Source organism: Citrobacter sp. RHB35-C21, assembly GCF_013816515.1.
GTDB classification, from domain to species: Bacteria; Pseudomonadota; Gammaproteobacteria; order Enterobacterales; family Enterobacteriaceae; genus Citrobacter; species Citrobacter braakii.
Genome location: NZ_CP057147.1, coordinates 1,383,967 through 1,438,361, shown reverse-complemented (window position 1 = coordinate 1,438,361; position 54,395 = coordinate 1,383,967). Strand labels below are relative to the sequence as shown.

The window sequence follows — 54,395 nt, the reverse complement described above, 5'->3', positions numbered from 1 at the left end:
TCGACGTCCCGCTGGAGCCTCGCGCTTACCCGCAAGGGCTATGCAAATCGCACTGGGGACTGAACGAAGTTCCTGGCGTAGAGAGCTATAAAGGGCTGATTTTCGGCAACTGGGACACCACCGCGCCAACGCTACGCGATTATCTCGGCGACATCGCGTGGTATCTCGACGGCGTGCTTGACCGCCGCGAAGGCGGCACAGAAATCGTCGGCGGCGTACAGAAGTGGACCATCGACTGTAACTGGAAATTCCCCGCCGAACAGTTTGCCAGCGATCAGTATCACGCATTGTTCAGTCATGCCTCCGCTGTGCAGGTGTTGGGGGCAAAAGACGACGGTAGCGATAAACGCCTCGGTGACGGACAAACCGCTCGCCCGGTGTGGGAAACCGCCAAAGATGCACTACAGTTCGGCCAGGACGGGCACGGCAGCGGCTTCTTCTTTACCGAAAAGCCGGATGCCAACGTGTGGGTCGACGGCGAAGTCTCCAGCTACTACCGCGACACCTACGCGGAAGCTGAACAGCGTCTGGGTAAGGTTCGTGCCCTGCGTCTGGCCGGTCACAACAACATTTTTCCAACGCTTTCCTGGCTCAATGGTACCGCTACGTTGCGCGTCTGGCATCCGCGCGGTCCTGATCAGGTTGAAGTGTGGGCGTTCTGTATTACCGATAAAGCCGCCTCTGATGAAGTGAAAGCCGCATTTGAAAACAGCGCTACGCGCGCTTTTGGCCCCGCCGGATTCCTTGAGCAGGACGACTCGGAAAACTGGTGTGAAATTCAAAAACTGCTGAAGGGGCATCGGGCGCGTAATAGCAAACTATGCCTGGAAATGGGGTTAGGTCAGGAGAAACGTCGTGAAGACGGCATTCCGGGGATCACCAACTACATCTTCTCAGAAACCGCCGCCCGCGGCATGTATCAGCGCTGGGCTGATTTACTCAGCAGCGAAAGCTGGCAGGAAGTGCAGGAAAAAACCGCCGCTTACCAGCAGGAGGTGATGAAATGAGTGCTTTAGTTTCCCTGGAACTGCATCACCGCATTACACAGTTTCTCTACCATGAAGCCAGCCTGCTGGATGACTGGCAGTTTCGCGACTGGCTGGCACAGCTGGATGACGACATTCGCTATACCATGCGCACAACGGTCAATGCCCAGACGCGCGACCGTCGCAAAGGCGTGCAGCCGCCAACCACCTGGATTTTTAACGACAACAAAGATCAGCTTGAACGTCGTATTGCGCGACTGGAAACCGGAATGGCCTGGGCAGAGGAGCCGCCGTCGCGTACCCGGCACCTGATCAGCAACTGTCAGGTCAGTGAAACCGAAGTGCTGGATGTATTCGCCGTGCGTCTTAACTATCTGCTGTATCGCGCGCAAAAAGAGCGCGATGAAACCTTTTACGTCGGCATGCGCATGGACAAAGTGCGCCGTTTACCGGGCGATGAGTGGCGCTTACTGGAGCGTGAGATCGTGCTGGATCAAGCGGTGATCACCTCCCATAACCTGAGTGTATTGTTCTGATGAGTCGTATTTATGCCTGCCCCGTAGGGGATTTGCCGGAGGGTGAAGCGCTCCGGCTCGACACCTCGCCCGTCATCGCGCTGTTCAACGTTGGCGGCGAGTTTTATGCCATTAACGATCGCTGTAGCCACGGTAATGCCTCGATGTCGGAAGGTTATCTGGAAGACGACGCGACGGTGGAATGCCCGCTGCATGCCGCCAGTTTCTGCCTGAAAACCGGTAAGGCGTTGTGTTTACCTGCCACCGATCCGCTGACCACCTACGCGGTGTACGTGGAAGGTAGCGATGTGTTCGTTGATATTCCAGAGGACGCGAGATGAGCGATTTACGCGATAACGTGGTCTTTATCACCGGCGGCGGCTCCGGTCTTGGCCTGGCGCTGGTCGAGCGTTTCATTGAGGAAGGCGCGCGGGTCGCCACGCTGGAACTTTCGCCAGCCAAAATCGCCAGCCTGCGCCAACATTTTGGTGAACATGTGCTGGCAGTAGAAGGCAACGTCACCTGCTACGCCGACTATCAGCGCGCGGTGGATCAAATTCTGGCGCGCTACGGCACGCTGGACTGTTTGATCGGCAACGCCGGGATATGGGATCACAACGCCTCGCTGGTCAATACGCCAGCAGACGCGCTGGAGAGCGGCTTTCATGAGCTGTTTAACGTCAACGTGCTGGGCTATCTGCTGGGCGCAAAAGCCTGCGCCCCTGCGCTTATCGCCAGCGAAGGCAACATCATCTTTACCCTTTCCAACGCGGCGTGGTATCCCGGCGGCGGCGGTCCGTTGTATACCGCCTCTAAACATGCCGCCACCGGGTTGATTCGCCAGTTAGCCTACGAGCTGGCGCCAAAGGTGCGCGTCAACGGCGTCGGTCCGTGCGGCATGGCGACCGATCTGCGCGGCCCACAGGCGCTGGGCCAGGGCGATACGTCGATTATGCAGTCGCTGACGCCGGAAAAAATCGCCGCCATTTTGCCGTTGCAGTTTTTTCCTGAGCCAGCGGATTTTACCGGCCCGTATGTGATGCTGGCGTCAAAGCGCAACAATCGCACATTGAGTGGCGTGATGATCAATGCCGATGCCGGTTTGGGCATTCGCGGTATTCGTCACGTTGCCGCCGGACTGGATCTCTGAGGAGGCGTTATGAGCCATAAAGTTATCGCTATCGTCGGCGGTGGTCAGGCTGCGGCAATGGCCGCCGTCGCACTGCGTCAGCAAGGATTTAACGGCGAATTGCATCTGTTTTCCGATGAGCCGTATCTGCCCTATGAACGCCCTCCGCTCTCCAAAGCAATGCTGCTGGACGAAAATCCACAGCGACAGCCGATCCTGAACGCTGACTGGTGGCTGGGGAACAACGTACAGCTGCATCTTGGCGTCACGCTGCGTCAGATTGACCGCACCTCGCGCACGCTGATGCTCGCCGATGGTCAGTCCTACCGCTGGTCGCAGTTGCTGTTGGCGACCGGGGCCGCCGCCAGACCGCTGCCGCTACTGGATAAACTGGGCGAACGTTGCTTTACCCTGCGTCACGCCACAGATGCCGAGCGTCTGCGCGGTGCCTTGCTGCCGGGCAAGTCGATTGTGATTGTCGGTGCGGGCACCATTGGCCTGGAATTAGCGGCCAGCGCGATCCAACGCGGCTGTAGGGTGACGTTAGTGGAGCTGGCCTCAACGGTAATGGGCCGCAACGCCCCTGCTCCGGTGCGCGACTATCTGCTAAACCGCCACCGACAGGCAGGGGTGCGGGTGCTGCTCAACAGCGCCATTGAGCACGCCGAAGCCGGAGAGTTTATCTCGCTTACCCTGCAAAACGGCGAGACGCTACAGGCCGATGCGCTGGTTTATGGCATCGGCATCGTGGCGAATGATGCGCAGGCTCGCGAAGCTGGGCTGGAGACGGCTAACGGTATTATCGTTGACTCCGCCTGCATCACCTCCGATCCCGCGATTTTCGCCGCCGGTGATGTGGCGATAACGCGCCAGCCTGACGGTTCGTTAGAACGAGTAGAAAGCTGGGAAAATGCCAATAACCAGGCACAGATTGCCGCTGCCGCAATGCTTAATCTGCCGTTGCCGGAGAAGACGCCAGGCTGGTTCTGGACCGACCAATTAAATGACAATCTGCAATTTGTTGGCGATATGCAAGGGCAAACATGGTTATGTCGTGGCAATCCGGATGACGGCAAGGCTATCTGGTTCCAACTGCATGATGGGAAGCTAATTGGCGCAGTAGCGCTCAACAATGGACGCGAAGTGCGCGCACTGCGTAAGTTAATTCATTCAGGACGAGTGGTAAGCGAGGAAGCGCTATGCGATGAAAGCGTGCCGCTGAAGTCGTTGTGATAGCAGCCTGATAAGCGCAGCGCTATCAGGCATTAAAAAAGGCCGCATCAGCGGCCTTTCGTTTTGCGTTAAGCAGAATTACGCGTAAACCGGGAAGCGTGCGCAGATATCCAGAACTTTACCTTTGACGCGCTCGATAACGGCTTCGTCATTGATGTTGTCCAGAACGTCACACATCCAGCCAGCCAGCTCTTTCACTTCCGCTTCTTTAAAGCCACGGCGAGTTACAGCCGGAGAACCGATACGGATACCGGAAGTCACAAACGGGCTCTTCGGATCGTTCGGCACGCTGTTTTTGTTAACAGTGATGTTAGCGCGGCCCAGTGCGGCGTCAGCTTCTTTACCGGTCAGGTTTTTATCAACCAGATCCAGCAGGAACAGGTGGTTTTCAGTACCGCCAGAAACCACTTTGTAGCCACGGTTCAGGAACACTTCCACCATCGCTTTGGCGTTTTTGGCAACCTGCTGCTGGTAAACCTTAAACTCAGGCTCCATCGCTTCTTTCAGCGCCACGGCTTTCGCCGCGATCACGTGCATCAGCGGGCCGCCCTGTGCGCTTGGGAACACCGCGGAGTTCAGCTTTTTGTACAGCTCTTCGTCACCGCCTTTCGCCAGGATCAGGCCGCCGCGCGGACCTGCCAGGGTTTTGTGGGTGGTGGTGGTCACTACGTGTGCGTGTGGAACCGGGTTCGGGTAAACGCCTGCGGCGATCAGGCCCGCAACGTGCGCCATGTCAACGAACAGGTATGCGCCAATGCTGTCGGCGATTTCACGCATTTTTGCCCAGTCAACAACGCCGGAGTAAGCAGAGAAGCCGCCGATGATCATCTTCGGCTTGTGCTCTTTGGCCTGCTTAGCCATATCTTCGTAGTCAATTTTACCGGACTCATCAATACCGTAAGGAATGATGTTGTACAGCTTGCCAGAGAAGTTAACCGGGGAACCGTGAGTCAGGTGGCCGCCTTGCGCCAGGTTCATACCCAGAACGGTATCACCCGGTTGCAGCAGAGCGGTGTAAACAGCGAAGTTAGCCTGGGAGCCGGAGTGCGGCTGTACGTTAGCGTAGTCAGCGCCAAACAGCTCTTTTGCACGATCGATAGCCAATTGCTCAACGATATCAACGTACTCACAACCGCCGTAGTAGCGCTTGCCCGGATAACCTTCAGCGTATTTGTTGGTCAGCTGAGAACCCTGCGCCTGCATAACACGCGGGCTGGTGTAGTTTTCGGAGGCGATCAGTTCGATGTGCTCTTCCTGACGTACTTTTTCCTGCTCCATAGCCTGCCACAGTTCGGCATCATAATCGGCAATGTTCATTTCACGCTTTAACATCCGCATCTCCTGACTCAGCTAACAATAGAATTTCGGCCTAAAAAGGCAGTCCCGTTGGACGACGGCGAACAGTATAACCGAATCATTCTTCGATAACAGGTCTTGACAAAGGATTTTACGCAAACGATTACCTTAACGGCACGCAAGGCTTTGGAGAACAAAGGTCTGCTGAATTTCAACGGATTTCTTTTCAGGTTTGTGATGCAGATTTTTCACGATGTAACCTTTACAACGCAAAGTGACAAAGAACCATTTACAATGCAGGGGTATTTTTTATAAGATGCATTTGACATACATCATTAAAATTTCAGATAAAGGAAGACCGTATGCTTGACGCACAAACCATCGCTACAGTGAAAGCCACCATTCCCCTGCTGGTTGAAACAGGCCCGAAGCTGACCGCCCATTTCTACGATCGCATGTTTACGCATAACCCAGAGCTGAAAGAAATCTTCAACATGAGTAACCAGCGTAATGGCGATCAGCGTGAAGCGCTGTTTAACGCTATTGCCGCGTATGCCAGCAATATCGAGAACCTGGCGGCGCTGTTGCCTGCCGTCGAGAAAATCGCGCAGAAGCATACCAGCTTCCAGATTAAACCGGAGCAGTACAACATCGTAGGTGGCCATTTGCTGGCAACGCTGGACGAAATGTTCAGCCCAGGCCAGGAAGTTCTGGATGCTTGGGGCAAAGCATACGGCGTGCTGGCGAACGTTTTCATCAACCGTGAAGCGCAGATCTACAGTGAAAATGCCAATAAAAATGGCGGCTGGGAAGGTACCCGTCCTTTCCGCATCGTGGCAAAAACCCCACGCAGTGCGCTTATCACCAGCTTTGAATTTGAACCTGTCGACGGTGGCGCAGTGGCTGAATATCATCCGGGGCAATACCTGGGTGTCTGGCTGAAGCCGGAAGGTTTCCCGCATCAGGAAATTCGTCAGTACTCACTGACCCGTAAACCCGATGGCAAAGGCTACCGTATTGCTGTGAAGCGTGAAGACGGTGGTCAGGTTTCCACCTGGCTGCACAACCATGCGAATGTGGGCGACGTCGTTCACTTAGCTGCACCTGCGGGCGATTTCTTTATGGACGTTGCGACCGATACCCCAGTGTCTCTGATTTCAGCAGGCGTGGGTCAAACCCCGATGCTGGCGATGCTGGATACGCTGGCAAAAGCGAATCATACGGCGCAGGTTAACTGGTTCCACGCGGCAGAAAATGGCGATGTACATGCCTTTGCCGATGAAGTGAATGAACTGGGCAAAACGCTGCCACGCTTTAGCGCACACACCTGGTATCGTGAGCCAACCGAAGCCGATCGCGCGAAAGGTGCGTTTGATAGCGTTGGTCTGATGGATTTGAACAAACTGGAAGGCGCAATCAGCGATCCGGCGATGCAGTTTTATCTGTGCGGTCCGGTTGGCTTTATGCAGTTTGCCGCGAAGCAGCTGATCGGCCTGGGCGTGAAAAACGAGAACATTCATTACGAATGCTTCGGCCCGCATAAAGTCTTGTAATTACTCATGCCTGATGGCGCTGCGCTTATCAGGCCTACGGGATATTGTAGGCCTGATAAGGTGTTTACACCGCCATCCGGCAAGCACGGCGCGGCTTAGATTGCCGCGTCGTCTTCTTCACCGGTGCGAATACGAATCACGCGTGCCACGTCGAAGACAAAAATCTTACCGTCACCGATTTTACCGGTCTGGGCAGTACGAATAATGGTGTCGACGCAGGTATCGACGATGTCGTCGGTGACCACAATTTCAATTTTTACCTTCGGCAGAAAATCCACCATATATTCCGCACCACGGTACAGCTCAGTATGGCCTTTCTGACGGCCAAACCCTTTCACTTCTGTTACAGTCATACCGGTAATGCCGACTTCAGCCAGCGCTTCGCGGACGTCGTCCAGCTTGAAGGGTTTAATAATCGCATCAATCTTTTTCATGCTATTCCTTGAAAAGGTCGCCTGTCTTTTGATCGAATAAAACTAACATAATCCGCAGATTTATTCTTTGAAATCGTTTGCATCCAGCTCATGGCGAGAGAGCAACTTGTAGAATTCGGTGCGGTTGCGCCCCGCCATTCGCGCCGCATGGGTCACATTGCCCTTGGTGATTTGCAACAGCTTACGCAGGTAGTTGAGTTCAAACTGGTTACGCGCTTCAACAAAGGTCGGCAGCGCGGTGTTCTCCCCTTCCAGCGCCTGCTCCACCAGCGCGTCGCTGATCACCGGCGAAGAGGTCAACGCCACGCACTGCTCAATCACGTTAACCAACTGACGCACGTTACCAGGCCAACTGGCGGTCATTAACCGTTTCATGGCATCGGTCGAAAAGGCGCGCACGAACGGTTTGTGTCGTTCAGCAGACTGGCGCAGCAGATGGTTTGCCAGCAGCGGAATATCTTCCGTACGCTCGGCCAGCGCTGGGATCTTCAGGCTCACCACGTTGAGGCGATAGTACAAATCTTCGCGAAATTCCCCCCGAGCCATCGCTTTGGGTAAATCACGGTGGGTCGCGGAAACGATCCGCACATCAATATCGATATCGCGGTTACTACCCAGCGGCCTGACTTTTCGCTCCTGCAATACACGTAGCAATTTAACCTGCAACGGCGCGGGCATATCGCCAATCTCATCGAGAAACAGCGTCCCGCCTTCCGCGGCCTGAAACAGCCCTTCACGATTGCTCACCGCGCCGGTAAAGGCACCGCGCGCATGACCAAACAGCTCAGACTCCAGCAGTTGTTCCGGCAATGCGCCGCAGTTAATGGCAATAAAGGGCTTGTGGCTGCGCGGGCTGGCGTTGTGAATGGCCTGGGCAAAAACTTCTTTCCCGGTTCCGCTTTGGCCGTTGATCAATACGCTTACGTCCGATTGCGCCACCATGCGCGCCTGTTCCAGCAGGCGCAGCATCAGTGGGCTGCGGGTGACGATGGACTCACGCCAGCTGTCATCAGCGGCAGGCGCAGACTGTTCCAACGCCCCGTCGATCGCATGGTATAACGCGTCTTTATCGACCGGCTTAGTGAGAAAGCTGAACACCCCTTGCTGAGTCGCCGCAACGGCGTCGGGGATGGAACCGTGAGCGGTGAGAATAATAACCGGCATTCCCGGCTGCACTTTCTGGATTTCAGTAAACAGCTGCATGCCGTCCATTTCATCCATGCGCAGATCGCTAATAACCAGATCCACTTTTTCACGGTTCAGCACTCGTAGCCCTTCCTGCCCGCTTTCTGCGGTTACGACGCTGTAGCCTTCGCTGGTCAGGCGCATTCCAAGTAATTTCAACAGGCCGGGATCGTCATCCACCAGCAGCAGATGCGCGGGCTTACGGCTTATCATGGCGTGACCTCATCGGCAGACGGCGCTGCGCCTTCCTCGTTATCAGGTGGGGTGAGTTTATCGTTCCCGTGCGGCGCATCAGGGTTGTAACTACCGGCAGGTTTGCGCGTGGAAAGCTGGCGTTCAATATCGGTTAGATTCTCCAGCTTGCGGGTCGTGAGATCGAGCTGAGACTGCAAGTGTTGTTGCTGCTGACGTAACGTATCAAGATCGCTGTCTGACGCCTGCTGAAGCTTGCTGTAGCGCATACGCTCTTCGGCCAGTTGCAACTGCAACGTCTGACTGCTGCGCCAGACCTGATACAGCGGGCGTACCTGTGGCGGAATTTGCGGGCTTAATGCGTCGAGGCGCGTAACCGTCTCCCGCCTTTCAGGCGGCGTAATGTTGGCGTTATCAAGCAGGATCCCGCGCCTGAAAGCCCCCTGCCAGGTATCAGGCATCATCGTGCTGGCTTCACTACGCGCCTGTACCGGCATCAGGCGATTGGCGCAATCCATCGCCCGCAGCCAGTACAGCGGATTGGTCTCTGTGGGCTGACCAGACAGCGACCAGATATCGCTACAGTCGGTAGCAAGGTAGTCCGCCAGTTGATGAGGCGGAATTTTCTCCTGCGAGGGGTCGCCGATAATATGATTCACCGCGTTCGGGACGCAGCCTACCAGCGCCAGACACGGCAGGCTTGCTAGGATGACGCGACGGAAAAAATGTCGTTTAAGCATTCGGACAACAACGTATGGCATACTCACCAGACTTAGGTTTATTTTAGTGATTTTTCGCTGCAGATAGCGGCAGTTCTATGCGAAAACAAACGTTTTGCGCATGCTCATCAACCAGATACAGTTTGCCCCGCATACGGCGGATGCAATCTCTGGCAATGCTCAGCCCCAACCCGCTTCCTTTTACCGCCCCTTTTCGCTGATGGCTACCCTGGAAAAAAGGCTCGAAGATCATGGTCTGTTCTGCTTCTGGAATCGGTGTGCCGGTATTCATTACATCAATGTATACCATTGAGCCATGCAAACTGCTGCGGATCCAAATGTTACCGGATTCAGCGCCATAGTGCACCGCATTGGAATAAAGATTGTCCAGCACGCTCATCAATAGCATCGGTTCTGCCAGGCAGGCGTTCACCGCAAGCGCAACATCAGTATGTATCATTTTGGCGCGAGCGGGCAGGCTATGTGCAGAAACAACGCTTTCCACCAGCGGCGCGATTTCCACACGTTCAAGCTCAACCTCGTCATCCGCCAGCTTGCGGTTGTAATCGAGCAGTTGCTCAATCAGTTTTTGCAGGTTGCGGCTACTGTCATCGAGAATACCGACAACCTCTTTTTGCTCTGGCGTTAACGGCCCAACGACCTGATCGGCTAACAGCTCGGTACCTTCGCGCATACTCGCCAGAGGCGTTTTCAGCTCATGAGACAGGTGGCGTAAAAACTGATGTCGTTGTGACTCCAGCCAGGAGAGACGTTCGCTCAGCCAGATAATGCGCTGCCCCACGGAGCGCAGCTCCCGGGGTCCCGTAAATAATACGCTATCGCCCAGCGAGCGCCCTTCCCCCAGACGATTGATCATTTTTTCTATGCCCTTCACCGGACCGATTATCATGCGGGTAAACAGCAACACCATCGCCAGGCTGACAAGAAACAGCACCAGCGCCTGCCAGCCAAAGAACTGCCCACGTTCGGCTATTTCCTGCTGTAGCTGCTGCCCACGAGAAAAGACGACCGTGCGCGTCGCTTGTACCATTTCAGTATTGGCACTGGCGAAAGCGTCCAGCCGCGCCGCCGCCACGCTATCAGGACCACTGTTGGTGCACTGTAACTGCGCGAGATCGTTGAGGTCCTGACGCAATGCCTGATAAAGCTTGGTATCCGGCAACACGCCCGCATGCGCATCCAGCATGTCGCTATAGCGTTTACGTTGGCTCTGGTAAACCTTAGCCAGCGTTGGGTCATCAAGCACACAGTATTGCCGGTAGCTACGCTCCATCTCCAGCGCGGCATTGGTCATCGCTTCACTGCGTCTGGCGTCAATCAGCGTGGTTTGGTTCGTCAGCGCCGCCTGCGCGCTCAGGGCATTCAGACTTTGCCACGCCTGCCAGGCCAAAACTAACAACGGCAGCAGGATAAGCAAAAATGCCAACGTAACCAATTGACGTAAAGATCGGGGGAAAACAGACCAGCGCTTCAAGGCGTTACTCTCAATGGACAGGAATAGGTTGATGCTAACTGAGGGGAACGTCAGATACAACAAAGCCGGGATTAACCCGGCTTTGTTGTGGAATAAGGCGGTGCCTAACTCGACGTTTCGCCCGAAGGTTGATATGAGCGATGCTAATATCAGATGTTGGACGGCAGGCACCTTGTTGTGCGTCATTCGAAGTTTATGTAGCACGTCCCGAAGGGGCTGACATAAGAAGGTGAATGAGCCACTGGGCGATATTATGCAGCATCTGTGCCAATATTCAAAACACTTTATTAACACAATGATAAATATAGAAAATGTTCTTATTCACATGAAAAATAATTTTGGCTATTTTTCACCCTTACTGTCGCCAATCAGCAACACCCACAGCACTTAAAAACAAATTCATTGTAAATCATATAATTAAATGTCTCTTTTTAGCGACAACGTAACCCCACCTATGTCGGGATTTCCCGACACTTAAACGCATTGTCGGATAGCGGCATACAAAATGACAGACAAAAAAAAGCCCCTCACGCAGAGGGGCTTAAGGGTTATCGAGCTGATTACCCGAGCTGTTTACGCGCGTTGCGGAAGATACGCATCCACGGGCTGTCCTCGCCCCAGTTTTCCGGGTGCCAGGAGTTGCTCACGGTACGGAATACGCGTTCCGGGTGCGGCATCATAATGGTGACGCGACCATTTTCAGTAGTAACGGCAGTAATTCCGTTCGGCGAACCGTTCGGGTTAGCCGGGTAGGTCTCGGTCACCTTACCGAAGTTATCAACGTAGCGCAGCGCCACCAGTCCCTTACTCTCCAGCGCGGCCAGATGCGCGCCGTCACGCACTTCCACACGGCCTTCACCGTGAGAAACGGCAATCGGCATCATCGAACCAACCATATCGGCAAGCAGTAAAGACGGGCTTTGCGTCACTTCGACCAGGCTGAAGCGGGCTTCAAAACGATCGGAGTGGTTACGCACAAAGCGCGGCCACAGCTCGCTTCCCGGGATCAGTTCACGCAGGTTAGACATCATCTGGCAACCGTTACACACCCCGAGCGCCAGCGTTTGCGGGCGATGGAAGAAGGTTTCGAACTCATCACGGACGCGGTTGTTGAACAGAATCGACTTCGCCCAGCCTTCCCCTGCGCCGAGCACATCGCCGTAAGAGAAACCGCCACAGGCTACCAGCGCCTGGAAGTTACCCAGACCGATGCGTCCGCCCAGCAGGTCGCTCATATGCACATCGATGGCGTCAAAGCCCGCACGGTGGAAGGCAGCCGCCATTTCAACGTGGGAGTTCACGCCCTGCTCGCGCAGCACGGCCACTTTTGGACGCGCACCGGTAGCGATGTACGGGGCGGCAACATCTTCGTTGATATCAAACGACAGTTTAACGTTGAGGCCAGGATCGGCATCGTTGGTTTTCGCGTCGTGTTCCTGATCGGCACACTCCGGGTTGTCGCGCAGACGCTGCATCTGCCAGGTGGTTTCCGCCCACCACATGCGCAGCGTGGTGCGGCTTTCGCTGAACACCGGCTGACCGTTGGCGCTCAGGGTGAAACGGTCACCCGTTACCGCCTGGCCGAGATAGTGCACGCAATCTGCCAGGCCATGTTGTGCCAGCAACACCTCAACCGCTTCACGGTCAGCAGCGCGAACCTGGATCACTGCGCCCAGCTCTTCATTAAACAGCGCCGCCAGACGATCGTCACCCAGAGAGTGGATATCAGCGTCAATACCGCAGTGACCGGTGAAGGCCATTTCCGCCAGCGTAACCAGCAGTCCGCCGTCGGAACGGTCATGGTAGGCCAGCAGCTTACGCTGCGCGACCAGCGCCTGAATGGCGTCGTAGAAGCCTTTCAGTTGCTCAACGTTACGCACGTCGGCAGACTTGTCGCCCAGTTGACGATAAACCTGTGCCAGCGCCGTCGCGCCCAGCGCGTTGTGACCAAGACCGAGGTCAATCAGCAGCAGGGCGTTGTCTTCAGTAGAGAGCTGTGGGGTTATCGTGTGGCGCACGTCTTCCACGCGGGCAAAGGCGGTGATCACCAGCGACAGCGGCGAAGTCATTTCACGCTGCTCATTACCTTCCTGCCAGCGGGTTTTCATCGACATAGAGTCTTTGCCCACCGGAATAGTCAGGCCAAGCGCCGGACATAATTCTTCCCCAACGGCTTTTACCGCTTCGTACAGCCCGGCATCTTCACCGGGGTGACCCGCAGCCGCCATCCAGTTAGCCGACAGTTTAATGCGTTTGATATTGCCAATCTGCGTTGCCGCAATGTTAGTCAGCGCTTCACCTACCGCCAGACGCGCAGAGGCCGAGAAATCCAGTAGCGCAACTGGCGCACGCTCACCGATAGACATCGCTTCACCGTAGTAGCTATCCAGGCTTGCGGTGGTGACCGCGCAGTTGGCTACCGGGATCTGCCACGGACCAACCATCTGGTCACGCGCCACCATGCCGGTAACGGTACGGTCGCCGATCGTCACGAGGAACGTTTTCTCAGCGACAGTCGGCAGATGCAGCACGCGGTTAACCGCATCTGCAATCGAGATTTCACCACGATTCAGGGCGTCGCCTTTGGCTTTCAGCGTCTGCACATCGCGGGTCATTTTCGGGGTTTTACCCAGCAGCACATCCAGCGGCATGTCGATCGGCTGGTTATCGAAGTGGCTGTCGCTCAGTGTGAGATGCTGTTCTTCGGTGGCCTCACCGATCACCGCATACGGCGCGCGCTCGCGCTTACACAGTTCGTCAAACAGCGGTAGCTGGTCAGCGGCAACCGCCAGCACATAGCGCTCCTGGGATTCGTTACACCAGATTTCCAGCGGGCTCATACCCGGCTCGTCGCTAAGAATATCGCGCAGTTGGAACTTACCGCCGCGACCGCCATCGCTTACCAACTCCGGCATGGCGTTAGACAGACCGCCTGCGCCAACGTCATGGATAAACAGGATCGGGTTCGCATCGCCCATCTGCCAGCAGCGGTCGATAACTTCCTGGCAACGACGTTCCATTTCCGGGTTGTCGCGCTGTACCGAAGCGAAATCAAGATTGGCATCAGACTGGCCGGAAGCCATAGAGGAGGCAGCCCCGCCGCCAAGCCCGATGTTCATCGCCGGGCCGCCGAGGACGATCAGCTTGGCGCCAACGACGATCTCACCTTTTTGCACGTGATCGGCACGGATGTTACCGATCCCGCCCGCCAGCATGATCGGTTTATGGTAACCGCGTAACTCTTCGCCGTTGTGGCTGTTGACCTTTTCTTCGTAGGTTCGGAAGTAGCCGGTCAGCGCCGGACGACCGAATTCGTTGTTAAACGCCGCGCCGCCCAACGGACCTTCGGTCATGATATCGAGCGCAGTAACAATACGGTCCGGCTTACCAAAGTCTTCTTCCCACGGCTGTTCAAAGCCAGGAATACGCAGGTTGGAAACGGAGAAGCCCACCAGCCCGGCTTTCGGTTTTGCACCGCGACCGGTTGCACCCTCGTCGCGGATTTCGCCGCCGGAGCCGGTAGCCGCGCCCGGCCACGGAGAGATAGCCGTCGGGTGGTTGTGGGTTTCAACCTTCATCAGAATGTGGGCTGGCTCCTGATGGAAATCGTAGCGGCCGGTTTTGTGGTCGGCAAAGTAGCGGCCCACTTCAGAACCTTCCATGACCGCGGCGTTGTCTTTATAGGCAGACAGCACGTGGTCTGGCGTGGTTTCGAAAGTGTTTTTGATCATCTTGAACAGCGACTTGGGCTGCTGTTTACCGTCGATAACCCAGTCGGCGTTAAAAATTTTGTGGCGGCAGTGCTCGGAGTTAGCCTGCGCAAACATGTACAGTTCAATATCGTTCGGGTTGCGTCCCAGTTTGGTAAACGCATCCTGCAGATAGTCGATTTCGTCTTCCGCCAGCGCCAGACCCAGACGCAGGTTAGCGTCGATCAGCGCCTGGCGTCCCTCACCCAGCAGATCAACACTGGAGACCGGCGCAGGCTGGTGATGGACAAACAGTTTTTCGGCATCGTTCAGCGCAGAGAAAACCGTTTCCATCATGCGGTCGTGCAGTTCGTCGGCAACCATCTGCCACTGCTCAGCGGTCAGCGTAGAGGCTTCTACATACCAGGCAATGCCACGTTCCAGACGGCTAATCTGTTGCAGGCCGCAGTTGTGGGCAATATCAGTCGCTTTAGAAGACCACGGGGAGATGGTGCCTGGGCGAGGCGTAACCAGCAGCAGTTTGCCTTCAGGGGCATGGCTGTGAAGAGCAGGACCATATTTCAGCAGGCGTACAAGCTGGGCGTGCTCATCCTCATTCAACGGTGCATTCAGATCGGCAAAATGGACGTACTCGGCGTAAATATTGTGGACCTGGAGGTTGGCAGCCTGAAAACGTGCCAGCAGTTTGTTAATACGGAATGCAGACAGTGCAGGTGAACCACGCAGAATTTCCATCATAAGTCTCTCGTCTTCTAAGCTTTCGGTGTGCCCAAGTGGGGGAAACGGGCGTCATTATAAAGAATCTACCGCGCCGACGAAACCGTTTGCGTCGAAATAAAATCACGACCTTCTCTTATCATCAAATGCGGTCTGGTTTCTGAATAAGTTGCCAACTGACGCAAGTTTAAGCAAAATGCCGCTCATTAATGACGACTTCACTTCTTAATCATCACCACAGCAGGCAGAGACAACGTACGGTTCAGAGAATTAACTAATTGAAAAAATTAAAGATTAATTATCTGTTCATCGGCATATTAACGCTGTTGTTGGCAGCGGCCCTCTGGCCATCTATTCCCTGGTTCGGTAAAGCCGAAAATCGTATCGCCGCCATTCAGTCGCGGGGAGAACTGCGCGTCAGTACCCTCGACTCGCCGTTAACTTACGCGACCCTCAACGGTAAGAAATTCGGCCTGGATTATGAACTGACTCAGGCGTTCGCCAACTACCTGGGCGTGAAGTTAAAAGTCACCGTGCGCCAGAACATCAGCCAGCTTTTTGACGACCTGGATAACGGCCATGCCGATCTGTTAGCCGCAGGCCTGGTATATAACAGCGAGCGGGTGAAAAATTACCAGCCCGGCCCAACCTACTATTCGGTTTCACAACAGTTGGTGTATCGGGTTGGGCAATACCGCCCGCGCACTCTTGCCACTGTGAACGAAAATCAGCTGACCATCGCCCCGGGACACGTGGTGGTTAACGATCTCCAGTTACTTAAAGAGAATAAATTTCCCGATCTGAGCTGGAAGGTGGATGACAAAAAGGGCACTACTGAACTGCTTGATGATGTTATCGCCGGGAAGCTGGATTACACCATTGCCGATTCCGTCGCCATCAGCTTATACCAACGCGTACATCCTGAACTGGCCGTAGCGCTGGACGTATCTGACGAACAGCCGGTGACCTGGTTTAGTCGCCTGGACGATGACAACACGCTGTCTGCCGCCCTGTTGGATTTTTTTAACACCATGAATGAAGACGGCTCTCTGGCGCGACTAGAAGAAAAGTATCTCGGACATGGCGATGATTTTGACTATGTTGATACCCGCACCTTTTTACGCGCCGTAGACAGCGTATTGCCGGACCTTAAGCCGCTGTTTGAGAAATATGCTCAGGAGATAGACTGGCGACTGCTCGCCGCAATCTCTTATCAGGAGTCACACTGGGACGCGCAGGCCACTTCCCCGACCGGCGTACGCGGGTTGATGATGCTGACCAAAAATACCGCTCAAAGTCTCGGACTGACCGACCGTACTGATGCCGAACAAAGCATCAGCGGCGGCGCGCGGTATTTGCAGGATATGATGAGTAAAGTGCCCGATACCGTCCCCGAAGGGGAACGCATCTGGTTTGCGCTCGCAGCCTACAACATGGGTTATGCGCACATGCTGGATGCACGGGCGCTGACCGTGAAAACCAAAGGCAATCCGAACAGCTGGTCCGACGTAAAACAGCGTCTGCCGCTGCTCAGCCAAAAGCCGTATTACAACAAGCTGACCTATGGTTATGCGCGAGGCCACGAAGCCTACGCTTATGTAGAAAATATCCGTAAGTACCAGATTAGCCTGGTGGGGTATCTGCAGGAGAAAGAAAAACGGGCGCTTGAAACGCAGCAACTGGCGCAGGATTACCCGGCGGTGACGCCGGCAGAGCTAATAGGTAAAGATGAATTGCCGCTTTCGGCGTTTCTGTCTCAGACGTCGTCAAATTACCTGTCGCACTCCCCTTCCCTGCTGTTTTCACCGCAGAAAAAAGAGGGCAAGTAGCCTCGGAAGCCTGATAAGCGCAGCGTCATCAGGCAATCAGACCGGCATTTACAAATTGGCGTTTTTTTTCAGCGCTTTGATTTCCTGACGACGCATGCGAAAGAAATCACTGAGCAACGTGGCGCATTCATCCCTTAGCACCCCTTCGGTCACCTCCACCCGATGATTCATTCCAGGGTGATGCAGTACATCCATTAATGACCCGGCTGCCCCCGTTTTCGCATCGCGCGCGCCAAAAACGATCCGGCCGATACGGCTGTGCACCATCGCGCCTGCGCACATCACGCACGGCTCCAGAGTGACATACAGCGTGGTATCCAACAGACGGTAGTTTTGCAGCACCAGGCCGCCCTGACGCAGCGCCATAATTTCAGCGTGGGCAGTCGGATCATGGTGACCAATCGGACGGTTCCAGCCTTCGCCAATCACGCGGTTGTTATGTACCAATACCGCGCCCACCGGGACTTCACGCTCATCCCAGGCGCGCTTAGCCAGCGTTAAAGCATGACGCATCCAGTATTCGTGGCTAAATTCAACTTCAGACAAAGGGGGTAACTCCAGTAATCAAAGCGGGCGCATTATACACAGACGCTATCGTTTACTCTATTCGAGTTGTTGCAGCTCTCCGCGCGGCGTGACGCGCCAGCGATGCTGGCAAAAAGAGAGCAGAGGATTGTCCTGATTACTGTCGCTGTAGCCACTGTAAAGCTGAAGCGGCGCACCAATGTGGCGTTCCAGTTGCGTCACTTTCTCATGGCCCAGACAGCGCAGAGGCAGCACCCACCCGCCGAATCCCCGCGCCATTTTACTAGCGATCAGATTGACTCGCGGTAGCCACGGCGTGTCGAAGTACACCTGCTCGACCAGCGACTGCGGGGAGCCAGTAATAAGCCAGATTTCGGCGTCAGAGCTTAACAGGTAGGTTGTCAGCCGCTGCTGCACGAGCGGAAAGGCCGTCACGTTACTGCGAAACCAGCGCACAAAGTCAGCCTGATGCCCTTTCAGGCGCGCCTCGCTACGACCAAAAGTGCATCCCCACAACAGCAGGCTCATTGGCCAGCGGGCGGCGCGCCCTTGTATCAGCAGCGCCAGCGCAATCACCGGTAGCAGAGGCAGCACAAGCAACGCGTTCAGCGGCTGGCGACGCAGCAGATAACGTATAAAGCTACCGAACATATCTTGCTGGTGTAACGTGCCATCCAAATCAAAAAAAACAACGCGGCGCTGGTGATTGGTCAAACCTTATTCCTCTGGATCGTTGAACCCCAATAGCCAGGTAAACAGGAACCCGGCGATAACTGCTACCAGATAGCCTAACAGATAGAACATCACTTTTCCGGCAACAATCGTTAGTGCCAGCGGCAAACCGGAGATGCCAAAGGTGATAACCGTCGCCACCTTCCAGTAGCTAATCAGCGCCCCGCCTACCGCTCCGCCAAGGCAGGCGCCGATAAACGGTTTACCCAACGGCAGCGTGACGCCAAAAATAAGCGGCTCGCCAATGCCCAGCAGCCCGACCGGCAGCGCTCCTTTGATCACTTTCTTTAGCCGCGCATTGCGGGTTTTCATCAACACCGCGATCGCAGCCCCTACTTGTCCAACGCCTGCCATCGCCAGGATAGGAAAGAGCGCGTTATAACCGTGCGCCTGTACCAGCTCAACGTGGATGGGCACCAACCCTTGATGAAGTCCGGTGAGCACCAATGGCAGGAAAGTTCCCGCCAGTATGGCACCAACCAGGAACCCGCCGCGGTCGATAGCCCAGGATGCGCCGTGAGCGATAGATTCAGAAATCCAGCCTCCAAGCGGTTGCAGCGCCACAATCGCGATGGCCCCGGTAATGATGGTGGTCAGCAGCGGGTTAAGGATAAGCTCCAGCGATTCCGGCAACAGCTCGCGGAATTTGCGCTCGATCCAACACATCAGCGCAACCACCAGCAGCACTGCGATCACCCCGCCGCGCCCCGGCTGCAACGCTTCGCCAAACAGGGTAATCTGCGCCAGCTGCGGACTGGAGAGGATCCCCGCCATCACCCCGCCCATCGCCAGAGAGCCGCCGAAGACTTTGGCGGTATTCACCCCAACCAGAATATTCATGATGGCAAACACGGCGCTGCCAAATATGCCCATCAGCCCCAGCATATTCGGATAATGGGTCGCAAAATCCCCCACGATATCCGGTCGCTTAAGGATGTTTATAATGCCGGTGATCAAACCGGAGGCGATAAACGCCGGAATAAGAGGGATAAAGACGTTCGCCAGCTTGCGCAGCGCATCGCTCATTGGCGCTTTATACTTCGCTTTGGCCTCTGATTTGGTGCGCTCGATATTATTCACATCTGCACGCTCGCCGCCACCGGCAATCAGGGAGCGCATGGCATCCACCACCTTGGCAGCTTTACCGGGGCCGACGATTATCTGATGCTGCGCGCCCTGCTTCACGTAACCGCTAACACCGGGCAGTTGCCTGAGACGGGGAATATCAATCTGATCGTCATCCTGAACTTCCACCCTGACGCGAGTCATACAGTTTTCCAGGCGCAGAATATTTTGCTCTCCGCCTACGCCCAGCAGAATGTCGCTGGCCAGCACCGCCGTCTTATCCATATACACCTCTTAGTGTTCTAACGCCGCGCGTAAAAAACCCTGGTGAGCGGCAAGCTTTTCGCGGGCGGTAGCGGCATCCAGGCCGGTGAGCGCCATTAAAATCGCTGGCTTAACGTCAAAATCAGTCTGCTTTAACAGCGCTTGCGCCTGTTCACGCGTAATGCCGGTGGCTTCAACCACCATACGGCACGCTCGATCGACCAGTTTGACGTTGGTTGCCTGCATATCCACCATCAGGTTCTGGTACACCTTGCCAAATTTCACCATCGCACCGGTGGAGATCATATTGAGCACCAATTTTTGCGCGGTGCCGGATTTCAGTCGCGTTGACCCGGTCAACGCCTCCGGTCCCACCACCGGGGAGATCGCAATATCCGCTTCATGCGCGACAGGAGAATCCGGATTGCAGGAAATAGCCGCCGTCGTACAACCCACCGAACGCGCATATTTCAGCCCGCCAATCACATACGGCGTGCGACCTGAAGCCGCCAGACCAACCACCAGATCCTGTGCGGTAAGGTTGAGTGCGCGCAGATCGTCCTCGCCTAACTGCGGGTTATCTTCCGCGCCTTCTACCGCCTTGAGCAGCGCGCCCGGCCCCCCGGCAATCAGCCCAACCACCAGACCATGCGGTACACCGAAAGTCGGTGGGCACTCAGACGCGTCCAGCACCCCAAGACGCCCGCTGGTACCTGCACCCATGTAAATAATGCGTCCACCGGCTTTTAGCGCGTTAGCTGCCGCATCGACCGCGCACGCAACTTGAGGCAGAGTTGCTTTTACTGCTTCCGCTACCAGCGTATCCTGTTGATTAAATCGATGAACCAACTCCAACGTTGAGAGCGCATCCAGATCCATGGTCTGTGGATTGCGAGTTTCTGAAACTAATGCACCGAGATTCATTTTTTGTTCCTTAGGAATTTTTAATTCATAATAATCTGTCATAATGGAATATTATATTCATCCAGGCGAGTGAAATTTTGTTTTGCAATCGCCATCACGTTTTCGCCAGGAGACAGCATGAACTGTTTAATTCGCATTCGTCAGCGTTACCCGGACCTCGCGCAAAGCGATAAAAAACTTGCGGATTATCTTCTTGCTCAGCCGGATACCGCGCGTCATCTCAGCTCACAGCAGCTGGCCTTTGAAGCAGGCGTCAGCCAGTCCAGCGTGGTGAAGTTCGCGCAAAAGATGGGCTTTAAAGGGTTTCCGGCGCTGAAACTGGCGATTAGCGAAGCGTTGGCCAGCAATCCCAACCCTCATTCCATTCCGGTGCATAATCAGATTCGCGGTGACGACCCCATGCGTATGGTGGGCGAAAAGCTGATTAAAGAGAACGTGGCGGCGATGCATGCGACGCTGGATGTCAACAGCGAAGAGAAACTGATAGAGAGCGTCACGATGCTGCGCTCAGCCCGGCGCATTATCCTGACCGGGATTGGCGCATCGGGTCTGGTAGCGCAGAATTTTGCCTGGAAACTGCTAAAGATTGGGTTTAACGCGGTGGTTGAACGCGATATGCACGCCCTGCTGGCGGCGGTGCAGGCGCTTTCACCCAACGATCTGCTGCTGGCCATTTCGTATACCGGAGAACGCCGCGAACTCAACCTGGCTGCGGATGAAACGTTGCGCGCCGGAGCCAAAATTCTCGCCATCACCGGATTTACCCCTAACGCCCTGCAACAGCGCGCAACTCATTGTCTGTACACGATTGCTGAAGAACAGGCCACGCGCAGCGCAGCGATTTCCTCTACCCATGCGCAAATGATGCTCACTGATTTACTGTTTATGGCGCTGGTGCAGCAAGATCTGGAGCATGCCCCGGAACGCATTCGCCACAGCGAAGCACTGGTAAAAAAACTGGTCTGAGCAAAGAATGCGCGTATAATGCCCGCCCGATTTGTGATGTTTTGAGAGTTTCCTGATGGCCCTGTTAATCACTAAAAAGTGTATCAATTGCGATATGTGCGGCAAACAGGAAAAATAACAATATATTCAATAAAATAGTAGTATGTGTTATTGATTGCGTTGCTGGTTTTTGTAGAGAAAATAATTTTAATAAAAACCCAGCAACACAAAATTTAAATCGACATAGCAACACATCGCTTGTCGCTTACATCACCGGGCAGTCATCAAACTCCGCGTTCCTGGCATCATTAATGATGTACGTGATCACCCCGAATATAGCGGGTGCAGAACTGTAACCGTCATCATCTACTGGCAACGCCTCCCTTCTCCCGTTATCCAGATTAACCAGGTGCGGCTGAGGATGAGTCCGATATCGCTTGATCCTGAATTCCCCGTCGATTGCACATATCAGCAGTGAACCATCGCAGGCAGTAAGTGACGCATCTACCACAAGCAGAGCGCCCTGGAGTATCCCTTCCCTGAAATGTGAACGCGATGCCCGCATAAAGTAAGTCGCTGCTGGCTGGCTGATAAGCTGCTGATCGAGGGAGATCCTCGTTTCAACGTAATCGCTGGCCGGTGAAGGGAAGCCCATGGCTAAAGTCCTCCGTTTGGATTGAACAGCTGAAAGGTTCGGTTCTCGCCTTCCTGCGTTGATACATCGCGGAATGTTGTCACATAACATTCTATCCAATCGTTGGCCTGCTTCATCGTCCAGTGCCAGTTAACCTTACCCAGTTCCTGGACAAACCGCTGTGTGGTGACAGTCTTCCGACCATTCGGTTCTCGCTGTATCGAAGCATGCCAGGCTATTTCAATATCGCTACGTCGTGGCATCATTAACCCCTTCTTGAATACTGGATAAAAAAACAGTATAAATACTGTATATCCACCCAGTAAAGAGGAAATAAGCAATGTTCGTGGAACTCGTTTATGACAAAAGGAATTTTGATGGTCTGCCCGGTGCAAAAGATATCATTCTGGGTGAATTGACCAAGAGGGTTCACCGGATTTTCCCCGATGCTGATGTCCGGGTAAAACCGATGATGACACTGCCGGCGATCAATACTGACGCCAGTAAGCATGAGAAAGAACGAATCAGTGCGGCCGTTCAAGAGATGTTTGAAGAGGCTGATATGTGGCTGGTTTCAGATTAAACATTTTTATCATCTATTCCGGCTCCCCTGCGACTGGCAATCATTCTGTACTTAAATAACAAAATGATTGTCAGCCTGCCGTAGTCTCAGAGAATTTCGGCTACGACCACAGGCTCGTTGACGGAACTACTTTGCTGCTGACGCAGTTTTCAACTCCGAAACTTCCCTCATCAGGTCCTGAACCGTAAGAACCAAATCAGCAACAATCGCGCGGTTATCGACATTAAGGACAGTAAATTTTTTGCCGCTCTCGTCAAGTGCTATACCACCTTCGCGCACATAGCACCCATCTATAGCTTCTGCCTGTTGTGCAAGGAAACCACGATAAATAGCGTCGCCGCCTTTATATTTAAACTCTGTAACTCCTAACGCTGCAATGCGTTCTGAATGACCTGATTTAGGCGGTTCAAAATCATACTTAATACGAACATCTGAGCCTTGCCATTGAATTGAGCCCAGCGGGCCGACGATATTCCCGTCGATATTCCCTGACCACCTCATTTTCTCCATACCATTTGTTCCAGCCATAACCAGATCAAAACCACCTGCCCGCGAGCCTGAGTTGTTATACAGACCCATTCTGGAATTACCGGCATTCTGAGCCATGTAAGCGCCTGCCTGGATTATCGGTGCATCTGTGTTGCATATCACATATCCAGTAAATAAACGACCAGGAAGTTCAAGCCCGGCGGTCGTTACCCATGTATCAGGGAGCCCTCGCTTACTGTTGAAGAGATCAATCATTCTCAACCACGACGGACCGGTGAAAGTGGTGCCATCCGGGAGCTTCACCGTGATATTGCCGGAGTTGCTGAATACCTGCTGCCAGTTCTGTTTGTCATAATTCAGGCCCCGGAGTGCCTCAGCACTCTGAGCCACCAGCGCCGCAGTGACCATATTTAATGCCACGCGGGGAACGGCTGACCAGGCGGCGCCTGATTGTGTGGGTCCGGTATAATTACTGACGAGCGTCAACGCTGTACCACTTTCCACTGATTTAACCGGGAGCGTATAGGGAACGCCGCCGACAGTAACAACAATGAAATCTCCGGCCGCCAGATCTGTGGTAAATGACGTTCCTGCCCCTGATACCAGAGCAGAGTTATTCGTCAGGGTTAATGTTCCTGCTGACATAAGTTTTCCTCAGTACATATTCGGAAGAATGAGAATGGGCATGGCGATATTTTTGTTTCGGCTCATATCCCATGAACCGGAGTTGTGGTTAGCAAAGACTTTGTTGTAGGCTGACCTGACATTACCACCGGACATCACGACGCCCTTCGTCCGTATATTTCCGTAACCGCCATCCATACGGACCTGCACCCCGGTATAAACTATCTGGCAGAACCCGCCGCCAATATTCTGGAAAGCATCGGTGATCTGGATTTGTCGGTCATACACAAAGGGACGTTTCAGCGTGGAGAACGTGACCTGACCTGCGGCGTTGGTCATCGTAATACCGTCTCCGCCGACTGGTGCTGTCTGGTTGAATATCACCAGGTCTATCGTCGCCGTTCCGGCCACGTCGTCCCGCCCTGTGTAGGAAATATCGCGAACGATGATACTGGTGCCATCAAACCCCACCGACACATTCGGGTTATCCCATTTGCCGAAAGGAATACCGCTGACCGGAAGTGGCGCGCTGCCGTTAACCGTAATGCGCCCGGAATAAGCGCAGGTCATCAGCGCAGCCTGATTGGATATAGCGGTGAAGTCAGTCGAGTTTGAAACTAACAGCCCTTCGTTATATGTTGCCGCAGGCAGCAGCTCCATAACGTAGCCTGACCAGTCAGGGACAATGCTTTTTCCACCGATTGTCTCAGCCCCGATGATTACCCCGGAATCACCGTTTCGGGTGACACCCGTCATTATGGCCACGTCGAACTCTGCAAAGGAATAGATGTATATGGGATTGGTTGGCACCACGATAGCCTGTGAACCAGGAACAAGCGGTGTATTAACCGGGTACTGCATGAACTGGGATGACCAGCCCGAGAACGATGTACAAAAACTGGGGGCGCGAAGCCCCGCAGTAATTGCCATCACCGGACGGCCATCGTTGTAATCAATCAGAATACCTTCCGGCATTATGACCACCTCCCGACGACAACCCGTCCACCACCAGATAAATTGACGGTCACACCATTACCATCAATTTTGACAACATTATTAACACCGTTGAATGCAAATTCACCGCTATCGGCATACAGTCTTCCGTGGAATTCAGGGCTGGCATTCTTGGGTAAATTCCACCCCCTTACACCGGGTATGAAATTTGAAGATTGAAGCGAGTCCGTAATTTTACCGAAATCAATGGATGCTTCCTGAATCAGCACACTGCGAATAAAAACCTGTCCGTTATAGACGAAGAATGCAGCCTGCCAGTTCCCGGGGTTATTACCGGAATAAATGCCGAACTGGTCTGCGGCAAATACAACTGTGGATTTATAGCTATTTCCATCAGGCTCGATAGACATACCGAAACCAGTGTTGTATTTAATCCCGCCTCTTACGATGCCCATGTTCAGCGTGTAGGAGGCTTTAGCTGTTCCGTCGCTGTTGACTACCGCCGTCATTTTCTGGTTTACCGCAGAGGTCAGATTGCCATCAGGTCCAATTTGAGCCTGCACATAAGTGGACAGATCAGCGAGCCCCTGTTCGGCGGTAGCCACCGTGGTTTTTACGACCAGAATATCAGCACGTACCTCACCATATTGTTGATACTGATGCTCAACGGTGCCATGGTTCGCCAGCGCATTTTCCATAATGCCTTCCAGGTTCGTATCGACACCGGCCTTAACGTTCTGGAATGCGTCTGATTTCTGTACTGCATCATCAATGAGGTCTATGAGACTGCCAGTGTCCATAGAGCACAGCGCAGGTACCTCGATAAACCCTGATGCACCAAAGGCGTTAATGGTCCTGATGTACCAGTAATAGGTATGCCCTACCTGTAGCTGATTGCTGGTCCAGGTGGTTCCCATCCCTTCACGGCTGGCATTCGCTTCCACGGTGACTGTTGAGGCATCAGGCAGTTTTGTTTCGCCTGACGTCCAGAAATCAAACTGCGTGGAAACATTGGTAATTGCCGCCAGACGCGGGATCAGCGTGACGGCAAAGAAGCCCTGCTCAATATCAACATGGGAAGGTGCTGGCGGGGCTTCAATACTGAATTCCAGATACCCTTCCGGCGACTCTGCCCCCATCTGGTTTACGGCAATAACGTGGGCTGTGTAGGTATTTTTCGGTAACCCGGTAAGACGCGTGAACGTCCCCGGAACCTGGACGGACATGACCATTTGACCATTGCGACGAATGATCACTTTGTTATAGACCACCGGCCCGATATTCTGCCAGGACAAAATGCCCTGTACGACCTGACCGATTTCCTCCACGGTATATTTCAGGTTCTGCGGCTGCGCCACGCCGCCTGATGGCAACTGAGTGAACGGCGGTCGCTCGATCGGTTTGCCGATGGCATCGCCCCAGACATCTGCTGTTTCCTGCTTCAGTGTCAGCTGTACGCCATTCTGAACGCCAAACTTCCAGTCAGTTACCCGCATCTCAACGTTTACGATACCGATAGACGGGAAATTCACCTTCACATACATTCCCGGGCGGTAACGGTACCCGCTCAGATTTAACGTTACGTTCATCGTCCTGGCGATGCGGGTGCGCTTTAACTTCACGTCTGCCAGACGCTGGGCCTGAAATTCAGAGGTCACAAATCGCAGCTTCATATCCTGCGATATTTCTACCCCGTCTTCCGTCACCCATTCACTGACTGACACAGAGGGGAAATCTGCTTCGGTGTACCCCTGCTGCGGATCGACAAACGTCCCCTTGATAGTGTTAACGCGTTCCGCCTGAGAGACTTCCGGCATAATTTCGATATCACCGGCCAGTTGGCTTTCAGTGATCACTTCGGTAGCGGGTCCGTAATACGCCCCGACCAGAAGGCCATGTTTGCCCGCGGTATACGTTACATCCCCGGCGCAAGCTGCCAGCATCCCTTCCAGAATACTGACTTTGTTTTCACTGAGATCGAACTCACCGTTAATCGTGTAGCGCTTCTCAACGGTATTGCTGCCAGTAATCACATCCTCATCACAGATGTTCGCCGCTTCCTTAAACTGGTCCCAGAGAATATCGGTATCGGGTACTTTCAGGTAATTGCGGTAATAGTCCAGGATAACCAGCGCCGCATTGTTGCTGTAACCCGTCAACCCGGTACGGGGGTCATAAATAGCCCGCCCCTGTTTTTCGACCTTGATGTTAGGGATGCCTGCCGGGAATTTTTCAGCATTGAATTTAAGGGATACGCGCAGCCAGGTGAGTCCTTTACCGATCATGTCTTCTTTCCATGACGGGCAGTTATTCAGCATGTACGGGTCCGCCGTCTGGCGATTGGTGTGCAACTCGAAAAAGGCATGCTCAGGATAGCTACTGATCGGCTCATCACCCAGCCAGACAGTCTGCACGCCGGATAACGGATGCCCTGCAAGGGCGATGGCCAGATGCAGCATTTCGCCATCATCCTGTTCGCCAGCCTGCTCTTCGGAAAAGAACAGAGTGCCCGCCGACGTTGAGCGACCGTAAACAACGGTTTTGGCACTGGCCGCAGCGCGCAGAACCTGTTTGCGTTCAGACGTATCACGGTAGGAATTCAACGACGGGGTCTTGGTCAGTGCCTGAGTGGCAATCTGTGCGGCAACGGTGATAACCATCGCGATGGCATACATTTCATTTGCCGCCGCCACACCTGCAGCAATGGTGGCAACAATAGGAACAGCAGCAGGCATTAACGTACCCTCCAGACACTCAGCGGTTTAACCCGCAGACTGACAAGACCATTTTCGCCAGGAACCCATACCACGCCGGAATACACCACCCCGGCACATCGCGCACCGGCATTTTCAACAACGGCAATATCCCCTCGCTGCGCCAGCTTCACCGGCACCTCATCGAGATAACGGGCCAGCACCTTTTCAAGCGAACCGCCACCGCGCAATATCGCCTTTTTAGCCCCATGCTCGCTGTCGTAGGTTCCGCGCCAGCCTGCCGCAAAATCCTCGCCGCACATGGCCTGAGCGCAGTCTGCCGCGAACAGGCAGCAGTCATGACTGCCCCATAAAAAAGGCCGCTTTTCAGCGGCCCTTATTACGGTGATTAATCTGTTATGCCAGTCCGGATGCTTCATGCTTCCTCACTTATAGGTAAATCCTGGCGCATCTTTTTTACTGCCCCAGTAAATCGAACGTTCAGACATCTGCGCCACATACCGGAATATGCGGTCGCCGGGATAAGCGGCCTGCTGCGATTCATCGGTATAACGATCGGGGAAAGGACGCTGCCAGTCTTCAAAAATATTACTGATGGTGTACTGCAGGGCGTTCGTCCCGCCAGCGGTCGCCCCCGTACTGGATACCCGCCCTTTAAACAGGAGATCGGCAACCTGGACAACACCGTTATCATCCATGGCCACAAGATAAATTTCGGCATTTCTGCCCACGCATCGCTCATTCAGCGTGGTAGCAAAGAGGGCCATATCCAGACCTGAGAGGGTCATTTTAACCTGCGTGGGGCTTGTCGTGCTGGTTTCACTGGCATCATCAACAGACCCCATGCGCCCCATGCCGTAATAGACATAGCCGCCGAGAACCAGTGTCCCGGTACCGGAATGCACATAGACGGTACCGGATTCAAACTGAATATTAGCGGCGATCGCAACCGTCACCCTGTCGCGGGATAACCAGTCCACCATCGAATCAGAAAAGGGGGAATACAGCATTAAAATGCCTCCTCAAGCTCCAGTGTATAACTGGTAAAAACACCCGGCACACGGTTACCGGCTCCCTGCTGGTTATCCTTCAGTTTGAAAATGCCGTAGGGTTTCGCGATTTCAATGGCTGCATTAGCAGGTGGCGAGCTACGTAACATAGGCGCAAAGGCAATCATTGCGGTACCGTTCGCTGCGCTCGTCACGTCGGCTGTAACCATCTTCAGCTCGTCGTTAACAGTAAAATAATCGCCCTGTCTGAGCACCACTGTTCCCGGCGTCCAGCCCTTACTCTGAAGCTGAGTACCTGTCTGATTAGCGCCATCAACAACAGGCACGCCCGCTGGCGCTCTGCCACTTCTCCCCCAGTCACGAACTTTTACCCTGCCATACTCACCGTCAAGCGAAGCCACCAGAGCATCAATGCGCCTGGATTTTTCGTCAGTCAGGTTATTAAAAGTCAGGGAACATACCCAGCGGGTACCGGGGAAGCGTGCTGTCTGCGATGCCCCATTGAATGGAGATCGAAAGGTTTTGGTATTACTCTCAGGTCGCCATGTCAGCGACGCGGGACAGACATCTTCCGGCCATTCGAGTACAGCCATAGATTCTCCTGCATTATTCTGCGCACGGCGGCGCTACTGATCATTTGTCAGGATGTTACTGATTTACATACCTGGTTATGGTTGTTACTCAGCCCGTCAGTGGTGGGACATTGACGCACTCAGATTAAGGAGGGATAGCTGATTACCTCTGGATAAGGAAATAAAATGAAGTTTTACCTGTCTAAAGTGCAACTGCTACACATCGGAATGCCAGGTGATTACGAACCAGAAGCCGGGGATCCAAATGTCAGATTTACCGTTTATGGTGAGCACGGAGAAAGCATCACCAATCATATATACATTAAGGATGCGAAGAGTCGCACTCTCGTGGATCTTGAAAAAGAAGTTAATCAGTACCTCAATGGATTATATTCCGCCTCAGTCAAGTAATCGGCGTAGTGGTCCACGAGAAATAAAGTCTTGATGTATTTGTTTCATAGCCGCCTCCGCACCAGCAGTAGCGGCTTTCTCCATTGCCTGGCGTAATTTATCTGATTCGCTTACAGGGGAACTAAAACAGTTAATAACAATAACCCCTCCCCCTTTAAGATGAACAGTAATACCGCCATCTGCTAATGTAACTTTGTCGCCCCGCTCCTGAAGTCCATTATCATTAACTTTCAGTTGCTGTCGAACAGAAGCACTGAGTTCATCAATCGCGCAGTTAATCTCATTATTGGCCTGGCGCATACGCAAAAGCGACTTTTCCAGCGCTTCAACTCGTTCTTCTAAAGTCATAACTGTCTCCCGCCTTTCGGCTTAATGAATATTAATAATGGTTACACGCCAAGCAATCGCCTTGCCTGACCTCTATTAGAGAAATCCTGAAGCAAATCCTGACGCGCCTGCTTCGCACCGTCATTCGCTCCCTGTCGCGCAGCTTCCTGCATAGCCTGCTTCAGTGCCGCGTCACCGTTACCGGAAATAGAAAAATGTTGCTGAATGGTTTGCTGGAGCTGAGCCCCACCGCCCCCAACAGAAGAAACTGTATCATCCACCATACGAACACCGAGATTACCGTCAGCAGTTCGCGTCAGGGGCATTATCGCTTCAGGGCCTGCCTCTCCCATGAGACCAGCACCTTTTGCAAATGCAAACATCGTCGGGCTATTCACTACACCATTACGGAAACGACTCAGATCAGGGGAGTCCATTACGCCGCCCTTAGCGAATTTCAATTGAGATGCCGCACCAGCATAAGCTCCGGACGGTGTTGCACCGCCAGCGGATGCTGCACCAGCTACTGAACTACCAAACATCCCTCCCAGCGAACCAAACCAGCCACTATCCCCAGCTGATTTAAGTGTGTTGACCATGATTGCCCTGAGCAACACTTTCTGCAGCTCATTCAGCACACTGTTCGCCCAACTTGCCCAGTCAGCTTTATTACCACTGAGGGCATCAGCCATGTTATCCACCAGGCCATCAAGGGTGTTACCGACTAAATCTGACACCTGAGTGTAATAATCGCTGGAAGTATCTACCCAGTTAGCCAGACCATTCTGAGCCCCTGCCAGCCAGTTTCCCTGTAACTCATCCAGTTGGTCATAATGAGAACGGTATTTATCGAGTCGCTCAGCAAGCGCTTTGTCCAGTTCCTGGTTATAACGGTCATATTCTTCTGAGGTTTTAATGCTTCCATCCTGGCGACGGCGCTGCAAATCTTCCCGCTTCTCGTTAAATTCACGCTCAATTTCGAGCTGTTCACGCATCCTTTCGCGTGCCTTATCACCCAGACCTGCGCCAATAACATCAGCATCAAGGGAAGCAGCAGCATTAGCATTTTCACGCTGAAGATTCGAAATGTACTCAGCAAGTTTAAGGTTTTCCTCGTTCACCTTTTTAACAGCATTCAGGCGGTCAACCTCTGTAGCCAGTTGTTCAAGGCGTTGCTTCTGTGTTTCATTAAGTCCAGTTAGCTTGCCGTCAGCGATATCAAATTGTAGTTTTTGTTGTTCAGTAACTTCTGCGCTTTTCTTTCCAGTGGTGTCGATGAGAGCAATCTGACGGAGGTAACTTGTCTCCATTGATTTAAAAGCTGATTCAAGTTTTTTTGCTGAAGTATCAGTTTTTAATTTCCCGTTTGATTCTCCTGCGTCAAGACCATAATCTGTTTTAGATGAAGAATAATTACCTATGGTTGCTGGATATAGAGGTAGGTTATTTCCTGCTTTAAGGATTGCTCGGCGGCGTTCAAGCTCTGATCGTTCAGCCCGTTTCCCTTCCACATCCATTCCTAATCTGTTGAAATCTGCAAGAAAACCTTCGTCATTTAAATCTGCATCAAGGTTTCTTATGCGACGATCAATTTCCTCTATAGATGCATTCTCCCCTACTGCCTGTCCCCCTTTGTAAAGATCGATGAGTTTTCCTGCTTCCGCTCCAACCTTAACAAGCCAGGTAGCGAGGTCGACCACACCACTAACAAGGTTGGTGATACCTTTGATAACTTCAGGGTCTTTAAATACATCACCCATGTCGCTAATTGATTTCTGCAGGTTAGAAAGGTCAACCTTTGCTAATCCAGCTGATAATTCAATCTTAACCCCTTTAACTTGGTTTTCCATATCCTCAAAGATTGAATTAACTTTTACGAGACTTTCTATATCGGTATCATCTGGTGCTACGCCAAATTCTTTCGCAGCCTTAATATATTTTTGTAATTTATCACCGCCCTGATCAAGCAAAGGAAGCAACTTAGAGAGATCGTTACCCAAGCTTTCAAGAATAGTAGTCTTTTCAGCGTTTGTTTTAATCTTGCTTAGCGCATCACTTATGGCTAAAAGTTGCTTATCCGGCGATTCACTCGATAATTTTTTAGCTGATAAACCGAGTGCATCCAATGCATCTACTGCCTCACCTGATTTATTCAGTACCGAGTCACCAATTTTATCTCCGATATCTTTAAAAATATCAGCCATTTGATCGCCTGAAACACCTGCTTTTTCTGCAGCATACTGCCAAGCAAGTAATGATTGAGTAGACATGTTGAGCGACTTAGCCCAACGGTCAGACTCAGTAATTTGCCTGGAGGTGTTTTTTAACAGGTTGTATCCAGCCACACCTACGCCAATAGCAGCGGCGCTTGCTGCAGTTGCTGCCCCTGTGAATGCAACAGCTACAGATTTTGCATCCTCTTGAACCTGTTTTCGCCATTTCTGCGATGCCCTTTCAGCCTGGCTTAGGCCGCCAACAAAGCCGCCAACTTTGGCAATTAAGTCTATCGTTAATGTACCTAATGATTTACTTGCCACGCTGTCCTCCAGGTAAAAAAAAGCCCCGCAAAGCGAGGCATTTTAATGCTTATTAAATAGTGTAAATATTACTTTTATTTTTTCTTTGCTTGCTCTGGATAATCTGAAACATCAAAATCGAACCCCTGTTCGCCAGATTGATAAAATGTCACTCCAATAGTGATTTTTTTATTGCTCTTGATATATTTTTCGAAAGACTGTGGGTTATCAAGAAAAATCATATCTGATCTTCCAGACGCCTCACTACTTGCAGTCCAGGTTTTTACCTTTCCGTTATCGCCCTTCGTTCTTATTGAGCAATCTGAGTAACCACATACAATCTGACCTTTAGATATCACGACATAGGCATCAGTACCTTGTTTTCTTTTGCGGAAAACCAAGTTGAGTACAGATCCACCATCAACGTTGTATGGGAATGGGAAATTAACATGGTTTTTCGATGTATTATAAAAAATCTCCCCAACCTCACCAGTAACGCTATCTTTCGTGGGTTGGTTATGCCAGTTAATAACTGTAACTGGTTCTTTTTTTACCTCTACTTCTTTTACGACATCATTTTTCAACTTATCAGTGCTTACCTGAGTGCTACCCACTGTTTGGCTAGGTGCTTCTTTTTTATTGCTTACTTTGCCAATAAACAAAAGAAGGATAAGAACCCCTACAAAAATAAAAAACACCATCATACATCCAGATGGGCCTTTGTTTTTTTTTGCTATGGGAGCTCCGCACTTTAGACATGATGCGGCCTTATCAGATACCTGTTCTCCACACTCTTTGCATTTAATCAAAGCCATTCCTTGATCTCCTTGTTTTTAGATAGGGTAGCAAGGAAAGCGTTTCTAATAAATTCTACTTTTCAATTCCACGTCCTCATCGCTTCATGCAGGCTGATTGGTTCGTTAGCGGCAACGCGCTCTACAGCTGCTATGTGAGGGGCGAAATCAGCAACGCTGAATGCCGGTGTGTTTGTACCGCGATTCACATTAGCCAGCACAGAAGAAATCAACGCTGCTCCCCATTCCGTCCGCATCATAGGGTTCAGGCTTCCGTACTTTTGACGATACTGAACCCACTGCTGGAACTCAAGGAAGCTAAGGCGTTCCTGAGCTTCTGAAATGGTACGTCCGCCAATCCCGTTAAGGACTAGTTCGCACCAGATTTCGTCTTCTGCGCTGAGTCCGTCTTTCCCAGATCGTTAACTTCCTGAATGGCCACCAGCAAAGCCACTGTAAGATTCCCATCCAGTGCGCCACGTTCCGGATCAGCCTCGCCGGTCACATCAGCAACGGTAAACACCTGATGCCCGTCTTCATCACAGATTGATGCTGCAATACGACCAGCAACGCCATCAATCTTGCCAAGACCGGCTAGAACGTCAGACGTGGCAGTGTGATAACCCAAAGGGCGAACATAAGTTGTGGCAATGTGTTCTTCCCCGTCAGCACCTTTCCATTTAATTTCTTTCTCAACAGGACGACCTGTAAAAGCACCTGTTTTCTTCAGCGTATCAAGAGTCAGTTTCATGTTGTTTTCCGGTATAAACATCAATGGGGCGGGGAATATTCCCCGCGCTTAATTAACTGCCTGGTTGCGCTTTCGGAATCCATGCCCCCTGGCCGGAACGCTGGATGGTGGCAGATGTCTGCACGACGGTATTACCCTGGAAGTCAAACGGGAAGTCGGAAACATAACCTTTGAACACGTACCAGGTACGATTTGAAGGCAGAATCAGTCCATCAACAGCATCAGGGGAACTACCCGTTGTTGGTTCAGACTCACCATCAGACCAGCCGATCGCAAATGTCACATTGCTCTGATCGTTTGATTCAGCCATATTGCTGAGCATCAAATGGCTGGCATTTGCTGGATCAGCGTTCAGAGTGGCCGTTGCCTGTCCTGGTGTACGTAAACCCTTTTTATATTTTCTGGTGTTGCGTTCACTGAGGCACGTATCATCAATCTGATCTGCCGGGCTACCGCCTGGTGAGAATGCCGTAATACATTCGATTTCGCTCACGACACCATTCGCGAGCACAAAAAGTTGAGTGCCTTGAGTCACTACTGACATAGTCATCTCCGGATATAAAAAAACCGGCTTATAGCCGGTGTGATATGAGTGGTTTTAAGTTATCGGTTGACCAGCCAGTCAACGTCGAATGAATAGCGGTATTTGAGGGTTACCGGGTCTCTGCCCTGCGCGTCCCAGCGGGTAATGTAAGCCTTGCGCTGAATGACATCGCGTAATGCTCGCGCCACAGCAAGAGCATCTTCATCAGTGTCGCCATACACATCCACCTGAATGGAATAACGGTCGATGTCAGGGTTCTGACTCAGGTAATTTTCAGGTTCTCCGCCCACGTTCTGCCAGACTGCGTAGGGGTACACCAGAACATCATCAAGCATGCCAAACGGATAAAGCCTTACCGGGTGAGCACCGAGCAGCTCTTTTACTTTCTGGTCTGTCGAACAGACGGCAAAAACTGGAGCAATCATGCTGTTGTTCCTTTTTTGGCGGCACGCCTTACTGCGCGATCGATAGCTTTCTCCATTTCTTCTGCGAAAACGCTGATTACTGCGGTATCAATACCATTCATCGCCGGTCGCAGTACAGGCTTTGCGGCGGCATGTTCGGTTCCAAACTCGAGAAAACGCCAGTACCAGGTATCGCCGCCAGGATTGCTTTTATCACCCAGTGTTCTGAACGTTTTCCCAGCCCTGCCTTTCCTGACATTAGCCTTTGTGTTTGCATACTGACTGGCGCCGCCCATTACCCCAACACGAAATGCCAGATCACCCGTCCTGCGGAATTGTTTGCTGCTGAAGCTGGCGACGATATTCTTATATATCGCCTCTTTGGTGAGAGGATCATCAACTCTGGCTGCGTTACTTCTGGCGCGATCCCTGATTATATTCGCAGCCTTACGCAGCGCAGAACGACCAGCTTTATTTCGGGTAACTTCGGAGACAGCCTCCATTTTTCCAAGCAGTGACTCGAGTCCGGTAAGGTTTACTTCAACACTATCAGCCATCGTTTACCCCCTCAGAACAAGGAAGCGTCAAATATTCACGACCACTTTTCGGGTCCGGAAGCACGCCCTCAATGTTGAATACTGATCCACGAAAAAGAATACGGTGCTTTCGGGTAATACTTGCACGGTAACGAATCGTTATACGCGTTGTTATTTCGCCCTGTGATGCCTGGGCCGCTATAAACTCCCGCGCTGATAAAGGGGATATTTCGGCCCAGATAGTTGCGACATCACGCCAGGTATTAATTACGGCTCCCGTTGTAGGGTTCTGTTCTTTTACCGGCTCCTGCAGGATAACCCTGTGACGTAATTTACCGGCTTGCATATCACCTCCTCGGCCTTTGACTCAAGTAAACGGGTCGCTCATCGCCTAATGAAGTAGTATCAATTTCTTCATCTTCGGCCAGTGACTGGATAATGACATCACACAGAGCTGCGTTTGATTCAGCCAGGCGGCTTATCGCTTCCGTCTGTTCTCTCTGAGCTGCGGTCTGTTCCCGCAGCGCCTCTATCAGTTCGTTTGCCAGTTGCTCGTTCATAAGCTATTTTCGCCCACTTTTTTATCCACTCGCGCCGCTGAGCGCACCCGGAACAAGCCATATTTACACCCCGTAAATTCGGTATGGCTGCAGCAAGGCCTCAACTGCAAACGGAACCTCTGTAACGGTTTGACCAACGACCACTGATTCTCTGTTGGCATACCAGTGTCCGATCAGCAGTAACATGGCCGCTTTAACATCTTCATTGAGCAGAATCGGGTCTGGGTCATCTGCGTACCCAAGGGCGCTTTGATTTTCATATAGCGTTCGCCTGGTCCATGTCTGGACGTACCGCGCCGCCGCTCCGGTATATAAATTCAGCAGGGCATCATCGCCGGCAAAGTCGGTATCAATGCGGCAGTGCTGTTTCACCACATCAAGATCGATCATTACTTTTTCGCCTTCTTCTCTGCTTTAACTTCTGGCTGTTCTGGCTGTTCTGGCTGTTCTGGCTGTTCTGGCTGTTCTGGCTGTTCTGGCTGTTCTGGCTGTTCTGGCTGTTCTGGCTGAGCAGAATTATCAACAACCATCTGCCGTGCATAGCCTTTTTTTATCAGTTCACGACCGTGCTGCTCCTGCGTTTCCAGTAACTCCCCCTCTGTCACAACAACACCGCCAAAGTAAATTGGTTTAACCGCGATAAGCTTCATAGCATTCCCTCGAATATTGCGGCCCGAAGGCCGCACAAGATATTACTGACCGCCAGACGCCGGTACAGTGAACGAGCCATAAACAAAGGCTTCAGGACGTTTAACGGCCAACGCCAGACGCTCTTCGCAACGGATGGTGATCATGTTTTTCTCGAAGTCGTCGGCGTTCTCAGTCGAGATAACAACGTTCGTTTCTTCACGGTCAAAAATTTGCGCACCGGCACTGAATGCCCCAGTCAGGAATTTACCCTGGAAGGCTGTAGCTTCTGTTGCGACGACAGGAAGGCCCCAAAGAGTTGGCCCCGTCAGAGCGGCAGGGTTTGCCAGGATGTAGCGGCCCAGCGTGTCTTTAGTCAACTCAATTTTCGCCCAGTCGATGAAGTGCAGGACGTGACCGGATGCCGGGAAGCGGGCAAGCTGAGCCTGCAACATCGCGAGACGCAGATCATCAATACCGTTCTGATTCTCTACCTGAAACGCTGCCGAAAATGCTGAAGCCTGCGGAATGATGCCTTCCAGATGAGCGCCTGTTCCATCGCCGAACAGAATTTCCTGCTCTTCGACATACTTCAGGCCGAAACGCATTTCCGCATCAACCTGAGACTGCAACTGTGCGAAGTCGTCGAGGATCTGTTTGGATGCCTTGAAAAGATGCGCAATAGTTCGAACTGGGGTGATTTTTTCTGCAAACTCAATGTTGCTGTACGGTTTGGTCGTATTCTCTGCGACCGCCGCAGCATTGTTGGTAAAACCAGTTTGCTGCACCCAGTAAATGGTGTTTGATGCCGTTGTGCCAGGCGCGATCAGGTCGCGGATGAAAAGACGCTGTTTCGGCGCGGTATCAATGCCAGGCAGACGGTCGGGAGCAACAATATTGCCTGGTACGTTAGCGGTAAGCAGAGCCGCTTTCACCGGAATAGAAATTCGCTGGCTGGCCGCAACGCTGGCAGCAAAGGTTTTTAACGCCTCAGCAGAAATGACCTGCTGCCCCACAGATTCAACAACCTGTTTTGCATTTGCCAGCGGCATCTGCGCAACATGCTGCTCCAGTTCACCCATAGAGGCTTTCAGCGTCTTTTCGGCTTCTTTCAACGCATTTAGCTCAGACGCCATCTTGTCCACGGTCTCTTTGGTTTCCGCCGACAATTTGCCGTTCTTTTGTGCCTCCTTAAGAGCTTCTTCCGCTTTTGCATTAAATTTTCCGGTCGCTTCCTCAATGGAGGCCGTTACTTTTTTAAGAATCTCGTTCACGTCAGACATAATTTCTCCGTTACTGGCATGCGTTCGCCAGGCCGCTTAATGCGACATCCAGCTCAGCTAAAATTTCAGGGTTGGGTTGGGTAGCGCCCGGCTTACCATCGGGATCGGTAACAGCGCCCGGCGTGTTACCTGTTAAAGCTTTGATTAATCTCCGGCGTTCAGACCGGGGAGTGTTCGTTTTCGCCAGAAGTGCATCAAGTTTGCGCAACGCCGCAGACGGGGAGTCATCACCGTCGCTTACGGCATCAGCAGAAAGCAGACTGTCGGCCAGACCTTTTTCTACTGCATCACTTCCACCGATATAACTTTCTGCATCCATCAACTTCTGCACGGTGTCCATATCAAGGCCGGAGCGTGCAGCATAGATATCAGCCATCGCGGCATCAAATGGCTCAAGATAAGTCGATAACTCAGCAAAATCATGGCGGTTGCCCATCGCTGCTACCCAGCAGTTGTGGATCATCAGAAAGGCACCTCGCCCGATTTGAATATCATCCCCGGCCATAGCAATAATCGAAGCGGCGCTGGCAGCGATGCCCAACACTTTTACAGTGACTTTTCCCTGGTACTCGCGAAGCAGGTTGTAAATTGCCAGGCCTTCAAACATATCGCCGCCGGGCGAGTTGATATTTACCGTCACATCAGCACCGTTCATCGAACGTAGAGCGCCGGAGATGCGTTTGGCTGTGACACCCTCATCCCAGTAATCACGGCCAACAACATCAAAAATAGAAATGGAGTTGTCATTATCGGATGTTGCCCTGATTCCACCATTCCAGCGCTCAAGCGCTGAGGGCTGGGGTTCACTGGTCACACCCGCGCATGGGCGTCCCGCCGGAGCAACCGGAAGTTGTCTAATTGTCATGGAAATTGGCTCCTAAGCAGCCTGTTTAAGGGGCGATTGCTCGAAAGGAATATCAGGGAATACGTGGTTATGAAGCTCTCTGACAGCCAGCGCCTGAATCGCCGGGTTGCTGTTTTCGAGATTCTTCAACTGAGTCAGGTTGAGCTGAACTGTATAAATATCACCGCCTTCAATTGGTGGCATATTTTCCAGCCTTCGCACATCGTTACGCGACATCCAGCCATTCTGCAGGGCACTGGTATAGTACGCAGCACGTCCTGCACTGTCGGCACGCAGAAGACCTTCAACGGAAAACTCTGCAAACAAATCCTCATCACCGTTAAGAAGGCAGCGCGAGATTTCCTGCTCAATATTGACCAGCAATGGACGCAGAGTATGGGTCAGAAACAGCATGTTCATCCCCTCAAGACTCGAGGCCCAGCTGGATTGTTTTGTCGTATGGCCGACCATGAATGGCGGTACGCGAAACCAGCGACAGATTTCCTCAATGCTGAATGAGCGGCTTTCAAGCAATTGTGCGGCTTCCGGATTCATGGTGACGTTCTGGTATGTCAGTTCATTTTCCAGAACCATCAGTTTCCCGGCATTTTTCGAGCCAATAAAGCTCTGAAGGCTGATACGCAACCTTTCTCGCTGTTCCTTGCTCAGTGATGTTTTCGAAGAAAGGAAGCCGGTACTCTGCAGGCCATTTTCGAAGATTTTCGCCGCCGCTTCATCAACCGACATCGCAGCACCGAAGACATCCACCCCGGCCATTGTGGGCATCATGCCGCACACACCATCGAGGCCAAAACCGCGAATGTGCATCATCCTGCCTACAGGAATGAGCCGCTGGATTCCGTTTTCCGTGTAGGTGTACTGTAATTTTCCACTATCGAGCCGCTTTACAACCATGTTCTGAGGAAGCAGTGGAACCAGTGATACCAGCTTGCTGCCGATGAACAGCTTTTCGACAAAGGCGTTACCGCGCAGACAAACACTGGCCACAATCATCAGCATGAAGCGGGAAGGCGTCATTTCCGGATTAGGGCGTCTGCATAATATCTGGTAGGCGGGATTGTTCTGGGCCAGCTTACGCGATCCATCGGCCTGTCTCTCGTAAATTTTAAGCGGAAGCGTGGAGACCGACTCACTCAAGAGCCTGACACACGCCCATACAGCGGAAAGCCGGATAACTTTGTCTGCGGTGACCACTTTTCCGCTACTGCTGGTTCCAAACCATTCCCGCCAGAATTCACCGGTCGTCAGGCTTACTGGAACACCAAGCCAGTTTAAAAGAGCGCTCTTTACGCGCCCTGGTTGCTGTTTATTCTTAGCCATCAGATACCCACTATGATCGGATCGTCAAAAAAACCCTCAATATCGCTGTCATCCTCTTCATCTCCTTCTGCCGCGCCAACTGCCATCGCACCAGAAACAACGCCATCTATACGGCCATTACTTCTGCGCTTGCTGAAAACCCGGTTTCCGTTTTTATCTTCTTCAATAACGGCGTTCGCCGCACACCAGCGCAGACAGGGGTTCAGAACAATGCTGATCCGCTTTTCCATAATCAGCTGCTCAAACAGTTCAATGGAGTGCGGCATCCACAAACCTGACTCTGCCGATTTACCAAATCCCTGGCCGTGCGGTACCAGAGGAACCGTAACCCCTTCGTCATCCAGTTCAGGAGTTAAGTAGTCAATGTGATAGCGGTCGAAAGCGACTTTTCGTATATCAAACATTGCCGCCAGCTCTGCCATCCGCTTTGCGACAAAACCGTAGTCAATGGCTGTACCGGGTGGTGCATGGATATGACCATCACGCTCCCATACGTCGTAAGGAACCCGGTCAACGCGGGCGCGATCATATAAAGTATCTTTAGGGGTCCAGAACTCTGTCAGCATTACACTGATGTCAGGAAAATAAAGAGACAGCGATGTAAGGTCACGTTTACCCGATAAATCCAGACCGCCAAAGCAGGTTTTACCCCGTAACTGTTCAATACTGATGTCCTTTTCACAGGCCATCCAGATATCACCGCTGATCCACGGGTTCTCTGCATCCACCCACTGACAGAAATTGAGTCGGCGAACCAGACTTTCTTTCGCAGGCATGCCACGGGCATCTTCCACCTGCTCGCGCAGGTAATCAGAAAGAAAAGTATGCCCCATTGATGGGTTAGCTTTTCCCCAGCATGATTCATCTTTAAAAGGATCGTCGCCTTCATCCAGTGAACAGATAAAAGCGAAAAAGGCATCGTTTTCTCGCTGACCGGCTGCAACCTTCTGCCCGTACTGGTGATAGTCGTAACAGACGCTGGTTTTGTCATGCCCGCTGTTGGTTATCATAAAAATTAACGCCTGCCGCCGACCTTTAGTCCCGGCACGCATCATCTCAACCGCGCGGTTATCTTTATGCTCGTGAATCTCATCAATCAGGGCGCAGTGAGGACGCGGCCCAGACTGTCCATCATCAGAACTGATAGGCCGGAAGAAAGAACCGTTTTGCAGGAAAGCCAGGTTCCACTCTTTACCGGCTCCACCGGATTTTTGAATTCTGGACAGAAGCGCTGGAGACTGATCAACCATAGCCACGGCATCACGAAACAGGATCATGGCCTGGTCTTTTTTCGTCGCTGCAGCATACACTTCTGCTCGCGGCTCTTTGTCAGCCATCATGCAGTAAAGGCCAACTCCCGCAGCCAGCGGAGATTTACCAGAACCTTTTCCTGACTCAACATACACAGTGCGGAAACGGCGCGTACCGTTTTCACGCTTCCAGCCGAAAACAGAGCCGACAATAAAGCATTGCCAGGGCAGAAGAATAAATGGCGCACCTTCGTGCTCACCACCATTCAGTTTCAATACCTGAGCAAAAAAGTTGATAGCTCGTGTAACCGATTCAACATCCCAGTTCAGACCGCGTTTACTACCCTCTTTTAAATCACGCAAATGGCGCTGGCAGGCATTACGAATATCAGGACCGGCAATTACTTTTCCAGAGGTTACGTCCATCGCGTATTGCGTGGCGGGATCAACCGAAGAACTGGTTGAGCTGGTCTTCTTCTTTTTCTCCATCATCAACTTTCACCTTCGTTCTGGCGGCCGGAGTAAGACCGAATTCGACCAGGTAACTTTTAAAACGGCGATCTGCATCAGCCAACATGGCCACTGCAGGGTTTGCCTTAATCAAAAAGCCGCCATCCGTCTGCACTGTATACGTTCTCCCCTCGTCAGCGATCGTAAGGCGCAGCTGGAGTATGTCGGCGTAAATATCGCAAAGGCGCTCCAGCGCCAGCACGTCTGCAACAGTGAGAACCCCCATACCATCAAGCAGCACTGTCAGTTTTCCCCAGGCCACCTTTCCCCAGTCAGTAAGGTGTGCAGGAGGGCTTGGGATTTCTCTGGCCGGGGTGGGTTCTTTGTCGTTGAGTTTACGTTTGCCCGGATTACCGGTTACCACCTTCAGGTGGGACGGTTTCGGGCGTCTTCCTGCCATCGGAACCTCCCGGAAAAAAACTTTTCATTTCGCGGTTGTGTGCAAAAAGCACGAGCGGCGGTCATTTGGGGTCAGACCTCTGAACTTTTGACCCACCCCTCCACTCATGATAACCATTATCATTTGAACCAGTGAGACGCGGGATCGAGTGGTATGCCGTTCTCATCACATCCGATGACGGTACCTCGCTTCTCCATGCGCTGCTTTGTTGAGTCGTGGTGCTGCTTACATAACCCTTGCCAGTTCTTCCGGCTCCAGAAAAGCTTCTGTGCCTTCGCTATTGCCTGGCTGTCACCAGAACGCAGCGCCTCTTTCAGCTTGTGCGGAATGATGTGGTCAACGACGGTTGCTGCTGTCACCCTGTCTTGTTCGTGACACATGACGCATAAGGGGTGAGCACGAATGAATATAAGACGCTCACGGTCCCACTTACTGCCATATATGCGTGGTTCTTTGTTCATGTGATATTTGTTCCGGTTTCTATCCGTTACCATAAAAAAACCCGCCGAAGCGGGCTGAATCATTCCTTCTTACGATAGCCGGGTAAATTCTCAGCCCTCTTCCTCATTCTGTACTCGGTCTCTGACCAGAATTCGCCAGGATCAGCATTAAATCCGCAGTTTTCGCAAATATAATCACCGCTCCAACCGCCTCTTTGTTTATCCTTTACCACATCATTGGAACCACACTCAGGACAATATTTCATCACTCCTCCTCGAGCACACAGCGATGGGTGATTATATCTCAGTATTAGCCTTCATTGCGGTGCTGCTCGCAGTATCCAGAGCGGTCTGTGGTAGTGCCGGGACAACCTCTCTTGCGACATGCGCGGGGATTAACGCTGGCATGGTTCAATCCTCACGGAACCATATAACGACTGCCGTTTCACTTCACCGTTCTCTGTCGTCATATAACCACGCTCATCGGGAACAGCTGCGATTACTTCTCCCTTCTCATCATCAGCAGTGAAGACATGCTTAACCTCTACACCGTCGAGATAAACGGCGTATCGTTCCTGAGCGAGATTAATTTTTCTGCCGGGATCGTCATCTAATACAGTGAGGCGCATATAACCTCCATAGGCTTCCTTAAGTGAATGAGATGCCAAAACTAACCAGCACGGCTTTCTTTTCCTCAATCCGGCGATCAAGTTCAGCCACTGCATGTGGGCGAATAGCCTCAAGAAAGGCATTATCCTGATAGGTAGACTGGATTGTTACACCAAGCCCGGCACCGCTTTCCAGCATGCCTTTCTATCGCTGTAGCTCTTTCATTTCGTTATAGATGCAATTCGCGTTACTTAGGCTCTCTACGTTCACGACCTGGCTCCTTCATGCAGTTAGCCTGCACTGATTTGTTGTGCGCCAATATGTCCCGCTTCGTCTGCTTATCCAGCACAGCAATATCGTGCTCTGTGAGGTAGATGATATTAACCCAGTCACAGGCCGTGTCCGTTACTTCAGGTTTTGCGGGTAAATCTTTCGCGCAACTCACGGTCAACATCGTCATCAGGAAGATGACTAACAGTTTGCTGTACATCCCTGGCTCCTTTTGTTGTCTCTACCCGGCGTTCTGCAACGGCTTCAGTAGCTGATGCGCGTTCTTCAGTGCGTTGCTGGTCCGCTTTTGTTTCTGCGATACTGGTACCGCGAGATTTACCCAGACCAAAGGCACCTGCAATTGCTGCCAGCGCGGCAACAATCAGGCCGATAATCATTTCAAGTCCCATAATGACCTCACATCAGTGCGGCTTTAGCTTTGGCGTAACGTTCACGGCGGTCTTTAATGCCGTTCTGACCGCCGTTAATAATCTGCGTGACGCGTTCCACATCCCCCGAATAGAGGAGACAGCCGCGTAACGTGAAGTACCATGCCGCTGAACGTGCCGCGTGTCGCTCTTGCGTCAATAGTTCCGGAGTACTGACAAGGTCAAGCTTCAGCGCTGTACCGCATTTGGTGTAGTTCTCACGACCAGTGATTTGCAGCAGGCCACGACCGCGATATTTCCAGCCATCACCCTGGCTGTTATTCCCCATGCGGTCACCATAAACCAGATTGGCTATTTGCGGCTGGTGGGCCACCTGCTTACCATCGACACGCCCCAGCATTTCGCACTGGTACGGCGTCAGGCGCTTACCAAAGGTTTTCTTCAGCCCTTCAACCGAATAGTTAAAACTCTCTGCCAGCGAGGTAAAGCCAGCAGACTCATGCCCGACTTGTGCAATGAACATGGCCTGATCATTAACTGCTGTAATGCCAAACTCTTTCATTGCCGCATCAATGTGCGGAAACCAGCGTGCAGAAAGCCCGGCGCTTATACCAGCCGCCTGCTGAAATTGTGATTGGTTCATTATTGCCTCAGATGATCTACCAGGCGTGCCACGTTGCCTCTGACGGCAACCAGCACAGACAGGAAAATAATGTTGGCCCCGATAGTGGCCCACGATGAATAAGGGTAGATACCGCACAGATACGCCAGCGGTACGGCGCTATAAATGACCGTAAGCAGCCACGCTAAGCCAGATATCCACGGTCGATGTCTGGAGTCGCCACGACGGTAAAACATCAGGGTCAGCACTACCCCAGCGCAAAGCAGCGCGTTGATTGTTGCCGATGGGTCATTTAGTACCACCTGAACCTCCCCGGCGCGTTATCAGCGCCACCAGCGAGCCGATATCCTGATTATTCAGGAACGTCAGGATTTTGACGGCTAAAGCAGAAACGATTACGGCACCGATGGCATCAAGCGGTTTATCGCTATATCCAGTAAGGGCTGACAATTTAGCCCCAACTAATCCAGCGCAGAGCATTCCGGCAATATATGACACTATGAAATATGCCAATCGGCGTGAAGTGCTCAAATCAGCAGCTGATGCTATGTAGAAAACAGAACCAGCAAATGCACCGAACACAACACCATAATCCGTTCCGGTTAACAGTCCGTAAACACTCGCCCCAGTTAAAGCGCCACCAGCTAAGCCTGTGCCGGTTATTGGCTCGGACATCTGTCCCCCTCAATTACTGTGAATCCTCTCAGAAACGAGGGGAAAGGGTTCAGGCCGCAAGCTCATGCGGTCACGGTTAATCTGCAGTTTTTAGCCTGGACCTGAAATGAAAAAACCCCGCCGATTGGCGAGGTTCTGAAATATTTAAGTTCGCGTCTAAGTGACCACTCTTAACAGCTTATTCATATTTTTACGTACGTAAACTATTTTTATGCAGCCGCAACAATTTTTCCTTCAGGAATAAATGACACCTCGACATCCATTTCAAGTTTCACTTCAAGCATCATCAGCATTCCTTCAATTATTCCTTCTCCCTTTTGTAGTTTTTTTCCTATATGACCATCAGAGCAATTATGCTTTTTTGCCAGCGACATGAATGTCATTCCGAACAGGTAATAGTCCACCAGCAAATCATGAAGCTCACTATTGCCTTTGTTCAGTCGGGCCATACAGCCACAGATAACCATCGCGTCATCATCACAGCACTGAACGCGGGATTTGGTCTTTGCTGGTATGAGTCCTTTAAAGCCAGCCGCAATATGAGCCCATGTAACGTCTTCACTGTTGTTTGCTGCCCAAGCGCCCCAGCGCTCCATTACCATTTGGATATTACGCTGCATGGTTCACCTCTTTTATCTGGCCCGTAATCATTTCAATGCTGTTGTTGCATTCGTTTCCCCAGCGGTCCCATCCGTTCCACTCTTCCCGAGCGAATATTTCGATTTTTTTCACATCACCGTATAATTGTTCCAGTCTGTTCCTTACTTCCCACGGCTTTGCGCTGTGTTCTCCAAGGCAGGTATGCACCACCTGTTTTACTGCTGCGCTGGCGCGTTGTAAGCCTGCTCCTCTGGTAGCAATCAGCACATCCTCGGTATTACTGCGGGTATGGTTACCGCCGTTCATGCGGGTTTCACGGTCCAGCATTCCAAGCAGATCGTTAAAGTCCACCAGCTCTCCTGTACTTAATGCCTTATTGAAGCGATCAGCAGCGTTCTGGTTCAGCTTCACCCACGTAAAGCCCTTCATCGTTCTAACCCGGAATCCCCATGATTCAGCCAGTTCTACAGCCTCGCGGTTATGGGTCCCGGTGTACCACATCGCCAGTACAGCGTTTTCAGCAGCCAGTGACCAGACGGGAAGGCGTTTAAGTTCTTCCATGCTCATAGTGCTGTAATGATTACAGGCCGCACCGTTGCTGATTCTGTTGCCGTATTCCCACGGTGGATCACAGTAGATAAGGTCGTATGTCATGCTGCCCTCTGCTTTTTCAGTTCGCGGGTTTTACGGCGGTAGGTAGCCGCAATCTCTTCAAGTTCTTCTCTGGTGTAATGCTTCGCCTCGTGTGGCCCTTCCAGCCATTCCACCAGCTCAAGGCCAAACCATTTGATTAGCGTTGCTCTGTAGCGCTCGTGTACCGTCTTGTTTTTAGCGGTAAAGCGACCAGCGCCACCGTTGCAGGCTTTGCACTGGCGATAGGCGTTCTTCTCTTCAAAACGCAGTTCAGGACGTGATCCAACACTGAGGAAGTGACCACAATCCCACTGGCCGCCGAAAATCATCGGAGGATGATATGTGCCGCAAGACGGGCAAGGCTTCCCCTCGTCACGTTCTCGGATAAAAGCGTTAAACGCCGTTTGGGCCTTACTGACAAAGTACCCACGAGGCTGGAGAGCCTTCTTGCGAATCTTCAGACTAACCTTTCTCTCTGCTTCCGCCTTCCTGGCCTTCAGCGCACGGTTGTAGTCAATCGCACAGCGAGGGCCGCACACTTTCTGCAGATTACGATCGGGGGTGAAAGTCTTTCCGCACTGAGCGCATACCTTGGGCTTGTACACCTTTAACTTTTGTCTGGCTGGCTTCTTCACTGCTTCATCCCCCTGTGGAATACCCATTCGAATACTTCAGAGCCGTTTAGCAGCAGATCGTTAAAGTCACCCTGCGCAGGCCAGCGGACGGATACAGTCTCCAGATCGTTCTTCGCATGCAGGTTGGAAGCTGCACATTCAAATGCAGCAGCATGACCGGCTGCGTTTGAGTCAGCATCAGCAAAAATAATCAGGTTCTTTACCCCGGCAGGAACGCGGAACTTCTTCATGAAAGCAGTGTTCATCGTTGCCCAGGTGTGACATTTGGTTATCTGATGACAGGCCAGCGCGGTTTCGATACCTTCAGCAATACCCAGCGTGGAGGATACGGGGAACATGCGGATAGCAACGGATTTAGCAAACTCCAGATAACTATCCTCCTGTAGCTTCATCATCTTCTTGGCTGCGCCTCCTGTTTGCGCTTTCTTGTCCCCGTCAAGCAGGGTGCGGTGCAGGTAGCAAAGCTCGCCTTTATCGTCCGTCGCCAGCGCGTAAATAGCCTGGAGGTTTTTACCGTCTACCGGCTGTTTGTCGCAGAATCTGACGCTTTCGGCTGGAAGGGTATTAAGCCCTCTCTCCTTCAGGTAACTGTCTGCACTGGTCCCACGCAGCGGGATGAGCTTTGCAAATTTACGGCTTACCTTCTCACGCTGCTGCGCCAGCGATGTGCGTACCGGGTTTACACTGGTGCGATCTGAGGTGTATTCATTGCCGATCAGCCTGTCTATCTCAGAGGCCAGAACCTTAAATTCTTTCCCTGTTTTTGCTGTCAGCAGCGCCCAGCCATCGCCTGAACCACACACGCAGATGTATGACCCGGTACCGTTTTTATTGTCACAGCGGAATTTCCCCTTACGACCACACAGAGGACATTCCCCTTTAAGATGGTTTTTCCCGGTAATTCCAGGAAGGCCGTAGTGTTTGTATATCTCAGCCCAGCGACCAATTGCGGCTTGTTTGGTATTCATGCGGCTTCCCCTTGTTTCTCTTTACGCTTCGCGAAGGCGATCAGTTTTGATTTGATGAAATTCGTCACTTCAGGTGTGATTTGCTGCGGGGTGTGATGTAACCCTCTCGGCCATACACCGAATTTTTGGCGATAGGTATGCGCACACCATCCGTCACTGACAGGGCGTCCCTGTGCTGCGCGGGTGCGCTGATAGAAAAGAATCTGAGACCACCAGGATTGTTTCTGCTCTGGGGTATATTTAACTTCCGCTTTGCTGACTTTTGTCAGTCCACGGGATTTGTCTGTTTCAACGTCTTCCCCGGCCAGCGGTTTAAAACCACATTTCGGACAGATATAAATTCCGGCAGGTTTCACGTAATGGCACTGGCTGCACTCTTTCGGCAGTTTCTCCGGCTCGTCGGTCTTGGTAACGCGCTGCGGCGCTTCTTCCATGCCGTCAGATGACGAAGGGAGATAGTCATATTCAATGTCATCGGGATAACCCAGCTTGTTGACTGTGCCGCTGTGGTCGAAGATGAGGCAGTGATCTTTGCCAGGGGCCGCGCGTAATCCACGCCCGAGCGTCTGAATCCAGCGAATTTCACTTTTAGTCGGTCGGGCAAAGATGATGCACCGAACATCACTGTCGAACCCGGCTACCAGTACACCAACGTTGATGATGATTTTGGTAATGCCCTGCTCGAAGCGACGAATAGTCAACTGACGTTCATCATGGGGGGTGCTTGCCGTCATGACTTCAACGGTAACCCCGGCGCGGGAAAACTCCATCGTGACATAGTTCGCATGGGCCACATCAACGCAGAAACAGATTGTTGGGCGATCCTGCCCGTTCTCCAGCCAGTTTTTCACGATGTCGCCAACCAGTTTGGCTTCACTCATAACCTTACTGAGCTGGCCTTCCTTGTAGTCGCTGCCATAACCTGCAACGTACGACGTTTCCACCTCAGAGAGATCGGGGTGTGATGGCGCGTAAAATTCGTATTTACTCAGTGCACCAATTGAGATCAGTTCCTTCATCGTTGTTGGCTTAATCAGACGCTGATAGTAGTTGCCCAGGAACTTGGCGAAAGGCGTACCGGAAAGACCGACCACCTTCGTTTTCGTGTTGCGGGTCAGGTTATCGATAACCTCCAGCAACTTTTTGCGCTTCAGGTGGGCTTCGTCAACAATCAGCAGGTCGATGTTGTCAGGGAATTCACGGCGAATGAGTGTATCGGCGCTGGCAATCTGAATAAGCGCTGTCGGGTTATATGACGGGTGATCACGCCAGACATAACTGATCTCTTCGCCAGGAAGACCATATTCCATGAATCGGGTGGCGGTCTGGTCAAGCAGTACCGTATACGGGGCCACGAACATTACGCGCATTTCGCGGCTGACAAAGCCATCAGTGATCAGCGCGGCAATAGCCGTTTTGCCAAAACCAACCGGAGCATAGAGCATGAACGAATTATTCTGCTTCCATGCGCCGCGCAACATGTTGAGTGCGACGATCTGTTTCTCGCGAGGCTGGATGTTAAGCATTGGTTGATACCTCCCCGAATGCTTTAGCAACCAGATCGGCAATGACAAACTTTTCGCGCTGACGCTGAACGGACAACGTAACCGTTTTGGTGCCGTCTTTACGCATGCGGCCTTTGAGAAAACCGCCGTGAATGTGACGAATAAAATATTCAGAGTTAGCCAGACGTGGAATGCTGCGAACACGGCCAAGATTGCTGACTTCATAAGCTTTTGAATAAAGCTCAACTGGAACCGGAGCCCATTTTTCGTTAGCGTCTGAATAAATCATTTTATCTCCTTTTGGATGGCTAAACGTCTGAACTTCCAGTCGACGTTTTTAACCCCATACAGTGATCTATCTGTTAGATCGTTCTCTTCTGGTAAAGCTGTTCCAGCCCTTCGGGCTAAAACCCAACACCGCCCCCTTTCCCCCAACCCGATTTCAAAAATTCATACCCTGGGTGGGAGCGAGGTATATCCCCTGACCGCTGGGGTATATCTCGTGCAAAACTCTCGCAATCGACGATTTGCCGTCCGTCTTGCTGCGTTCTGCTGCCGGAAAGACACCGGTTCTGCGTCGAACGCCTCCTGGTACGCCTGCGCATACGCCATCGCGATTTTTTCCCGCATACCAGCCGGGAGTGTTGCTAACTGCTGTTTAATCCACGGGGCGTCCTCACGAGAAAAAACCGTGGGCATAGTCACGTGAAAATATTCGTCCTGATACATAAGCCCTCCTGCGTCACGTCTGTGAGCCGGGCATAGACTGATTAGTCTGGGGGTCTGGCAACCTCATCAGGGGAACAAAAGACCCGGAATAACAGCGTCAGGTGTTCCTGCCATTTGGTCATAACCTGATAGCTGTTCTCTTCAATCTGAGCACGTTCAGCGGCGTCGATGACTCCGTCTGCTGTAGCTTTACGGATATACTGAGAGTGCCTGCCAATCCACTCGATGGATTCCATAAGGCGCTGATTGATGTCGGCGTTATCAACATCATCAACATCTGCCAGTGGCACAAACAGACCGTTTGAGTTCCTGGCAACAGCATTTGCGATATGGTTTGATCCACCAGCAGCCTGCAATACCATCGCCCATCCCAACGGGAAGATTTGATCGCCTGTAGTGCGAAGTCGGTTATGCAGAGGATCGGTTGCAGGCGTTACGTCATCAGACTTGTATATACCCAGAATTTCTGCAGCTTCTTCATAGCCACCAGGTAAATCAGCGATAGTTCTCCTGATCGCAGCCACCAGCCATGCAGGCTGTTTTTCAACTTTTTTCCACTCTGGTTGATTACCCACGACTCACCTCTTAATGCTGTGGTTACTTTCATGCTGCTGTTTTTTTATGATCAAGTTCAGGCCAAATCTTTTCCCAATCATCTGGGTGGAGGTTTTTCCTGCTAACTGAGCCGCCAGAATGCGTTTCGATAGAAACAGATAGGGCAGCTCCCAACTTTTGTTTTTTGCTTATGGCTTTACGCAAGTACTCAAGAGAGGTTTCGCATCGTGATGCAAACTCTCTCTGTTTTTCGAGCGACAAAGCGTTTAGGTAATTTCTTAACGTTTCCATCACGCCTCCTATGCTTGGAAAGAAAATATACCTTTAAGTAAACACAAGTCAATACCCAGGAGTCATTTACCTCAAAGTAAATTTAAGTAAGATGAAATCATGAAAACTGAAACGCCTGACATCTTCGAGTTACGACGCCTCAAACTTCAGGAGTTGGTAACTCGCTTTAAGACCCAAAGAGAGTTTGCTGAAAAGGCAGGACTTGATCCGACTGTTGTTTCTCGGATGCTTTACCCTGTAGGTAAACCTAATAAGCGGAATATTGGGGAGCAGGCTGCTCGGCAGATTGAGGATGCTTTGAAAATCAGCCGGGGATGGATGGATGGTCTTGGTCCAACTTCAAAAATGGATGTTGATGTACCCCCTCACAAAGTCGACAATTATCGTGTAGAAGTTCTCGACCTTACTGTGAGTGCTGGTCCTGGATGTTTTATGCTCTCTGAATTTGTTGAGGTTCTACACGCCATTGAATTCACCACCGAGCACGCTCGTTCACTTTTCGGAAATCGTTCTCAGGAAGATGTAAAAGTGATGACTGTCGATGGCGACAGCATGTGCCCAACTATACAGTCTGGAGACAGGTTGTTTTTTGATGTTTCGGTAAGAAACTTCAAGGTAGATGGTGTTTATGCGTTCGTATTCGGACAGCACTTCCATGTGAAGCGCTTACAGATGCAGGGTTTGCAGCTTGCAGTTTTATCAGATAACCCGGTGTACAAAGACTGGTACGTAACTGAAGAAAACCAAGATCAATTGTACATAATGGGGAAAGCATTGCTACATGAATCAATAGCTTACAATAAACTGTAATTTTAGATGTCGGAAGTTGAAACAGACTGAGCAATTTCTAGAAAACAACATTTAACCCGGCCCCTTCGCCGGGTTTTTATTGTCCTTTTCTCACCATAGCAGCGGCATCCCGTAAAACACCTTTGTGGATCACATTACCCACCGCGCGACGCTTAGCCTCTAGGCTATCTACAATCGCATCTCGACTTATCACCACACCGTTGATTATCAACTCGACAACTGCACCGCCAATTTCGCCAGCGATGAATGCCGCACGGTCTTCTTCCAGCTCATCACGTTCCATATCAGGCCCTCTCTGTTGCTTTTCTGAGCATATCACGCATATCCGAAATTAATAAATTCCAATTAAAAGCAATCAATTGCCATACAAGTAAATAAAAATATACCTTTAGGTATTTACACAAAAATTACTCACGGGTATATTAAAATCATCATCAGCGAACAAACCGAAACCAATCACCATTGCAAACGGAGTTAGCTGAAGTAATACCGCTCTTTAACAATATGAACACTTACAGCGTCAATGACCTGTTTAGACCCCTACACGTAAACGTGGCGTAGCACCAGGCGCGATCCGGTTGGTGTGAGGTTATCCCCGCGCGAGAGCGAGAACGGCGTGAGAACGGGCAACACTGATGGGTAGTTGGCGCTGATTTCAACTGAGAGGAGTAATGATTATGAAGCAGTAAAGCGGATAGACCGCATCTTGATGCCTTATCAGGCGGCGTGACGACGGCGTTAATACGGTCGGGTTCCCATGGCGACGTAGTGAGGGAAAGGAAGCGTGAAGCATCACTAAGTAACCGGTTAGCGCCCGGTTAACGCATAAGTAGCTCAAAAGAAGATATGTGATTTATTCCAGCCCCTTCCGTATGAGGGGGTTGGGCTGAATCCACGAGCAACAAATAACGATTATTGGGATGAAAAATGAATGTGACCACAGAAGCTCAACAATTGTATGAAGAATTAACAAATCAGCTAGCGGATGTAGAAGTGATAAACCGGAATATTTCCGATGTCAGTTGGGGAGTGCGCACTCTCTTAGAGAAGTTAGAGAGTGCGCATACAAATATTATTCATCTTTTAAATACTGATCACCTGTACCTATCTGCCAGCCTGCGTAGCTCATTAGGTCAGTTTTTAAAAGACGCTGATTCTTTGAGATCACTTGTAAATAACTCTGCGCTGTTTCGCTCAGTTTGTCAGGAACCAGATCGTCAAGAAGAACCCAAAGAAGGTCAAAATATCCCATGCTTCGAATCGTCTCAGGTGTCCAGTTTGTCTTCTGAAAAACAAGATGATGTAAAGCAGCACCACCATCAAGATTAAGAACGGAATTCTTAAATTTGATGCGATGTTCGTGCAAGTAAAGCTCGATAAGCATCAGTTTATGTAGATGGCTTCGGCACAAAGCCGCGCTGGTAACATGCGGATTGTTTCGGTAATCGTAGTCGGAAATTCCATAGTGCTCAGCGAGGCCAGGAATAATGGCCATATAAAGATTTTCGTATCCGTTCATTGCGTTAACCTTCTTGGCTGTGTGAGAGCAACCAAGATACCACCGAGCCTGAAGTGGTGAAAAGACAGGCGTCTCATTAGCTAAACATAGTTCCCTTTGGGGTGTGGTGAATTGCAGTCCACCGAGACAAGCCGAAGATAAGCACCGGCCACCACACCACCAAAGTGAGCTAATCACTAATTTCTAATAGTTGCTGTGCCTTGGCGGTTATCTGGTCTTCAACCAACTCACAGGAGGATGAAGATAATGTTCTGACAGATAGCCGCCCTTTTTATTCAATGTGTCCGCTTCCGGTGTTGGCTGGGACTCCCTACCCAGCGCAGGTTCAACTCCTGCCGGATACCTAATCAAATGGTGACTTATATGACCTTCCGTAACGTTAATTTTTACTACGGCGACCTGATGCGCGTCACTCGTGGTGTGCAGGCTGTTCGTAATCCAAAAACAATCGCTAATTTCTGGCGGCGTAGCTGGTTATGCAGGTTACTCACTCAGAAAGGCGATCCTCGTTTATAACTGGAGATAACTATGTCAGAAACAAAGAACACCACACCATTCAGCCAGCAACTGGCTTATATCAATAAAGGCACTCTGGATGCAGAGCTAACCGAAGCGCTGGCCGAAGTGATTAAAGCAGTCCGTGAGACTGGCAAGAAAGGTGCGGTTACGCTGACGCTCAATTGCGCCATGCTGAATACCCGTGACGAAAACACCATGAAGGTAACGCCAAAGGTCTCCCGGACAATTCCTGAACTTGACCGCGCCGATACCATCATGTTCGCAACCGCCGATGGCGATCTGCTGCGTGACGATCCTGCGCAGACACAGCTTGATTTAAAGGTTATCGAACCTGCACCACAAACAGCACCAATCAAGCTGGCCCAGTAATACCCACCAAACAAACCATTCCAATCTGATAAGGAAATATTCAATGTCTCAAATTGAAGGCTCTGCCGTGCTCGACATCCGTGATCTGGTCTCTGCAACTCTGAAGACCGAGACGGACATTCCGTCAGTTG

General features: G+C 51.8%; 64 protein-coding genes and 3 pseudogenes (2 of these 67 only partly in view). 15 read left to right on the top strand and 52 right to left on the bottom strand.

Annotation, left to right across the window (positions count from 1 at the left end; translation table 11 throughout):
- The 5 genes in view from hcaE to hcaD are tightly spaced (at most 9 nt apart) and all read left to right on the top strand, a layout consistent with a single transcriptional unit that may run on beyond the window.
- Positions 1-1,007, top strand: the 3' portion of a protein-coding gene (hcaE, locus tag HVZ39_RS06985) for a 3-phenylpropionate/cinnamic acid dioxygenase subunit alpha (RefSeq protein ID WP_047358252.1). 355 nt of this gene lie to the left of the window's left edge; only the last 1,007 of its 1,362 coding nucleotides appear in the window; its start codon lies beyond the left edge, outside the window; the stop codon is at positions 1,005-1,007.
- Positions 1,004-1,522 (top strand): 3-phenylpropionate/cinnamic acid dioxygenase subunit beta, encoded by a 519-nt coding sequence (hcaF, locus tag HVZ39_RS06980; RefSeq protein WP_181633397.1) that lies wholly within the window; start codon positions 1,004-1,006, stop codon positions 1,520-1,522. Before hcaE ends, hcaF begins: the two co-directional genes overlap by 4 nt.
- Positions 1,522-1,842: a 3-phenylpropionate/cinnamic acid dioxygenase ferredoxin subunit gene (hcaC, locus tag HVZ39_RS06975; RefSeq protein WP_016154025.1), complete on the top strand. Its 321-nt coding sequence runs from the start codon at positions 1,522-1,524 to the stop codon at positions 1,840-1,842. The genes hcaF and hcaC overlap by 1 nt, the downstream gene beginning before the upstream one ends.
- Positions 1,839-2,651: a 3-phenylpropionate-dihydrodiol/cinnamic acid-dihydrodiol dehydrogenase gene (hcaB, locus tag HVZ39_RS06970; RefSeq protein WP_181633396.1), complete on the top strand. Its 813-nt coding sequence runs from the start codon at positions 1,839-1,841 to the stop codon at positions 2,649-2,651. The genes hcaC and hcaB overlap by 4 nt, the downstream gene beginning before the upstream one ends.
- Positions 2,652-2,660: 9 nt before the next feature.
- Positions 2,661-3,863, top strand: a complete 1,203-nt coding sequence (hcaD, locus tag HVZ39_RS06965) for a phenylpropionate dioxygenase ferredoxin reductase subunit (protein ID WP_181633395.1) — start codon at positions 2,661-2,663, stop codon at positions 3,861-3,863.
- A 78-nt stretch (positions 3,864-3,941) separates the two neighbouring features.
- Here the strand turns inward: hcaD and glyA are convergent, their stop codons facing one another.
- The gene (gene glyA, locus HVZ39_RS06960) at positions 3,942-5,195 is read right to left on the bottom strand and encodes a serine hydroxymethyltransferase (protein ID WP_003835277.1); all 1,254 of its coding nucleotides are present in this window, start codon (positions 5,193-5,195) and stop codon (positions 3,942-3,944) included.
- A 326-nt stretch (positions 5,196-5,521) separates the two neighbouring features.
- Here glyA and hmpA point away from each other — a divergent pair, with 326 nt between their 5' ends.
- A complete protein-coding gene (hmpA, locus tag HVZ39_RS06955; RefSeq protein WP_049041525.1) occupies positions 5,522-6,712 on the top strand; it encodes an NO-inducible flavohemoprotein in 1,191 nt (396 codons plus the stop codon).
- Positions 6,713-6,807: 95 nt separating this feature from the next.
- Here hmpA and glnB read toward each other — a convergent pair whose 3' ends face one another.
- The 5 genes from glnB to purL all read right to left on the bottom strand — a co-directional run bounded on the left by glnB (position 6,808) and on the right by purL (position 15,185).
- Entirely contained in the window at positions 6,808-7,146 is a 339-nt protein-coding gene (gene glnB, locus HVZ39_RS06950) for a nitrogen regulatory protein P-II (RefSeq protein ID WP_002914032.1), read from the bottom strand.
- 60 nt (positions 7,147-7,206) lie between these two features.
- On the bottom strand, positions 7,207-8,541 hold the full coding sequence (glrR, locus tag HVZ39_RS06945) for a two-component system response regulator GlrR (protein ID WP_304412487.1): 1,335 nt from the start codon (positions 8,539-8,541) through the stop codon (positions 7,207-7,209).
- Positions 8,541-9,284 carry a two-component system QseEF-associated lipoprotein QseG gene (gene qseG, locus HVZ39_RS06940; RefSeq protein WP_049041523.1) on the bottom strand — a complete coding sequence of 248 codons (744 nt, stop codon included), beginning with the start codon at positions 9,282-9,284 and terminating at the stop codon, positions 8,541-8,543. The genes glrR and qseG overlap by 1 nt, the downstream gene beginning before the upstream one ends.
- Positions 9,285-9,306: 22 nt before the next feature.
- Entirely contained in the window at positions 9,307-10,737 is a 1,431-nt protein-coding gene (qseE, locus tag HVZ39_RS06935; protein ID WP_049282310.1) for a two component system sensor histidine kinase QseE/GlrK, read from the bottom strand.
- Between the two features lie 560 nt (positions 10,738-11,297).
- Positions 11,298-15,185 carry a phosphoribosylformylglycinamidine synthase gene (gene purL, locus HVZ39_RS06930; protein ID WP_181633394.1) on the bottom strand — a complete coding sequence of 1,296 codons (3,888 nt, stop codon included), beginning with the start codon at positions 15,183-15,185 and terminating at the stop codon, positions 11,298-11,300.
- Between the two features lie 257 nt (positions 15,186-15,442).
- Here purL and mltF point away from each other — a divergent pair, with 257 nt between their 5' ends.
- Positions 15,443-16,993 carry a membrane-bound lytic murein transglycosylase MltF gene (gene mltF, locus HVZ39_RS06925; protein WP_016154040.1) on the top strand — a complete coding sequence of 517 codons (1,551 nt, stop codon included), beginning with the start codon at positions 15,443-15,445 and terminating at the stop codon, positions 16,991-16,993.
- Between the two features lie 48 nt (positions 16,994-17,041).
- Here mltF and tadA read toward each other — a convergent pair whose 3' ends face one another.
- The 4 genes from tadA to murQ form a co-directional block, all read right to left on the bottom strand.
- A complete protein-coding gene (tadA, locus tag HVZ39_RS06920) occupies positions 17,042-17,506 on the bottom strand; it encodes a tRNA adenosine(34) deaminase TadA (protein WP_235116951.1) in 465 nt (154 codons plus the stop codon).
- A gap of 90 nt (positions 17,507-17,596) precedes the next feature.
- Positions 17,597-18,232, bottom strand: coding sequence for a phosphatidylglycerophosphatase C (gene yfhb, locus HVZ39_RS06915; protein ID WP_016157167.1), 636 nt, complete (start codon positions 18,230-18,232; stop codon positions 17,597-17,599).
- Between the two features lie 3 nt (positions 18,233-18,235).
- Positions 18,236-19,600, bottom strand: a complete 1,365-nt coding sequence (locus HVZ39_RS06910) for a PTS transporter subunit EIIC (protein WP_016157168.1) — start codon at positions 19,598-19,600, stop codon at positions 18,236-18,238.
- Between the two features lie 9 nt (positions 19,601-19,609).
- Positions 19,610-20,503 (bottom strand): N-acetylmuramic acid 6-phosphate etherase, encoded by an 894-nt coding sequence (gene murQ / locus HVZ39_RS06905; protein ID WP_181633393.1) that lies wholly within the window; start codon positions 20,501-20,503, stop codon positions 19,610-19,612.
- 117 nt (positions 20,504-20,620) lie between these two features.
- Between murQ and HVZ39_RS06900 the strand changes: the two genes are divergently transcribed.
- Positions 20,621-21,469: a MurR/RpiR family transcriptional regulator gene (locus HVZ39_RS06900; RefSeq protein WP_016154045.1), complete on the top strand. Its 849-nt coding sequence runs from the start codon at positions 20,621-20,623 to the stop codon at positions 21,467-21,469.
- A gap of 244 nt (positions 21,470-21,713) precedes the next feature.
- Here the strand turns inward: HVZ39_RS06900 and HVZ39_RS06895 are convergent.
- A pseudogene (locus HVZ39_RS06895) lies at positions 21,714-22,219 on the bottom strand (S24 family peptidase).
- Positions 22,220-22,249: 30 nt separating this feature from the next.
- Between HVZ39_RS06895 and HVZ39_RS06890 the strand changes: the two are divergent.
- Together HVZ39_RS06890 and HVZ39_RS06885 are read left to right on the top strand one after the other, a co-directional pair.
- Positions 22,250-22,330, top strand: a pseudogene (locus HVZ39_RS06890) (DinI family protein); the annotation flags it as partial.
- Positions 22,331-22,422: 92 nt separating this feature from the next.
- Complete coding sequence (locus tag HVZ39_RS06885) at positions 22,423-22,665, top strand: DinI family protein (RefSeq protein WP_181533211.1); 243 nt, start codon at positions 22,423-22,425, stop codon at positions 22,663-22,665.
- 126 nt (positions 22,666-22,791) lie between these two features.
- Here the strand turns inward: HVZ39_RS06885 and HVZ39_RS26820 are convergent, their stop codons facing one another.
- Genes HVZ39_RS26820 through HVZ39_RS06855 form a run of 6 tightly spaced genes read right to left on the bottom strand, consistent with a single transcriptional unit; the run spans position 22,792 to position 29,049 of the window.
- Entirely contained in the window at positions 22,792-23,799 is a 1,008-nt protein-coding gene (locus tag HVZ39_RS26820) for a tail fiber domain-containing protein (protein ID WP_181633391.1), read from the bottom strand.
- A 9-nt stretch (positions 23,800-23,808) separates the two neighbouring features.
- On the bottom strand, positions 23,809-24,753 hold the full coding sequence (locus HVZ39_RS06875) for a DUF6453 family protein (protein ID WP_181633390.1): 945 nt from the start codon (positions 24,751-24,753) through the stop codon (positions 23,809-23,811).
- On the bottom strand, positions 24,753-27,467 hold the full coding sequence (locus HVZ39_RS06870; RefSeq protein WP_181633389.1) for a DUF1983 domain-containing protein: 2,715 nt from the start codon (positions 27,465-27,467) through the stop codon (positions 24,753-24,755). Before HVZ39_RS06870 ends, HVZ39_RS06875 begins: the two co-directional genes overlap by 1 nt.
- A complete protein-coding gene (locus HVZ39_RS06865) occupies positions 27,467-27,865 on the bottom strand; it encodes a hypothetical protein (protein ID WP_023993424.1) in 399 nt (132 codons plus the stop codon). The genes HVZ39_RS06870 and HVZ39_RS06865 overlap by 1 nt, the downstream gene beginning before the upstream one ends.
- Before the next feature lie 6 nt (positions 27,866-27,871).
- On the bottom strand, positions 27,872-28,456 hold the full coding sequence (locus HVZ39_RS06860; protein ID WP_048217931.1) for a hypothetical protein: 585 nt from the start codon (positions 28,454-28,456) through the stop codon (positions 27,872-27,874).
- Entirely contained in the window at positions 28,456-29,049 is a 594-nt protein-coding gene (locus HVZ39_RS06855; protein ID WP_181633388.1) for a hypothetical protein, read from the bottom strand. The genes HVZ39_RS06860 and HVZ39_RS06855 overlap by 1 nt, the downstream gene beginning before the upstream one ends.
- Before the next feature lie 165 nt (positions 29,050-29,214).
- Between HVZ39_RS06855 and HVZ39_RS06850 the strand changes: the two genes are divergently transcribed.
- Complete coding sequence (locus HVZ39_RS06850) at positions 29,215-29,439, top strand: hypothetical protein (protein ID WP_003841703.1); 225 nt, start codon at positions 29,215-29,217, stop codon at positions 29,437-29,439.
- Here the strand turns inward: HVZ39_RS06850 and HVZ39_RS06845 are convergent.
- The 33 genes and pseudogenes from HVZ39_RS06845 to HVZ39_RS06695 all read right to left on the bottom strand — a co-directional run bounded on the left by HVZ39_RS06845 (position 29,428) and on the right by HVZ39_RS06695 (position 51,047).
- Positions 29,428-29,787 carry a hypothetical protein gene (locus tag HVZ39_RS06845; RefSeq protein ID WP_181633387.1) on the bottom strand — a complete coding sequence of 120 codons (360 nt, stop codon included), beginning with the start codon at positions 29,785-29,787 and terminating at the stop codon, positions 29,428-29,430. The genes HVZ39_RS06850 and HVZ39_RS06845 overlap by 12 nt on opposite strands.
- A 41-nt stretch (positions 29,788-29,828) precedes the next feature.
- Complete coding sequence (locus tag HVZ39_RS06840) at positions 29,829-32,303, bottom strand: phage tail tape measure protein (protein WP_181633386.1); 2,475 nt, start codon at positions 32,301-32,303, stop codon at positions 29,829-29,831.
- A gap of 74 nt (positions 32,304-32,377) precedes the next feature.
- Positions 32,378-33,097 carry a zinc ribbon domain-containing protein gene (locus tag HVZ39_RS06835; RefSeq protein WP_181633385.1) on the bottom strand — a complete coding sequence of 240 codons (720 nt, stop codon included), beginning with the start codon at positions 33,095-33,097 and terminating at the stop codon, positions 32,378-32,380.
- 349 nt (positions 33,098-33,446) lie between these two features.
- Positions 33,447-33,827: a phage tail assembly chaperone family protein, TAC gene (locus tag HVZ39_RS06830; protein WP_003841709.1), complete on the bottom strand. Its 381-nt coding sequence runs from the start codon at positions 33,825-33,827 to the stop codon at positions 33,447-33,449.
- A gap of 52 nt (positions 33,828-33,879) precedes the next feature.
- Entirely contained in the window at positions 33,880-34,371 is a 492-nt protein-coding gene (locus tag HVZ39_RS06825) for a phage tail tube protein (RefSeq protein ID WP_181633384.1), read from the bottom strand.
- 59 nt (positions 34,372-34,430) lie between these two features.
- On the bottom strand, positions 34,431-34,796 hold the full coding sequence (locus HVZ39_RS06820) for a DUF3168 domain-containing protein (protein ID WP_181633383.1): 366 nt from the start codon (positions 34,794-34,796) through the stop codon (positions 34,431-34,433).
- Positions 34,793-35,332 (bottom strand): HK97-gp10 family putative phage morphogenesis protein, encoded by a 540-nt coding sequence (locus HVZ39_RS06815; RefSeq protein ID WP_181633382.1) that lies wholly within the window; start codon positions 35,330-35,332, stop codon positions 34,793-34,795. Before HVZ39_RS06815 ends, HVZ39_RS06820 begins: the two co-directional genes overlap by 4 nt.
- Positions 35,325-35,657, bottom strand: coding sequence for a phage head closure protein (locus HVZ39_RS06810; RefSeq protein ID WP_087051099.1), 333 nt, complete (start codon positions 35,655-35,657; stop codon positions 35,325-35,327). The genes HVZ39_RS06815 and HVZ39_RS06810 overlap by 8 nt, the downstream gene beginning before the upstream one ends.
- A gap of 1 nt (position 35,658) precedes the next feature.
- Complete coding sequence (locus HVZ39_RS06805) at positions 35,659-35,871, bottom strand: hypothetical protein (RefSeq protein WP_163455342.1); 213 nt, start codon at positions 35,869-35,871, stop codon at positions 35,659-35,661.
- Between the two features lie 63 nt (positions 35,872-35,934).
- Entirely contained in the window at positions 35,935-36,261 is a 327-nt protein-coding gene (locus HVZ39_RS06800) for a head-tail connector protein (RefSeq protein ID WP_181633381.1), read from the bottom strand.
- Positions 36,261-36,521: a hypothetical protein gene (locus HVZ39_RS06795; RefSeq protein ID WP_181633380.1), complete on the bottom strand. Its 261-nt coding sequence runs from the start codon at positions 36,519-36,521 to the stop codon at positions 36,261-36,263. Before HVZ39_RS06795 ends, HVZ39_RS06800 begins: the two co-directional genes overlap by 1 nt.
- Before the next feature lie 42 nt (positions 36,522-36,563).
- Entirely contained in the window at positions 36,564-37,781 is a 1,218-nt protein-coding gene (locus HVZ39_RS06790; protein WP_103848988.1) for a phage major capsid protein, read from the bottom strand.
- A 10-nt stretch (positions 37,782-37,791) separates the two neighbouring features.
- The gene (locus tag HVZ39_RS06785; RefSeq protein WP_103848989.1) at positions 37,792-38,646 is read right to left on the bottom strand and encodes a head maturation protease, ClpP-related; all 855 of its coding nucleotides are present in this window, start codon (positions 38,644-38,646) and stop codon (positions 37,792-37,794) included.
- 12 nt (positions 38,647-38,658) lie between these two features.
- Positions 38,659-39,966 carry a phage portal protein gene (locus HVZ39_RS06780; protein ID WP_181633379.1) on the bottom strand — a complete coding sequence of 436 codons (1,308 nt, stop codon included), beginning with the start codon at positions 39,964-39,966 and terminating at the stop codon, positions 38,659-38,661.
- On the bottom strand, positions 39,966-41,708 hold the full coding sequence (locus tag HVZ39_RS06775) for a terminase TerL endonuclease subunit (protein WP_181633378.1): 1,743 nt from the start codon (positions 41,706-41,708) through the stop codon (positions 39,966-39,968). Before HVZ39_RS06775 ends, HVZ39_RS06780 begins: the two co-directional genes overlap by 1 nt.
- Positions 41,662-42,126: a phage terminase small subunit P27 family gene (locus HVZ39_RS06770; RefSeq protein ID WP_181633377.1), complete on the bottom strand. Its 465-nt coding sequence runs from the start codon at positions 42,124-42,126 to the stop codon at positions 41,662-41,664. The genes HVZ39_RS06775 and HVZ39_RS06770 overlap by 47 nt, the downstream gene beginning before the upstream one ends.
- A 119-nt stretch (positions 42,127-42,245) precedes the next feature.
- The gene (locus tag HVZ39_RS06765) at positions 42,246-42,587 is read right to left on the bottom strand and encodes an HNH endonuclease signature motif containing protein (RefSeq protein WP_181633376.1); all 342 of its coding nucleotides are present in this window, start codon (positions 42,585-42,587) and stop codon (positions 42,246-42,248) included.
- A gap of 374 nt (positions 42,588-42,961) precedes the next feature.
- Positions 42,962-43,195 carry a hypothetical protein gene (locus HVZ39_RS06760; protein ID WP_181633375.1) on the bottom strand — a complete coding sequence of 78 codons (234 nt, stop codon included), beginning with the start codon at positions 43,193-43,195 and terminating at the stop codon, positions 42,962-42,964.
- 19 nt (positions 43,196-43,214) lie between these two features.
- Positions 43,215-43,445, bottom strand: a pseudogene (locus HVZ39_RS06755) (hypothetical protein).
- A complete protein-coding gene (locus HVZ39_RS26575) occupies positions 43,423-43,629 on the bottom strand; it encodes a hypothetical protein (protein WP_097761751.1) in 207 nt (68 codons plus the stop codon). The pseudogene HVZ39_RS06755 and the gene HVZ39_RS26575 overlap by 23 nt, the downstream one beginning before the upstream one ends.
- Positions 43,586-43,855 carry a hypothetical protein gene (locus tag HVZ39_RS06750; protein WP_181633374.1) on the bottom strand — a complete coding sequence of 90 codons (270 nt, stop codon included), beginning with the start codon at positions 43,853-43,855 and terminating at the stop codon, positions 43,586-43,588. The genes HVZ39_RS26575 and HVZ39_RS06750 overlap by 44 nt, the downstream gene beginning before the upstream one ends.
- A gap of 7 nt (positions 43,856-43,862) precedes the next feature.
- Complete coding sequence (locus tag HVZ39_RS06745) at positions 43,863-44,477, bottom strand: glycoside hydrolase family 19 protein (protein WP_097429104.1); 615 nt, start codon at positions 44,475-44,477, stop codon at positions 43,863-43,865.
- Entirely contained in the window at positions 44,477-44,758 is a 282-nt protein-coding gene (locus HVZ39_RS06740) for a phage holin family protein (RefSeq protein ID WP_181633373.1), read from the bottom strand. Before HVZ39_RS06740 ends, HVZ39_RS06745 begins: the two co-directional genes overlap by 1 nt.
- Positions 44,745-45,131 carry a phage holin family protein gene (locus HVZ39_RS06735; protein ID WP_001294158.1) on the bottom strand — a complete coding sequence of 129 codons (387 nt, stop codon included), beginning with the start codon at positions 45,129-45,131 and terminating at the stop codon, positions 44,745-44,747. The genes HVZ39_RS06740 and HVZ39_RS06735 overlap by 14 nt, the downstream gene beginning before the upstream one ends.
- Before the next feature lie 209 nt (positions 45,132-45,340).
- A complete protein-coding gene (locus HVZ39_RS06730) occupies positions 45,341-45,751 on the bottom strand; it encodes an antiterminator Q family protein (RefSeq protein ID WP_088731892.1) in 411 nt (136 codons plus the stop codon).
- A complete protein-coding gene (locus HVZ39_RS06725; protein WP_181633372.1) occupies positions 45,741-46,385 on the bottom strand; it encodes an MT-A70 family methyltransferase in 645 nt (214 codons plus the stop codon). Before HVZ39_RS06725 ends, HVZ39_RS06730 begins: the two co-directional genes overlap by 11 nt.
- Positions 46,382-47,026 carry a recombination protein NinG gene (locus HVZ39_RS06720; RefSeq protein ID WP_181633371.1) on the bottom strand — a complete coding sequence of 215 codons (645 nt, stop codon included), beginning with the start codon at positions 47,024-47,026 and terminating at the stop codon, positions 46,382-46,384. The genes HVZ39_RS06725 and HVZ39_RS06720 overlap by 4 nt, the downstream gene beginning before the upstream one ends.
- Positions 46,996-47,967 carry a toprim domain-containing protein gene (locus tag HVZ39_RS06715; protein WP_181633370.1) on the bottom strand — a complete coding sequence of 324 codons (972 nt, stop codon included), beginning with the start codon at positions 47,965-47,967 and terminating at the stop codon, positions 46,996-46,998. Before HVZ39_RS06715 ends, HVZ39_RS06720 begins: the two co-directional genes overlap by 31 nt.
- Positions 47,964-49,493, bottom strand: a complete 1,530-nt coding sequence (locus tag HVZ39_RS06710; protein ID WP_181633369.1) for a DEAD/DEAH box helicase — start codon at positions 49,491-49,493, stop codon at positions 47,964-47,966. Before HVZ39_RS06710 ends, HVZ39_RS06715 begins: the two co-directional genes overlap by 4 nt.
- A complete protein-coding gene (locus tag HVZ39_RS06705) occupies positions 49,486-49,761 on the bottom strand; it encodes an NUMOD4 domain-containing protein (RefSeq protein ID WP_086550258.1) in 276 nt (91 codons plus the stop codon). The genes HVZ39_RS06710 and HVZ39_RS06705 overlap by 8 nt, the downstream gene beginning before the upstream one ends.
- 161 nt (positions 49,762-49,922) lie before the next feature.
- A complete protein-coding gene (locus HVZ39_RS26570; RefSeq protein ID WP_086550259.1) occupies positions 49,923-50,201 on the bottom strand; it encodes a hypothetical protein in 279 nt (92 codons plus the stop codon).
- Positions 50,202-50,242: 41 nt separating this feature from the next.
- Positions 50,243-50,776 (bottom strand): YmfL family putative regulatory protein, encoded by a 534-nt coding sequence (locus tag HVZ39_RS06700; protein WP_086550260.1) that lies wholly within the window; start codon positions 50,774-50,776, stop codon positions 50,243-50,245.
- 28 nt (positions 50,777-50,804) lie between these two features.
- Positions 50,805-51,047: a Cro/Cl family transcriptional regulator gene (locus HVZ39_RS06695; RefSeq protein ID WP_086529501.1), complete on the bottom strand. Its 243-nt coding sequence runs from the start codon at positions 51,045-51,047 to the stop codon at positions 50,805-50,807.
- 99 nt (positions 51,048-51,146) lie between these two features.
- Here HVZ39_RS06695 and HVZ39_RS06690 point away from each other — a divergent pair, with 99 nt between their 5' ends.
- Positions 51,147-51,857, top strand: a complete 711-nt coding sequence (locus HVZ39_RS06690) for a S24 family peptidase (RefSeq protein WP_086550261.1) — start codon at positions 51,147-51,149, stop codon at positions 51,855-51,857.
- Positions 51,858-51,933: 76 nt separating this feature from the next.
- Here the strand turns inward: HVZ39_RS06690 and HVZ39_RS06685 are convergent, their stop codons facing one another.
- A complete protein-coding gene (locus HVZ39_RS06685) occupies positions 51,934-52,140 on the bottom strand; it encodes a hypothetical protein (protein WP_086529503.1) in 207 nt (68 codons plus the stop codon).
- Positions 52,141-52,929: 789 nt separating this feature from the next.
- Positions 52,930-53,376 carry a hypothetical protein gene (locus tag HVZ39_RS06680; RefSeq protein ID WP_085048964.1) on the bottom strand — a complete coding sequence of 149 codons (447 nt, stop codon included), beginning with the start codon at positions 53,374-53,376 and terminating at the stop codon, positions 52,930-52,932.
- 363 nt (positions 53,377-53,739) lie between these two features.
- Between HVZ39_RS06680 and HVZ39_RS06675 the strand changes: the two genes are divergently transcribed.
- The 3 genes in view from HVZ39_RS06675 to HVZ39_RS06665 are tightly spaced (at most 43 nt apart) and all read left to right on the top strand, a layout consistent with a single transcriptional unit that may run on beyond the window.
- The gene (locus HVZ39_RS06675) at positions 53,740-53,892 is read left to right on the top strand and encodes a hypothetical protein (protein ID WP_162875782.1); all 153 of its coding nucleotides are present in this window, start codon (positions 53,740-53,742) and stop codon (positions 53,890-53,892) included.
- Positions 53,893-53,904: 12 nt separating this feature from the next.
- On the top strand, positions 53,905-54,264 hold the full coding sequence (locus HVZ39_RS06670; RefSeq protein WP_096846331.1) for a hypothetical protein: 360 nt from the start codon (positions 53,905-53,907) through the stop codon (positions 54,262-54,264).
- 43 nt (positions 54,265-54,307) lie between these two features.
- On the top strand, positions 54,308-54,395 hold the 5' portion of the coding sequence (locus tag HVZ39_RS06665; RefSeq protein ID WP_088731866.1) for a DUF2303 family protein. 725 nt of this gene lie beyond the right edge of the window; only the first 88 of its 813 coding nucleotides appear in the window; it begins with the start codon at positions 54,308-54,310; its stop codon lies beyond the right edge, outside the window.

Excerpts from the sequence above, each read along its gene's own strand:
- HVZ39_RS06720 (WP_181633371.1), bottom strand. The coding sequence starts at position 47,026 with ATGGGTATTCCACAGGGGGATGAAGCAGTGAAGAAGCCAGCCAGACAA.
- HVZ39_RS06730 (WP_088731892.1), bottom strand. The coding sequence starts at position 45,751 with ATGCAGCGTAATATCCAAATGGTAATGGAGCGCTGGGGCGCTTGGGCA.
- HVZ39_RS26575 (WP_097761751.1), bottom strand. The coding sequence starts at position 43,629 with ATGTTGACCGTGAGTTGCGCGAAAGATTTACCCGCAAAACCTGAAGTA.
- HVZ39_RS26570 (WP_086550259.1), bottom strand. The coding sequence starts at position 50,201 with ATGTATCAGGACGAATATTTTCACGTGACTATGCCCACGGTTTTTTCT.
- HVZ39_RS06675 (WP_162875782.1), top strand. The coding sequence starts at position 53,740 with ATGACCTTCCGTAACGTTAATTTTTACTACGGCGACCTGATGCGCGTC.
- HVZ39_RS06715 (WP_181633370.1), bottom strand. The coding sequence starts at position 47,967 with ATGAATACCAAACAAGCCGCAATTGGTCGCTGGGCTGAGATATACAAA.
- HVZ39_RS06790 (WP_103848988.1), bottom strand. The coding sequence starts at position 37,781 with ATGTCTGACGTGAACGAGATTCTTAAAAAAGTAACGGCCTCCATTGAG.
- purL (WP_181633394.1), bottom strand. The coding sequence starts at position 15,185 with ATGATGGAAATTCTGCGTGGTTCACCTGCACTGTCTGCATTCCGTATT.
- HVZ39_RS06780 (WP_181633379.1), bottom strand. The coding sequence starts at position 39,966 with ATGGCTAAGAATAAACAGCAACCAGGGCGCGTAAAGAGCGCTCTTTTA.
- HVZ39_RS06770 (WP_181633377.1), bottom strand. The coding sequence starts at position 42,126 with ATGGCAGGAAGACGCCCGAAACCGTCCCACCTGAAGGTGGTAACCGGT.
- HVZ39_RS06900 (WP_016154045.1), top strand. The coding sequence starts at position 20,621 with ATGAACTGTTTAATTCGCATTCGTCAGCGTTACCCGGACCTCGCGCAA.
- qseG (WP_049041523.1), bottom strand. The coding sequence starts at position 9,284 with ATGCCATACGTTGTTGTCCGAATGCTTAAACGACATTTTTTCCGTCGC.
- HVZ39_RS06735 (WP_001294158.1), bottom strand. The coding sequence starts at position 45,131 with ATGTCCGAGCCAATAACCGGCACAGGCTTAGCTGGTGGCGCTTTAACT.
- HVZ39_RS06820 (WP_181633383.1), bottom strand. The coding sequence starts at position 34,796 with ATGATTGCTCCAGTTTTTGCCGTCTGTTCGACAGACCAGAAAGTAAAA.
- HVZ39_RS06705 (WP_086550258.1), bottom strand. The coding sequence starts at position 49,761 with ATGATTTATTCAGACGCTAACGAAAAATGGGCTCCGGTTCCAGTTGAG.
- HVZ39_RS26820 (WP_181633391.1), bottom strand. The coding sequence starts at position 23,799 with ATGTCAGCAGGAACATTAACCCTGACGAATAACTCTGCTCTGGTATCA.
- murQ (WP_181633393.1), bottom strand. The coding sequence starts at position 20,503 with ATGAATCTCGGTGCATTAGTTTCAGAAACTCGCAATCCACAGACCATG.
- HVZ39_RS06775 (WP_181633378.1), bottom strand. The coding sequence starts at position 41,708 with ATGATGGAGAAAAAGAAGAAGACCAGCTCAACCAGTTCTTCGGTTGAT.
- HVZ39_RS06865 (WP_023993424.1), bottom strand. The coding sequence starts at position 27,865 with ATGAAGCATCCGGACTGGCATAACAGATTAATCACCGTAATAAGGGCC.
- HVZ39_RS06795 (WP_181633380.1), bottom strand. The coding sequence starts at position 36,521 with ATGAAGCTTATCGCGGTTAAACCAATTTACTTTGGCGGTGTTGTTGTG.
- HVZ39_RS06910 (WP_016157168.1), bottom strand. The coding sequence starts at position 19,600 with ATGGATAAGACGGCGGTGCTGGCCAGCGACATTCTGCTGGGCGTAGGC.
- HVZ39_RS06785 (WP_103848989.1), bottom strand. The coding sequence starts at position 38,646 with ATGACAATTAGACAACTTCCGGTTGCTCCGGCGGGACGCCCATGCGCG.
- hcaB (WP_181633396.1), top strand. The coding sequence starts at position 1,839 with ATGAGCGATTTACGCGATAACGTGGTCTTTATCACCGGCGGCGGCTCC.
- HVZ39_RS06875 (WP_181633390.1), bottom strand. The coding sequence starts at position 24,753 with ATGCCGGAAGGTATTCTGATTGATTACAACGATGGCCGTCCGGTGATG.
- HVZ39_RS06670 (WP_096846331.1), top strand. The coding sequence starts at position 53,905 with ATGTCAGAAACAAAGAACACCACACCATTCAGCCAGCAACTGGCTTAT.
- HVZ39_RS06835 (WP_181633385.1), bottom strand. The coding sequence starts at position 33,097 with ATGGCTTTGATTAAATGCAAAGAGTGTGGAGAACAGGTATCTGATAAG.
- hcaC (WP_016154025.1), top strand. The coding sequence starts at position 1,522 with ATGAGTCGTATTTATGCCTGCCCCGTAGGGGATTTGCCGGAGGGTGAA.
- HVZ39_RS06830 (WP_003841709.1), bottom strand. The coding sequence starts at position 33,827 with ATGAAACTGACTCTTGATACGCTGAAGAAAACAGGTGCTTTTACAGGT.
- HVZ39_RS06685 (WP_086529503.1), bottom strand. The coding sequence starts at position 52,140 with ATGGAACGTGATGAGCTGGAAGAAGACCGTGCGGCATTCATCGCTGGC.
- hcaD (WP_181633395.1), top strand. The coding sequence starts at position 2,661 with ATGAGCCATAAAGTTATCGCTATCGTCGGCGGTGGTCAGGCTGCGGCA.
- HVZ39_RS06810 (WP_087051099.1), bottom strand. The coding sequence starts at position 35,657 with ATGCAAGCCGGTAAATTACGTCACAGGGTTATCCTGCAGGAGCCGGTA.
- HVZ39_RS06855 (WP_181633388.1), bottom strand. The coding sequence starts at position 29,049 with ATGGCTGTACTCGAATGGCCGGAAGATGTCTGTCCCGCGTCGCTGACA.
- HVZ39_RS06695 (WP_086529501.1), bottom strand. The coding sequence starts at position 51,047 with ATGGAAACGTTAAGAAATTACCTAAACGCTTTGTCGCTCGAAAAACAG.
- HVZ39_RS06725 (WP_181633372.1), bottom strand. The coding sequence starts at position 46,385 with ATGACATACGACCTTATCTACTGTGATCCACCGTGGGAATACGGCAAC.
- hmpA (WP_049041525.1), top strand. The coding sequence starts at position 5,522 with ATGCTTGACGCACAAACCATCGCTACAGTGAAAGCCACCATTCCCCTG.
- HVZ39_RS06800 (WP_181633381.1), bottom strand. The coding sequence starts at position 36,261 with ATGATCGATCTTGATGTGGTGAAACAGCACTGCCGCATTGATACCGAC.
- HVZ39_RS06850 (WP_003841703.1), top strand. The coding sequence starts at position 29,215 with ATGAAGTTTTACCTGTCTAAAGTGCAACTGCTACACATCGGAATGCCA.
- HVZ39_RS06750 (WP_181633374.1), bottom strand. The coding sequence starts at position 43,855 with ATGGGACTTGAAATGATTATCGGCCTGATTGTTGCCGCGCTGGCAGCA.
- HVZ39_RS06710 (WP_181633369.1), bottom strand. The coding sequence starts at position 49,493 with ATGCTTAACATCCAGCCTCGCGAGAAACAGATCGTCGCACTCAACATG.
- HVZ39_RS06690 (WP_086550261.1), top strand. The coding sequence starts at position 51,147 with ATGAAAACTGAAACGCCTGACATCTTCGAGTTACGACGCCTCAAACTT.
- HVZ39_RS06870 (WP_181633389.1), bottom strand. The coding sequence starts at position 27,467 with ATGCCTGCTGCTGTTCCTATTGTTGCCACCATTGCTGCAGGTGTGGCG.
- HVZ39_RS06680 (WP_085048964.1), bottom strand. The coding sequence starts at position 53,376 with ATGAACGGATACGAAAATCTTTATATGGCCATTATTCCTGGCCTCGCT.
- HVZ39_RS06845 (WP_181633387.1), bottom strand. The coding sequence starts at position 29,787 with ATGACTTTAGAAGAACGAGTTGAAGCGCTGGAAAAGTCGCTTTTGCGT.
- hcaF (WP_181633397.1), top strand. The coding sequence starts at position 1,004 with ATGAGTGCTTTAGTTTCCCTGGAACTGCATCACCGCATTACACAGTTT.
- HVZ39_RS06805 (WP_163455342.1), bottom strand. The coding sequence starts at position 35,871 with ATGAACGAGCAACTGGCAAACGAACTGATAGAGGCGCTGCGGGAACAG.
- HVZ39_RS06760 (WP_181633375.1), bottom strand. The coding sequence starts at position 43,195 with ATGCGCCTCACTGTATTAGATGACGATCCCGGCAGAAAAATTAATCTC.
- HVZ39_RS06825 (WP_181633384.1), bottom strand. The coding sequence starts at position 34,371 with ATGTCAGTAGTGACTCAAGGCACTCAACTTTTTGTGCTCGCGAATGGT.
- glyA (WP_003835277.1), bottom strand. The coding sequence starts at position 5,195 with ATGTTAAAGCGTGAAATGAACATTGCCGATTATGATGCCGAACTGTGG.
- glnB (WP_002914032.1), bottom strand. The coding sequence starts at position 7,146 with ATGAAAAAGATTGATGCGATTATTAAACCCTTCAAGCTGGACGACGTC.
- tadA (WP_235116951.1), bottom strand. The coding sequence starts at position 17,506 with ATGCGTCATGCTTTAACGCTGGCTAAGCGCGCCTGGGATGAGCGTGAA.
- HVZ39_RS06815 (WP_181633382.1), bottom strand. The coding sequence starts at position 35,332 with ATGGCTGATAGTGTTGAAGTAAACCTTACCGGACTCGAGTCACTGCTT.
- HVZ39_RS06765 (WP_181633376.1), bottom strand. The coding sequence starts at position 42,587 with ATGAACAAAGAACCACGCATATATGGCAGTAAGTGGGACCGTGAGCGT.
- HVZ39_RS06745 (WP_097429104.1), bottom strand. The coding sequence starts at position 44,477 with ATGAACCAATCACAATTTCAGCAGGCGGCTGGTATAAGCGCCGGGCTT.
- HVZ39_RS06885 (WP_181533211.1), top strand. The coding sequence starts at position 22,423 with ATGTTCGTGGAACTCGTTTATGACAAAAGGAATTTTGATGGTCTGCCC.
- HVZ39_RS06860 (WP_048217931.1), bottom strand. The coding sequence starts at position 28,456 with ATGCTGTATTCCCCCTTTTCTGATTCGATGGTGGACTGGTTATCCCGC.